Raw genomic sequence first — 57671 nt, forward strand, 5'->3', positions numbered from 1 at the left:
GGTGCAGCATCGGTATAACCCGCCTCTTTCACTAAAACATCGAGCGGCACTTGCTTACCTTTACACACGAACACACCGCGCACATGCACGATACAATGCAGGCCACGTTCGCTCACAAAGCGTTGTTCAATATAGAAATATTTCTCATCCCAACCGACGACTTTGGTTTCAATTTCAAAGGTTTTTAGCGGCTTGATATCGCGAATATAAGTAAACTCGGCGGCGTTAACTATCGGCATCCACTTCAACTTTAAGAAACGTTTCAATAGACCCATCTCGGCCAGCATATAAGTCCGCGCCAGATCCATAAACGCGGGATAGCGGGAATTAGTCAGATGGAAATTGATATCGCAGTCGCTCGGTAAAGCACGATACGTGATACGGCTTGTCCCTAAAAAATCGATCTTACGGCAGTGACGCGTGCGCCAAAATAACAACCAAAACAAACGAAAATACAGATTCATAACGAGTCGCCCTTGGAATAAGAGCCACAGGCTAACAGAGGTCATACCACAGGGCAAGCGAGATCTATGTCACAAAAAAGGCGTCAGATGACGCCTTTTTATCGTTAGCAAAACTAAATGCTCAGAGAAAATCAGCCCGTTATAATGGGCTGATTTATCAAGGTGAACAATTGCTTATCTAGCTTATCTAGCTTATGCAGCAATGCCTGAATGCCTTAACAGGGCATCGATATTCGGCTCACGTCCCATAAACTGTTTGAACAAGTCCATAGGTTCGGCTGAGCCACCCATTTCGAGGATATTGTGCAGAAAACGACGACCCGTTTCAGGGTTGAAAATCCCTTCCTCTTCGAAGCGGGAAAACGCATCCGCCGACAGCACTTCTGCCCATTTATAGCTGTAATAACCCGCAGCATATCCGCCCGCAAAAATGTGGGCAAAACCATGTTGGAAACGGTTAAAGTCTGGCGGCGTTAATACGGCTACCTGACGACGCACTTCGTCTAAGGTTTCTTGAATGCGCGCGCCTTTAGCGGGGTCGTATTCGTGGTGCATTCTAAAATCGAACAACGAGAACTCAAGTTGGCGCAGCATCATCATGCCAGATTGGAAGTTTTTCGCCGCCAGCATCTTATCTAACAAGGCTTTAGGTAATGGTTCACCCGTTTCGAAGTGGCCAGAAATTTCGGCTAATGCCTCTTCCTGCCAGCACCAGTTTTCCATAAATTGGCTCGGTAACTCGACCGCATCCCAAGGCACACCATTGATACCCGACACGCCTGCAACATCGATTTGGGTCAGCATGTGGTGGATACCATGGCCAAATTCGTGGAACAGGGTCGTCACTTCATCGTGGGTAAATAACGCAGGTTTACCATCAATCGGACCATTAAAGTTACAGGTCAAATAGGCCACTGGCTTTTGTAATCCATTTGCGGTTTGACGGCGCACACGGCAGTCATCCATCCAAGCACCACCACGTTTACCTGTGCGGGCATATAAGTCGAGGTAGAAACTGCCTCTGTGTTCGCCGGTTTCGTCGAAAATATCGAAGAAACGCACGTCTTTATGCCAACGATCAAGGTCTTTTTGCTCAACGATTTTAAGGCCGAACAAACGCGATACTGTGTAGAACAAACCCGAGAGCACTTTATCTTCAGGGAAGTACGGACGCAGGATTTCCTGTGAAATCTCATACTTATGCTGCTGCAACTTCTCGGCATAGAAACTTAAGTCCCAAGATGCCATTTCGGTCACGCCGTATTGTGCCTCAGCAAACGCTCTCAGCTCGGCCACTTCTGCCTTAGCTTGATCCTTTGAGCGCAGCGCTAACTCATTTAAAAATGCCATCACCTGCGCCGGCGTTTCAGCCATTTTCGTCGCTAGGGATTTGTCGGCAAAACTGTCAAAACCGAGTAACAATGCAAGTTCGTGGCGCAGCGCTAGAATTTCGTCCATCAGCGGGCTGTTATCAAACTCGCCAGCATTAGGACCTTGATCCGAGGCGCGAGTAACGAAGGCGCGGTAACACTCTTCGCGAAGACTGCGGTTTTCGCTGTAAGTCATGACAGGTAAATAAGAAGGGAAATCTAAGGTAAACAACCAACCGTCTAACTCACGCGCATCGGCCATCGCCTTAGCGGCGGCTTTGGCAGACTCTGGCAGGCCAGCAAGTTCCGCTTCATCCGTGATTAACTTAGTCCAAGCTTGGGTCGCATCCAGTAATTGATTCGAAAAGCCACTGGTGAGCTCAGAGAGACGTTTGACCATTTCGCCATAACGCACTTTTTGCGCATCATCTAAGCCAATACCCGATAGTTCAAAATCGCGCAGGCTGTGCTCTATCACCCTCTGCTGCGCTTGGCTCAATTGAGCAAATTCATCCGATGCACGCAGGGCCTTATAGGCTTGATATAAACCTTGATGTTGGCCAACGTAAGTACCGTATTCCGATAAAAGAGGTAAACAAGCATCGTGGGCGGCACGCCACTCATCTGTGCTGGTCACTGAATTCATATGAGAAACCGGCGACCAAATTTGGCTTAGTTCATCGTCAACCTGTTCTAATGGCGCGACCAAGTTGTCCCAAGTGTAAGGACCTTGATTCTGCAGCACTTCATCAATCTTAGTGCGGCACTGAGCAATGGCATGCTCAACGGCGACTTGAATATGTTCCGGTTTAATCTGTGAAAAAAGCGGTAATTTTGCGCCGCTAAGCAAAGGGTTGCTCATATTGACTCCTCAACAATCTGTATCACTTATAGATAAGGGCTAACGGGCTATTTATCAAGGCGAGAAAACCGATTGCCCCCTTCGAACGCCTTGCTAACGCTATTTCTGCTTAAAAAAAGTGAACTCGTTCGCATTTAGCATTTACGCTTAATGTACCTAAGCATTATTGTCGGCTTGATCGCAAATCGAATCAATTCGCATTAACACTTATCTATGGGAAAGGTATTCTCGCCCTAACAAACGCATTTCTACCTAAATCAGCAAAAATATGGCAACACACTCAGTAAAACTGATGGCGAGCATCCTCTGCACTTTAGGCATCAACGGCCTTAGCTACAACGCATTCGCCAATGAGAGCCTAGAAAGCATAGAGAGCATTTCAAGCGCCGGATTGCCCAGCCAGAATAGCCAAGCCTTAGCTGTAACACTGGATTTAGGTTGGGACAGTCAATACGTCTCACAGGGTCGCAATAATCTGCAAGATGGCGGCATCTATTGGCTGAATACCGCAGTCCAGCAAGACAATATCACCGCCTACGCTTTAGTCGGCCGCGGCGATAGTCAAGCCTACACTGAGTGGAATATCGGCCTTGAATATGGGTTCGACGTGGCCGAAAACCTAGAGGCTAATGTGGGATATCAACGCATTGAAGGCTACAGCAATAGCCGTTGCCACGATAACGAGTTATTTGCCGAACTCGCTTACACAGCTGAACCTTGGCTAGTACCATCGGCAAGTTATGTCTATTCCACCGAGGCTGCGGGTTACTTTGTTGAAGTGAGTTTACACAGCTATTGGCATGTCACAGATCAGCTCAGCCTCACGCCATACATCACTCAAGGGTTTGATTTTAAATACCGCACAGAAGAACACGATGGCCGCAATAACTTGCAATTTGGCCTCGAAGCCAGTTATCAGCTGTCATCCTACATTAGTATCGATGGTCACATCAGCTACAGCATTGCCCAAGGTGATATTGAGCAAGAAGCGATGGCGAATGGCGATATGAACTCGCAAGATGAAACCTATGCCGGCATCCACTTTGCGATGACGTTTTAACTCCATTCTTAGCGCCGTGTTTTTTAGCTCAGTGTTTTGTAGCGCCGTATTACAACCTTCCTCTGTCAATTTATCCCGCTCCATTTGGCAAAATAACGCTCACTAACTACACTCAAAACGTCGACGGAACGACTCACCATTCATATCGATTTTACCGAGGAACAGGGAATGTTAGCCCAGCACTTTTATCTCATCCGCACCACCGTTATTGCCTTACTTCTACTTTTTCTCCCAGTTATACACTCGGCTGACGCACGGCAATTACTTGAACTTGAGCCTGAATCTGAACCGAGTCTAGAGTCCTTATCGCAATCGACACAAACCGCGCCTTTGCCCCTAGGCACCTTGCTCGACAGTGAGGGCAAACCGATTAATCTGCCTAACCAAGTGCAAAGCAGTTTCGAGTATTCGGCTCCCACTCTCACGCCGACTGAGTCATCCAAAACCACTAAATCAACTAAAGCCACTCAATCGACCAAAGCCGCTAAGAGTAAAAAACTCAGCCGCAAGCAACAACTTGCCAGCCGTGAACACGTAGCCAATGATCCCAACTGTCGCTGGCTCGATAAACGTATGGATCAGTTAGAAGCGCAACTCGGCGGCAAACAAGATAATGCCGCTACGCATCAAGCCGACGAACTCAGCGCCCGCCAAAAGGAATGGCAATGTTTGAAATGTGACGCAGAAGGTCCCGCTCAAAACGATCACTCTAATTGCCAATATCGCCGCTAGACGGCGACCCGATGAACAGCTAATGCCCAGTTCGGGTAAGTGTAAAGCTCAGGATCTTTTTCAGTCAAAGTACGGTCTTATGCGTTAGTCATGCAATGGGCTGGTCTGTTATCGCAAACACCCCTACAATGACCTTCTGCTGTAAAGCATCTCATCCTTGAAGTAAGACGGAGAAACTCATGGCTCAACATTTTGACTATATCTGCCTAGGCGCAGGCAGCGGCGGTATCGCCTCAGCAAACCGAGCAGCAATGCGTGGCGCTAAGGTTCTACTCATCGAAGCCAAACACGTAGGTGGCACCTGTGTAAACGTAGGCTGTGTACCGAAAAAAGTCATGTGGTATGGCGCCCATGTTGCCGAAGCGATGAACCTTTACGCCAAAGATTATGGTTTCGACGTCACTGTTAATAAATTCGATTGGAATACCTTGGTCGAGAACCGCGAAGCCTACATTGGCCGCATTCATGATGCCTACGGCCGTGGTTTTGCCAACAACAAAGTGACCCTGTTAAATGGCTACGGCCGTTTTGTCGATGGCAACACTATTGAAGTGGATGGCGAACATTACACTGCCGATCATATCCTTATCGCCACTGGCGGCGCGCCGACTATTCCGAACATTCCTGGTGCCGAATACGGTATCGATTCCGATGGTTTCTTCGCCCTACGCGAGCAACCAAAGCGCGTTGCCGTTGTTGGCGCGGGTTATATCGCCGTTGAAGTCGCTGGCGTGTTACACGCTCTTGGCAGTGAAACTCACTTATTAGTGCGTAAACATGCGCCGCTGCGTAACTTTGACCCCATCTTAGTTGATGCCCTCGTTGAGGCCATGGCGACCGAAGGCCCAACATTGCACACCCATAGCGTACCAAAAGCTGTGGTTAAAAATGCCGATGACAGCCTGACATTAAGCTTAGAAAACGGTGAAAGCATCACAGTCGATTGCCTAATTTGGGCAATTGGCCGTTCACCTGCGACGGGCAATATCGGCTTAGAAAACACCGAAGTGCAATTAGATAGCAAAGGCTATGTCATCACTGACGAGCAACAAAATACCACTCACAAAGGAATTTACTGTGTCGGCGACATTATGGCGGGCGGCGTAGAGCTCACCCCAGTTGCGGTTAAAGCGGGCCGTTTGTTATCCGAGCGTTTATTTAACGGTATGACAGATGCCAAAATGGATTACAGCCTGATCCCAACCGTTGTATTCAGCCATCCACCCATTGGCACTATGGGCTTGACCGAACCAGAAGCCCGTACTCAATACGGCGACGATAACGTCAAAGTGTATACCTCGACGTTTACCTCAATGTACACCGCCGTTACGGCCCATCGCCAAGCCTGTAAGATGAAGTTAGTCTGCGCTGGCAAGGACGAAAAAGTCGTCGGTATTCATGGTATTGGTTTTGGTATGGACGAAATCCTTCAAGGTTTCGGCGTCGCCATGAAAATGGGCGCAACTAAGGCCGATTTCGATGCGGTTGTTGCTATCCACCCAACGGGCGCTGAAGAATTCGTTACTATGAGGGGTTAATGTAGAAAACCCACCTACACACGTTTTTTCTGTAGAAAAACCTAGCAAGGCCAGAATTATTTCTGGCCTTTTATCTCATGAAGTTTATTTCGATATCTCACATCAACATGATTGCCTAGAGATGGAAGTTCACTTAAAATTCTTCTGACTGCATATTGTATGAATGATAATGTAGATATTTTCCTATACATACGATATGTGCCAGATTTTATTTATTTTTTCTATATTATGCAACCACATCCATTAACATTCTACTTTATACACCAATTAAAACATGGACTAGCATCATTTGATGTAAAAATATTTATCTGCAGATTAAATTCATATTTAAGAATCGGTTATATGACAATGAAATTCAGGACTTATGATGCATAATACTTATAAAAAAATTCCTCCGATTTTATACGCGCTCATATTTATAATTTTTTTACATCGTGCTCAAACTTCATTTCAGGCGAAACACCATTACCTTTGCCTTATGAAGAAAGAGAGTTTATTAAATTATCTAAGCTAGTATCAACAATCCCTAACATTACCTATTCAAGCGGTGAGAGAAAAATAAAATTCTATGTAGTGGCTTTCGATGGCACGCAAAATAATCAGTACGATTTTGATAAAAATTCAGAACGTGAAACTATTGTGGCCTACTTGTACAATTCCCTCCCAAAAAACTATCAGGGAAATTATTATTTCGGGCCTGGATACAAAGACATTATAGATTCTGTGCTGTGTACTACATGCGTAAGTAAGGCTGAGACAGCAATTAAAGACATAAAAAAGAAGATATCAAATGAATGGGGAGGCATCCCGAATCTTGAAGTTAGAGTTATTGTCTTAGGCTTTAGTAGAGGTGCAGCAATTGGACGACACTTTATGAATTTATTAGATGAGAATTTCCAAACAAGCCTATTAGCATCTATAACGTCTACAGAGCCTTTAGTTAGAACTACCGCAATAATGTTCGATACGGTTCCGACAAGTGTATCAGATAAACTTCAATTATCTATTTCAGAATCTACTGACTACTTTATACATATAATAGCAAAAATGAAAGAAGAGACTTATTTTATGGTGTAAAAGACTATGATCCAAACTTCATTACACTACCCATTATATATGATGAAACTGAATTTCACACATGTTCAAAAAGTGAAGTAAAGTCATCAAGTAGACTTTTTCAAATCGAACTACCTGGTTCCCACTCAGATATAGGCTCCTCATATAAAAATGGCATTGGCACGCTTTATCGTAATTATGGGTTGTTTATACTCTCCAGTCTTGGATTAATCCATGAAAATCAATTTCAGATCGAAGAGTCATTTTATTCACAAGGATATCATGATTCTCGAGGATATATTGACATAACTAAATCAGCAATTTTTGGAGAGAGACCAATTAGAAAGTATATAAATATATATTCAAAACCACTAATACCAGAAGAGATAGTACTATTGAATGAAAGATTGAACTCTATGTATCTTTCTTCCGCACATAGTTTCATCACTGACACAAAAGAAATACGGCCTATTGTTTTTGATGTATTTAAGAAAAATAATGAATTAACAATCATAGATAATCATAGTGGCATTAAAAGAAGTGACATTAGCTACAGTTATGCAGATGCTTCACATACAATTAAATATCGCTTCAATGATTCAAATAAAGCATCATTAGTAACGATCCATAAAAATATTTGGGAGCAAATTCCAAACAACGAAATGTCAAGAATTGAAATCATTTTGCTAAAGAATGGCAACGTCAACAACCTGTATTTTTACATAAACTGCAAACGTGTACTCGAATATCACTGAGATCTAATGATGATTATTAAATAATCATTAGGTAGATTTCACCCCAAAGAGCCCACTGTAAACGATAAACCTCATTTGCAAGCGCTCAAACTGCCCAAATTGGTACATTACAGGCCTTAGGATCTTGATAGCAGTAGCAGATACTGGATGAACCAACAGTTATTACAAAGTTCATCCAGTGGCTTACTTGATAAAATCAGACGACGTACATATAGGTGGTGAAATCATCACTGAAACGGACCCTATAGAGTTTCTGAATGGCCGAAATCTAGGGTCATTGCCTACTATTTATGACCAAAACTGGGGATATGTTGCACCAGTAAACCACTGGTTCATTCATCTTAAAGCAAACAAACGACTTGAAAATCTAAGTTCCTACGCAAGAGCGCTTTTGCATTATTGGAATTTTCTAGAATCAGAAAATTTAATCTGGGATGACTTCCCATTAGCAAAAGGTTTAAAGCCTACATATCGATATAGAAATGACAAACTTCTCAAGAGTGTAAAAGCTGGTGAGCTCGCATACTCAACTGCCAACACGTATATGACACATGTCGTCCAGTTTTATTTATGGGCAGCACATGAACGTTATTACCACATCAGCGAGAAACACAAACCCTTCGAAATAGAATTTGTAAGAATACAGAGAAGCGACATGCTGGCTCATATGATGCCTAAATTTCTGGTCCAAACTACAGATTTACGCATCAGAACGCCGAGGGATGCAACCAGCAATAATATTCGGGGGCTAAAGCCCTTAACTCAAATTGCACTCACTCATTTAGCTCTACATTTACGTAATGTGCCTTGCGAATTTAGGCTGATCTGTTTGCTCGCAGCTCAATCCGGCTTACGTATCCAAGAAGCGTCAGGATTGACTTTGACCGCACTAGAGCAATCGGTTCAACGCTCAGGTTCTATAACTCATTTCGAGTTAACAATAGGACCAAGTAATGGTGTACCTACAAAATACAATAAAACTCGAACTATTGAGATAACAAGTCGCCTTTTATCAGATTTGAAAACTTATGCCATTAGTGAGCGGCGAATGTGCCGACTTGACAAACTTCTTAGCAAAATTGAGTTCCACAAAGGCATCAATGACATAAAAAAATCCCACTCTGTTCATGTCTCAAAGGAAAAACTCGACGCCCTGACCACAGCCCAGCGAAACGAACCCTTATTTATTAGCCAACAAGGTAATCCATACGACCCAAACACGATAGGCTCTCGCTTTGGAGAAGTTCGCCGCTCAATAATTAAGTCAGGAATACAATTTGAGCATAAGTTTCATGATCTTAGATGTAGTTATGCAACCTACCGACTACATAGCCTACTTGAAGCAGGTATTGAGCCTGCGAATGCACTGAGCTTACTGATGGGGTGGATGGGACATAAGAATGAATCCACAACATGGAAGTACTTGCAGTACCTCAAAAGAAAAGAAGCATTAAAAGAGAAGATATCTGTACTAGACAGCATTATGCATCAAGCATTAGAGGACGCTAATGAGCAAGACATTGAAATTAATAGCTCCCTGGGTTGAACATCTTTGTATTCCCATACGAAACGGAGCAAACGCACACACACTCTTGGACTTTAATCGATTTCGGTATCGCGGGGTTCCTAAAACACATGAAATAAAGCTGGGAAATGTTCAACTATTAGACCGTGATGATATAGCACAGAAACTGTTTATCACAATTACGGGCAGGGAAGATGCTTCACCAGCAACCAAAGGTAACGCATTCACCGCAGCTAGAAGACACTTTACGTTTTGTGATGCGCAAACTCCCCCGCTTCAACCGCTATCGGAAATGGCATATGTTAAAGAGCTAGAATATAAGTCCATTCGTCAGCGAAGAGGAGAAATCAAAGATAGTACAGAAAGCAGGCAACGGGCTGATTTATCATCTTTATACCAGTGGCTAGATCTCCCGGTTCGGAACATTTATCCACAAAGACTACGATCGGGTTGCACTCAAACAGAGCCAACTCGCGGCTATAGCGATGCAGATCTAAAACAACTGCTTCCGTTGCTAAGAAGTATTTTTAAGCAATTGTACCAGCAATTTATTACCGACCCAGAATTTCATATTCAAGCAAGTTCAAACGCTCACACAATGGTTTTTTCTTGGAAGGGCAAAGATTATCCAGTAGCCGGTGGAGCATCAAAGATTTTTTATGCCGCAACATTCCTTCTAAGTTATTACACGTGGAGTAACAGCACCGTCCTATATAGTTTAAGACGCCCACAAACTAGTACACACGTCATATCAAGTAATTGGTATCAAATGCCAGCATTTAAGCGAAGAGCGTTTAAAACTATCACTGTAGAGCTAGGGGATCATAACAAGCTAGAAATTCCTAAGTATGCAACCCAGTTTTTTGACCAATTAATGACTGTCTCAAAACTGGTCGATCCTAAACCTGATGGTTTGCTGTTACCTGCTTACAGCTACCGAAAAAGAAAAGTTCAGATGATGAGTGGATGCCTGCTCAATGACTTCAAAGCAAATTGGTTAACTAAATATTTCCCAATGACTGATGAACGAGGAGACGTATTATGGCCAACACCAAGGAGATTCAGAGCAACGGGTAGTCATTTAACTTTGGCACTAAAAGGCACACTGGAAGCTGCGATTCTTCTGGATAACACACCTAGAACTATCGCCCTCGCATATTCAAGTGGTAACCCTCATGAAAACGATCTGATGAACCGTGATACAAGCCAAACTTTGGAACAGATCGTTCGCGACAGACAAGGTGTGGAGTTAGCAAAACAAAAGGTCAGAGAGGCACAAAAAGTGGAAGTACTTGCCTATGAAGCGTACATCCGACGAGCGTCTCCTCCCATTCGTAGTGCTCACGGCAGTTACTGCAAAGATTCTATGGGCGCTATGGCTGAGAAGTTTACATCAAGAGCACGAGCACATGGACTCATAACTGAGAATGAAAATCTAGCATGTGCCGATTTGCTCAAATGTTGGAGTTGCGGACATCAAGTACTTGTCGAATCGGTGACTGACTTATGGTGTGCTCTTAGTTTTCGCGAATGCATTGAAGAATCGGCTTGCCTGCATATAGATAACGCTCATTATCAGAAAAATTTTGGCGAAGCCTTAGCAAAGATTGACCTCCGCTTAAAACAATTAAGCCCCAAAGTTGTACAGCAAGCCAGAAGAAAATTAGCAGATGAAGGTCGTCATCCCCTGTGGATGGATATAGATAGTGCCAATATTAGCTGAGGACAAAATGAAACCACTATTACATTTGCCAATTGAAAAGCCTAGTTCACTCAATCTTTACACCCAAGATGTGGAACGATTAGTCAAAGAGCGTAACTGGGACAAATTGAACCAAGTACCTGTATGCATAGATCAACATCAAATATTAAGAGCATACTTTGGTCAAAATCGCTGGGATTGTAGCCCATATGCCTCTGATAAAGGTAGTGATAAAAACCAAAGAGAATTTGATTTTTCTTATTTAGCTGACTCTCCTAACTTACTTCTTGAAGCAAAACTAATTGCCTATGGCTGGTTATACGAACAAGGGCATTGTTTTGGACAAAAATGTAAACTATCCACATTAACATCTAGGTTTAACATCGGATTAAAAAAATCGTTAGTCAGCTTAAAAAATAACGGGGCTAATAGTTTTAGCGAATTAAACAACCACGATGTTTGGCAAAAATTTGAAATAGATTTGCAAAATGAGTCATTAAGTAAACGCACGCTTGAACTTGCTTTCACCGCTCTTCAATCTGTGGAAAGGCTGAATCCATGGCTTCCTTTTGAGATATTGCTACCAAATACCAACTATAAACAGTTAGCGAGAAAGTTGGCAGATCAAGAAAAATTGGATCATAGACAAGCACTCGCCATACCGCAAAATTTAGTGAACCTACTTTACGGCCAAGCTGTCAGTGACGTAGAAAAAGCATGGCCACATAGAAAAAAACTCGCCCAACTCGAACGCGATTTACAATCAAACTATGATATTGGCCGTGCAGCAGTAGACTATAAGCTAGCCATCGGTAGATGGAAGTGGCTTTATGATGTGGAAGGCAGGCTTAATAGCAAAAAATACGTTGAGGAAATCAACAAAGCGACTCCTCGTTCGCAATCTGAAATCATCATGGAACATCTTGGTGGAACAGGATTACTACCAGATAATAGTGTTGATGGGAACTGGCTATTTACATGGCGAGCGAATCTTCAAGCCGCTTGTTTTGTGTGTTGTGGCGCATTCAGCGGGATGAGAGTTAGCGAACTGTTTGAACTCCATGAGGATAGTTTTCGAACTTACTCTATCAACGGACAAATATTTCACTCAGTATCGGCGGCAACACATAAGCTTGCTGCTGGTAGAAAAAAAGAAGAGTGGCTCACCAGCCCTATAGTAGAAAAAGCCATATCACTTGCTATCGACATAAGTGCAAGTGCCCGTGAGCAACTTCTAAAACTTGCGACACACAGTCATGATCCTGGGCAAGTTGATAAATTATTGGAAATATCAAGTAACTTATGGCTTAGCCAAGCACAACGGAAAAACTTGCCGATCCTCATATCTCGCACAAAATGGAACGACAAACTAAAAAACTATGCAAAAAGAGTTGGTGCGACCGTTGATGCAAAAGCATTGTCCGAATGCCGCCAACTCAATCCCAAGAATGGCGGGGCCATAGAAGACAAAGTTAAACTGGGTGAGCCTTGGCCTTTCCTCACACATCAATTTCGACGCACTTTTGCATGTTTTGCTGTCCGCAACGGACTGGGGCACCCTATATCCATTAAGCAACAATTCAAACATATCCATGTTCGCATGAGTGAATGGTATAGCAATGGCGCAATCGAATCCCGCCTACAGGATATAAAGGTAGACAGTGAGCTAATTAACTTGCTCAACGAAGTAAAACTTGAACAAACAACTGCGCACTTTGATAAATGGTTCAATGGTGATGAAAAGCTAACGGGGAGCTTTGGTAAGGCTATTGTCGCCATGCGTGACGACAAACCTGTGATCTATAGCAACTGGGATAGCTTGTATCGATTGGTTAAAGAAAAACGATTAACTTTACATGGCACCCTACATAGCTATTGTAAAAATGGCTATGAATGTGACATGGATGGAGTAATAAATGCCGCATTCTGCGTTGATTGCCGTGGCGGCGGTAGCGTCGTGGATGATAAAAAGGCGTCGTGGTGGCAAAAGAAACATCAAGCATTGAGTAGCTATCTGAAGCAGCAATCTGATGTCAGCCATGCAGAGTATGCTCACTGTATTACACAGATTCGAGCAGCCGAGAAAGTGTTGAATGATTTTGGACTGCAATTTGAAAAATATCAGCACCCATTGCAGGTTATCGATTTATGAAAAAGTCAGAAAACACGCTTCTCAAGCTTGAAGCAGCTTTGCAACGAATCATCGAACGAAAAACCAAACGAATACCCGATCACCGTAAATTATCGGTTCGAGCTGTAGAGGAAGAAGCCGGATTGGGAAATGGCAGTTGTTATTACTATCCAGATTTCAAGCTCAGAGTTCAATCAGAAGCACAAAAACTAAAGTGCCTTACGCCTGATACAGCAGTTCAGTCCGACGTCGAGATTTTGAGAGAAAAGCGCAACCAAGAAAGAAAGATAAAAATTCAGTATCGTGAAAAAGTTGCTGTATTGAACCAAAGATTAACTTCAATGGCAGCAGAACATCATCAACTAAGTCATGCTCTAAGGAGTGCTCTTTCACGAATTGAAGATCTTGAACTTCAGATAATTGAGCTCAAACAGAGCCAGATTGTGAGAATCAAGTGATTGTATACCTAAGCTGGTTTTACTGCTCTTTGCTGGCTAAACTAGCCAAACAAACAGAGCCAGGAAAACTTTCACATGTGAAAGTTTTCCTGCTGAACCTCAAAGGCAGAGAAGATGGGTAAAACACTTGAAGACATCATTGCAGAGCAACCTCAAGAGGTTGTTTACGCCGCCGAAGAGATAGCGTCAAAGCAGTTGATTCATCTTCATCTGATCGAGCTACTAAAGCGTATCGGGGCTGATGCAGGTTATCAAATTGATAGCTGTACTATCGATAGCCTACAGCAGTTGAAACAAATTGTTGAATCAGGCGGAGGAAAACTCCGTCTTGATGTTGACCTATCTGACGGCTCACATCACGGCTTTAAGATATGAGGTAATATTGACCATCCGCATACCTATAGCTGCGTAATGAGGGATTATTTTGGCAACGATAGACTTCAATCAAATTCGATCTACACCTAAGAGTAAAAATGACAGCTTTGAATCGCTCGCGATTCAACTTTTTAAAGCACATTGTCAATCACCACAAGGCTCTTCGTTCTTTAGTTTGCGCGGCGATGGCGGTGACGGGGGTGTAGAAGCTTATTACAAAACCCCCACAGGCGATATTCTAGGAATTCAAGCAAAATACTTTTTTAAGCTTGGCAATAGTGAATTTGACCAGATCAAGAAATCATTAACCACTGCATTAAAAAATCATCCAACATTATCTGAATACTGGATTTATATACCATTTGATCTAACAGGTAGAGTCGCAGAAGGAAAAAGAGGAAAAAGTGAAGTTGAAAAATTTGAAGAATGGTGCGATGACATCAAAACTCAAAAACCAAATCTTCATATAAAACTGGTTACGGCTGAAATATCTAGACAGCAGATATTAGAAATAGACAAAAGTGGTGGTTTTGTAGCCTACTGGTTTAACGAGAATACATTAACATCTCAGAAGATACAAAACTGTATTGACTCAGCAGCAGCCTTCGCTGGTCCAAGGTATTGCAGTGATTTAGATATAATTACAGAAGCCCATGATGCTTTAGATTCCTTTGGAGAAGTTTATGATTTTAAACAGTGGCTTGTTAATATTTGGAAACCAATAAAAATCAGTTTCAGGACAAAAGCTCAATATTCAGAAAAGGTATTCTCCCAGACACCTGAAAGCGAGAGAATACTAGCGATACAGCTACTAGAAGTACTTTTAGATAAAACTTCTAGTAAGCACAATATTATTGACCAAACGGTTATTTGTTCAACTTTAGATATCATAAAATCACTTAAGCCACTCTGTGAAAATGCTATAAGACAGCAAGAAAAAAAGTTTTTTGCGGAACACGGTGAAGGTAGTGATACGCCTTCATTTAGACAATTCCAAGCTGAATATATGTGTGTATTCCCTGCTGAGAACCTAGATGCCTCAAGGGAATTACTTGCTTCGATAATAGATATTGAAAATTCTCTCAACAGCCCTCTGATTCAGTCCTGCCACGCTCGATCTTTCCTACTAACTGGCCCAGCAGGTGCAGGCAAGACACATTCTATCGTAAGTTTTGCGAAGAGAAGACTCGACAAAGGCGCTCATACTCTGGTGCTATTTGGGGAGGATTTTGATAACGCGGAACCTTGGGATGTAGTAAGAAGCAAACTAGGCTTTGGCTCCGATGTTGGTCGAGACAGATTACTATCTTGTCTTCAAGCAAGTGCTCAAGCCAATAACCATTGTTTTGTTATTGCTATCGATGCGTTAAATGAAGGAGCAAAGGCAAGAAAGTGGAAAAACAAACTGCCAGAAATAATCCAACAACTAAAGGAATATCCTCGCATCAAGATTGTTGTGTCTAGTCGCGATATATATACCAATTTAGTTGTTGATGAACGATTCCCTGGCTATGCATATAGTCATATTGGATTCACTAGAAATTTTCACGATGTCCTCTCTTCGTTCTCACAACGCTACAATGTTGAAAGTGAGATAACACCTATTTTTACAGATGAGTTACGAAACCCATTACTTCTACATTTGGTCTTCAAAACTCACAAGTCGGAGGACTCTTGTTCTCTTGATGTATCGACTAGTGGCTTCTCAACCATTTTTTCTAAACACCTCAAGCAAATCGATGACTCATTGAGAGAGCGATTAGACTACGTTAGTCCTAAAAATATCGTTAGAGCGGTAATGAGCAAATTGTCTGATGTTCTAGCGCATTCAGAAACCCAAACTATAAATTGGGAAACTGCCGTAAATACAATTAAACCTATTCTAGGAAATGAGCTACTTCCAGAAAGGTTTATTGATGAGTTAGTTAAAGAACAACTGCTAATTTTATCAGCAACTGGCGATGAAGATTTCCTTATTAGGTTTGGTTATCAGCGGTTTGGAGATATGCTGCGCGCATCTTCAATAGTTCAATCCTATCAAGAAACTGGCAATAGTGATCTATCAATCCTTGCAGAAAAGCTGGCGATTTTAACAGATATGGAGAGAGGTGTCTTAGAAGCTCTTGCAAGCATTCTCCCTGAAGAGATCGATATTGAAATCACTGAGAACCGCTTAGGCTTAGACAACGATTTAGCACATAGCCTTTTTGTGAAGTCACTAACTTGGCGTTCAAAGCAAAGTGTTACCCCTGCCATTGAAGAACATATGTTTGGAGCATTAAGAACGGGCGGATTGTGGCAGACTGTTTTTGAAAGCTTATTCCAACTATCTATAGTTCCAAGTCATTATCTTAATGCAGAACGTTGGTTCAAAGATTTTCAATGGCGACAAGACTCTCCATCAAGAGATACCTACCTTTCTGTTGCCTTATCAGAGTCATATAATAAGAAAGGTGCAATTTGGTTTCTAATTGAAGCTTTGGAGAAAATAGAAGCAACCAATTGGCCCGAAGAAAGTTATAAATTAGCATCCTCGGCTTTACTTTGGTGTTGTTCAGCTACGGATAGGCGAGTCAGAGATCAAGCAACAAGATGCCTTGGCTTGCTTTTTAAACAATACCCTGTGATATGCCTGCATGCAGTAAACACGTTTACGGGGTGTGACGATGACTACATACTTGAAAGCCTGATTCAGGCTATGTATACGTCCAGCTTGCTTTCACCTGAGTCAGCAGAGGACTTTGTACAACCATTAAATAAATATATTAGATCAAATAGCGGTTCAAATAACATTTTAATTCGCGAGCATTCCCAGCTATTGAGACAGGAGCTTGTGAAACTAGGGATTGAAGAAGACAGAATATCAAATCAATATGTAACTCCTTCTCTGCCATTAACATGGCCTGTTCTAAGCAATGTGCAGACCTTGCTTACACTAGAAAACTTGCCCTCAAACATGCGCCTATGGGGTGATCAATTAGGTCCTGACTTTTGGCGCTATATAGTTGAACCAAGACTTAGAGCCTTTGACCTACAATCACATAACATAACTCATGAGAATATTGCCTGCTGGATTATGAGAGAAGCCGAATATATCGGCTATCCCGGATATGGTAATGGAGCCCTAAAGCATGACTTGGCAACTCTTCACAAATATGGAAGAGGAAGAGCAAAGCCCGGCTATGCAGAAACCATCGGCAAGAAATGTTATTGGGTTGCTTTTCACCGATTGATAGGTCTGTTAGCTGCCAATGTAGCAACGGCACAATCTCGTTGGGAGCCACAATTAACCTCTGATAGATTTTGGTCGTTAGAACTTAGAAAGGTCGATATATCAGACATAAGAGATTTATCATCAAAGAAAAAATACCCTCTCAGAAGCCTAGTAATACAAGAACTTGAGCTACCAGAAAATAATGTAAACCATTGGTTGCAGACTGATGATTATTTCGTTGCAAGCAACGTACTTGTCTTGAATGACGAGAGCAGTACAACTTGGATTAACTTGAGTTTTTATTCAGAGGTTCACGCTAAACGAGATGAGGACGACGTCTCGTTCGACGCTGAAAGCTTCCTTGGTATATCTAGTTATAACGGCTATTTTGTTGACCCTAGCAACACTGAAGCATTCGAACTCCACAATCATAGTAATGACCACTGCTACCGTGTCTACTTGGCGGAGTACCCTAGAAGCCCAGCTTTCAAGCAATGTATTGCTGAACAAGATACGACTATTTCAGATGACCAGCGAATATTCTCTAGCATTCAACTATTGAGAGGTGGGGAGTGGCAGTACGATTACTCAAGCAATATTGAACAAAGCTCTATTAATATGCCTTGTCCTGATTTAATTGAGAAGATGAACCTTAGCTGGGATCAAGACAGTGGATGGCTCGATGAAAACCACGACTTGGCTGCGTTTAGTCATAACATTGATAGAAATTCTTCTTTGTTTATTAGGAAAGACACCTTAGATAGTTACCTATCTAAGTTTGGTAAATCTTTGGTATTCTCGCGTTTTGGTAGAAAACAGATCAGCCAGGGTTTTGCCAACGATGCAAAATTAATGGAAGTCACTAGTAGGTACGTTTACATGCCAAGCGATTGCTCTTTAAAACGCATTAGCGAAGAGACCGAGTACCTGGGCTTTGAGCCTCGCGAAGAACCGGAGTAAAATTTCTGGAAAATAGCTTCAAATCGTACTCTTTTCAGGAAAAATGGTCACAAAAACTAATTTTTCTGGAAAGAGCTTGAATGCCACACTACAAAAGGCGTTGCAGAAAAATTCCAGACTCTGGGTGTGGAAGTAAGCCAGTACCATGAGGTAAAAGCGATTTTCGCTTTGATTTCATCATATTTAGGGCCAGCTAATGCTGGCCCTAATTGATCACAGATAGCATAAAATCATTAACTCTCACGCGACTTTCCTATAATCTCGACTGAGTACTTTGCATTTTAAACACATAGCGCGGTTATCGCTGCGCCACTGTAATCGGGATGAATAGCCTAATGCTTAAAGAACTCGCGTTCGATGGTTTGTTATTTAGTCCATTAATTATCTTTATCCCCTTAGCTTTTCTGCTTTCCTGCATCACTCGCTTGGTACTCTATCAAACTGGGCTCTATCACAAGCTGTGGCGCGAAGCTTGGTTCGAAGCTGGGCTGTTTATCTGCTATCTGGCGTTGGTCATTTACTTGCTTGGGAGTTGATTGTTCATGGGAAAAATCTTTCGTATCAGCCTCACCCTCATTGTGGTCGCGGTTGCAGGTATCGCGGGACATTGGATATGGTCACACTACCTTTATTCTCCTTGGACCCGCGACGGCCGAGTTCGCGCCGAAATCATTACCATAGCGCCAGATGTATCCGGTTGGGTGAACCAACTGAATGTAAAAGACAATCAAATCGTCAATAAGGGTGATGTGTTGTTCACTGTGGACGATACCCGCTACAAGGCCACGATTGCCGAATTGAATGCCAAAGCGGAAAGCCAAAAATTGGCATGGGAACTGGCAAAACATAAGTACAAACGCCGTATCGGTTTGACCAATGACAACTTGGTCAGCAAAGAAACCTTCGACGAAGCCTTTATCAATACCGAACTGGCACGAACCAGTTATGAGCTCGCACAGGCGCAATTAAATACCGCCAAAATTGACTTAGCGCGGACACAAATTCACGCTCCCGAAAACGGTACTCTGATCAATTTAAGTCTGCGTAATGGCAACTATGTCAGCAAAGGCAACTCGGTATTTTCGCTGGTCAAACAAGATTCTCTCTATATCACAGGCTATTTTGAAGAAACCAAAATCCCCTTGGTTCACATAGGTCAAAACGCCGATGTTAGCCTGATGAGTGGCGGCCATGTCTTGCATGGCAAAGTGACCAGCATAGGCAAGGCAATCGCCAATACTAATGTCACTACTAATGGACAGTTATTGCCGCAAATCGGCCAAACCTTTAATTGGGTGAGGTTGTCGCAGCGTATTCCGGTCGATATTCAGCTAGATAGCATTCCTAAGGACATAGAGCTGAGCGTCGGCATGACAGTTTCCATCCAGCTACAGACTGACAAATAGTCATTATGACGCTGTTACTGAAGAGTTTATTCTTTCCAGACCGACGAACCCTCATCTTCGCGATTAAGGGCGTGATCTCGATGGCGCTCGCCTTATATGTGGCCATGTTCTTAAATCTAGAACGGCCATATTGGGCGCTGGTGTCGGCGGTATTTCTGCAAATCCGCCCCGAAAGTGGACTCGTGATCGAAAAGGGCTTATGCCAAATCGGCGGCACCTTAGTCGGCGCGATCGCGGGGATTGCCATACTCAACTGGTTTACGCCCTATCCCGAACTCGCCTTAGGATTACTCGCCTGCTGGATAGGGCTAAATTCTGGGTTGTCGGCCATGGTGCGCCAGCAAAACTTTGTCTATGCCTTTGCTATGGCGGGCATGACCGCCTGCTTGATAGTGCTCATTGTGATGGCGAGCCCAAGCACGGCCGATAGTGCAAAAATATTCGATGTGGCACAGTCGAGGATCAGCGAGATTGTCGTCGGGGCGATTTGCGCCGTCTTGGTCAGCTCGCTACTTTGGCCGACTAAGGTAAAACATAGTCTGCAATTACATGCTAAAAACACCATTAATCATACGCTTAACTATCTTGCATTAGAACTCGATTTACAGGGGGAACATGCGAGTCGCCATGAACATATCGACACGATTATGGAGTCAGTATCGGCGCTGAGTGACGACTCCAGTGCGGTGATTTATGAAGGCCCCGAGGGACGCGGGCAGAGCCATGCGGCAAACTTTCTCTGCAATAAAACCCTTTCGCTATTGGCGGCAATCCAAATATTTGGCCGGCTGCAACGCAATCATTCCCATCTTGTTAGCGAACCACTCGCGAAATCCTTAGCCAATATGCGCAGCAGTTTTACCTTGATGGCGCAATCGAGTGATTACCAAGAATGCTACAAAATGGCGCGCACCTTGAGGTATCAACTCCAGCAAAACCTGATGCAATACCGTGACCGCGCGCCGCTAGAGACGCGCTTACTCAAAGTCGCGATGGAATTAAGCGCCGATCTGATCATGGTGCTCAAGAGTTACAACGTGCTGACCAGTCATTCTGCGGTGCAGCTCAACGCGCCGCCGATGGAGTTTCACCGAGATCCATTAATAGGCGTTACCACGGGCCTGCGCAGCATGGCGGTGTTTGTCATTGGGGCTTCACTGTGGATTGGCACAGGGTCGAGCGCGGTCCTCATGATGATCCTGCTGCCCGTCGTCTTTTCCATCATGATGGCGCGCCAACCACTGCCGATGTTAACCACGATTTTGCGCCGCATTCTTGTCGGCATCACTATCGCTGTGCCCCTCACAGTGTTTTATGCTTTACCTTTGCTGGCACAGAGTAGCGGCGATTTCGAAATCCTCGTTTTAGTGCTCGCTGGGCCGTTTTTTATTGGCTTACTCGCCTTGGCGAATCGACCGACCTTGCCCTATGGGCTCGGCATTTGCGTGCCGTTTGCTGTGTTAGTGCAGCCCAGCAACACCATTTCATTTGCGATAGAAAACACCGTCAGCAATGCCTTAGCGATTTTTGTTGGCGTTACTGTGCTGTATTGGTTGTTTAAATTGATTACCGAACCCAGCCAGCGGTTGATGCAATATCGTCTGCTGCAATCCATCCAAAAAGATCTGGTGCATATCGCGCAGCATGATGATCCTGATCCTTGGTTTAACGCCCGCATGGGCGATCGACTGCTGCGGATCGCCAGTTATGAAAAAGGCTCGGGCAAGAGTTCGAGGGTATTTACCGATCTGGTGTTTACTGCACTTAATCTAGGCCATGTGTCGATTCGGATGCGGCGCATGTTGCAGGGCATTTCAGATACGCACTTAAACTTAGGCTTAGAAAATGCACTCAACCTCTGGCAACACAATTTAGGTCAGGCATTTATCGCCTGCGCCCACGGACAAGTCGCAGAAGAGTTTAAAATCAGCAGCGAGGCCTTATTACAAGCGCTGGCCCAATGTCCGTTACCCCACGAACAATTCACTATGATTACTGGGATGTTTGAACGCATCACTTTAACCTTCGAACGCACAGCCCACAGTATCGCCGAGCAGAAAAACACCTCAGAAAAATAGTCAGTTCTCAAACTATTTTTCGCCCCAAAAGCCGCTCTTTTACTGCCACCAAAACCATTTAAATCCAATAGAAGCTTGATATTTGGCCGATAAAATGCCTTAATATAGTTAGATCACTAACTATATTGGTGATATAAATTCAGTTATCAACCAAGGAGCAATTATGTCTACGGAGAACCCACCAGAGGAAAATCTCATCTCGCAAGTAGCAAGCTTTACCCGATTACACGCTAAGGAATCAATGCAGTTTATGTGTTTACTTGCAATATTAAGCACCTATCTCTTTGTCATTTTGAAACCGAGTATTATTCAAAATAACAAAGCGTTAGGAGAAAAATAACCAATGAATTACCTCGCTTACATTTCCTTAGCTATCTACTTTATCGTTATGCTCGCCATTGGCTTATTCGCTTACAAAAAATCCACCAGCGATGTGTCAGGCTATATTCTTGGCGGCCGTAAGGTAAGTCCACAGGTCACCGCACTTTCAGCGGGTGCATCTGACATGAGTGGCTGGATGCTAATGGGTCTTCCCGGTGCAATGTTTTTGGTTGGTTTCGAAACCATTTACATCGCACTTGGGCTATTGATTGGTGCTCTAATCAATTACTTGGTCGTTGCACCAAAACTTAGGGTTTATACCGAGGTAGCGGACAACGCCCTCACTATCCCGGAGTTTTTTGCTAAACGCTTCGGCAATGCTAACGGCAGTATCCGTATTATTTCGGCCGTGATCATTGTGATCTTCTTTACCTTGTATACCTCAGCAGGTTTAGTGGCTGGCGGTAAATTGTTTGAGTCAGCATTTGGCCTGAACTACGACATAGGTTTAGTCGTCACACTAGCGGTTGTGGTTTCTTATACCCTGTTAGGCGGATTCTTGGCAGTGAGCCTCACTGACTTTGTCCAAGGCTGTATTATGTTTGTCGCCTTAGTCTTAGTTCCTGTCGTGGCATATCAAGAATTTACCAGCGCTGACACTATGTTGAACTTTGCGTATCAGTCGATTCCACACTTCACCGATGCGATGCAAAACGTCACTATGTTAGGGCTTATCTCAAGCTTATCTTGGGGACTCGGTTACTTTGGCCAACCGCATATTATTGTGCGTTTTATGGCGATTCGTTCAGTAGCTGACATTAAAACTGCCAGACACATAGGTATGGGCTGGATGACAGTGACCATTGTGGGTGCACTGGCAACAGGTCTTGTTGGTATCGCTTACGCCAATAAATTTGGTATGAAGCTGACCGATCCTGAAACCATCTTTATCGTGTTTTCTGAGTTGTTGTTCCATCCGATCATTAGTGGCTTCTTACTGGCCGCCATTCTGGCCGCGATCATGAGCACCATTTCATCGCAGCTATTAGTGTCATCAAGCTCGCTAACGGAAGATATCTATCGCGTTATTTCGAAGAAAGAATCTACCGAGAAAGACATGGTGAAAATGGGACGCTTTGGCGTAGCAGGCGTGGCAATTGTCGCGAGTCTACTGGCGCTCGACCGTTCTAGCAGTGTGCTATCACTGGTGAGTAATGCATGGGCAGGATTCGGTGCCGCATTTGGTCCGTTAGTTTTGTTTAGCTTGTATAAAGCGAACCTAACCCACAAAGCCGCGATTGCCGGCATAGTGTCAGGCGCAGCTACAGTGTTGTTTTGGATTTATGCCCCGGTATTGGCAGATGGACAAGCCTTAACCACAGTGGTGTATGAAATGATCCCCGGCTTTGCCGTGAGCAGTGTGGTGATTTGGATAGTCTCGTTACTCGATACTGATCCCTGTGCCAAAACCACTAAATTATTCCATAAGGCTGGCCGTGTTTTAGCCGAAGACAGATGAGGCGCGCAGGTATGACTGACTTACCCTGGAAACGCATTGTCGTTAAGGTAGGTAGTGCCCTGATTGCACCCCACAAACAAGGTTGCAGCAGCCACTACTTACTCGGCATTGCCCAATTTATTACTTATTGTCGTGCCCAAGGGATCCAAGTTGTCTTGGTCTCTTCGGGCTCAGTCGCCGCGGGATGGCATCACTTTGGCGAGGTTGATAAACCTAGCGTCACAGTGAAGAAAGCCATGGCAGCAGCTGGTCAGGCCGATATGATGGCCACATGGAACAAGTTATTTGATTTCCCGACCGCACAGCTACTGTTAACCCACGGCGATTTACGCAACCGAGATCGTTACATCAGTATTAAAGATACGATTTTCAGCCTACTCGAACATGGGCTACTGCCTATCATCAACGAGAACGATGCCGTCACCGCCGACAAGCTCAAAGTTGGCGATAACGATAATCTCTCGGCCATGGTAGCCGCAGCAGCAGATGCCGATACCCTGATTATCTGTTCGGATGTGAATGGGCTTTACACACAAAACCCCCATGAAAATCCCGATGCACAGCTTATCAAGCAGGTGACCGAGATTAATGCCGAGATCTACGCCATGGCAGGCGGCGCCAGTAGCGCCGTCGGCACTGGTGGTATGCGGACTAAGATACAAGCCGCCAAGAAGGCGATTTCCCACGGGATCGAAACCTTTATTATCAATGGTTTTGATGCTGACTCATTCAACCAATTGTTGAAGGGCCAAAACCCAGGAACCTTATTCACCCCCGATGAAAAGCCAATGCAAGATCACTTGCACTGGATGACACATACCTCGCAGGCTCAGGGCGAAGTCATTGTTGAAAATGACTTTAATATCTCCCTCGACATCCATAGCGAGCAATTGACCAGCGACGATGTCGTTGCCATCAACGGGGACTTTTCTGCCGGTGACACCATTTTAGTACGCAAAGGTGATGGTACTAAATTGGCCAAGGCCAAATCCAATTACAGCAGTTGTTTACTTAGCTTTATTACGGACCAAGACGATCGCGAGTTTGCCAGTGAATTTCAGCAAAAGACTGGACCGATCATTTCCGAGAAAAACATCGCCATTCTCGAATAAGCATCAGCCGAATAAAACTAAGCGAGTAAACATCTAAGCGGAGTAAATATGAATTTAATCAAAAACTTATCTCAAGAAGCTGCCAAAGCGGCTCTTATTCTCGCCCAAGTTGACGAACAGCTTAAAAATACTGTACTCCTCGACATGGCGCGTTCATTACGTGAAAAGTCCTACGAAATCCAAAGCGCTAACTTGATTGACCTACACAGAGCAACAGCCGATAACGTTGCCCCTGCAATGTTCGACCGCTTAACGCTAACACCAGAACGCGTAGAAGCCATGGCAGTAGGGATTGAAACCATCGCTGCCTTGCCCGATCCGATTGGCAACGAACGTTATATTGGTCAACGACCTAACGGCTTATCCATCAGCAAGATGCGCGTGCCATTAGGCGTGGTTTGTATGATTTATGAAGCGCGTCCGAATGTCACCGCCGATGCGGGTGCACTGTGCTTTAAATCCGGTAATGCCGTGATTTTGCGCGGTGGTAAAGAGGCGCTGCACACCAGTAAAATTATCGCCACCATTTTGCAAAGCGTATTGAAACAATACGGCTTGCCCGAGGCGTTAATCACAGTGGTGCCCGATCCTGACCGTGCACTGATGTTGGAACTGATGCAGCAACGAGATTATATCGATGTGATCATTCCCCGTGGCGGCGAAGGCTTGATTAACTTTGTGTCTGACAACAGTAAAATCCCAGTGATCCAGCATTTTAAAGGCGTGTGTCATTTATACGTCGATAAAGATGCCGATCTGGATATTGCTTTGGACTTACTGCTCAACGGTAAAACCCAGCGCACAGGCGTTTGTAATGCCCTCGAAGCCCTATTAGTGCACCAAGAAATTGCTTCGCAATTCCTGCCTAAAGTGGCCAAAGCGCTGGCCGAGCATAAGGTTAAAATCAATGCTTGTACCCAATCCGGTGGCTACTTCGAAAACTGTACTTATATGGAAGAAGACGATTTCGGCCAAGAGTATTTAGATCTCGAAATCGCCATTCGCCAAGTCGATCACTTCGACCATGCTATCCAACACATTGCCCGTTTTGGTAGCCAGCACACCGAAGTGATTTGCACCGAAAACGAAGTCACAGCCGCACGCTTCCAACGTGCAGTCGATGCTTCAGTGGTGATGGTCAATGCTTCTTCGCGCTTCTCCGACGGCAGCGAACTCGGTCTTGGCGCCGAAATCGGCATCGCGACCTCTAAGCTACATGCCTACGGCCCAATGGGACTCGAATCCTTGACCGCTGAGAAGTATTTAGTCTCAGGTACAGGCCAAGTACGGGCGTAAACCTAAGGTGTAAATCACACTTTTAGGCTTAACAAGTTCGTTGGATTTCGATGCAATTGTAAAGATTAAAGGCCACAGTCGGTAACGACTGTGGCCTTTTTGTTAGCTAAAGGAACTTGAGTCACAACAGCTTTTGTTCCAAGTCGATGCCCTGAAACCGAGTTATAGTAAGGCATGCGCTAAAAGTACAGCGCTCACCGCGACCGCTTATCACAGCTCGCTGACAAACTATTCGCCAATAAGTTACAACCCCGCTTCAACAATTTACACATTGGGCATATTGCATTTATTTTCAACAAACCTATCATGCGATCGATTCTCATTTGCAACTATGTGCTTTATTTGCACTCAGGATCACCAATCATCATTTAATCTGAAATCGCCTGAAAGGATTGAAATACCATGCCTCCCCTATCTGTTTTAACGTCATGGCGCTCGCCATTGATCCCTGTACTTCTCAGCACACTCACTTTGACGGTTCAAGCCAATACGGACCCTAAGCAGGATGAGAAAGAAGATACAGAACAGATAGAAAGATTAAACGTAGTCGGAACCTACACCCGAGCGGCAATGAATAGCGCCACGGGTTTGTCTATGTCACTCAAAGAAACCCCGCAAAGCGTCACTTTGATTACCGAAGAGATGATCAGTGACAAAGGTTTGATCACTATGGAGTCAGTGTTAAACCACACTCCGGGCGTCACTATGGTGGGTGATGCCTCTGAAAACAGTAAGATTTTCGTGCGCGGTTATGCACTCGACAGCGGTGTGCAAATTGACGGCTTAATCACAACCTCTTCATCCCATGTTTACAGCGGCTCAATTGATCAAGGTTTAGACCCTGTGATTGCCGAACGGGTTGAAGTGTTAAAAGGTGCGGCCGGGATCTTAAGCGGCTTAGGTGAACCTTCTGCCACGGTTAACTTTATTCGTAAACGCCCAACGGATGATACCCGCGCCACGGCAAGTGTCAGTTATGGCTCGTGGAATACCTATAGATTAGAGGCCGATGTTTCTGGCTGGCTCACGGATTCGGGCAATGTGAAAGGTCGATTCGTCAGTGCGGTGAAGAAAGGCGATTCGTTTATCGACCGCTATCAACGCGATACCACAGTGCTTTATGGCGTGGTTGAAACGAGTCTAGGTACAGATACTAGCTTGTCACTGTTTGCGGACTATCAAAAATCACAAACCGATGGCGTGTATAACTGGAACTCTAATCCTGCATTTTATACCGATGGCACAGCTGTCGATTTCGGCCGCAGTTATTCCAGCTCACAGGACTGGACCCATTGGGACGTGACCCAAAAAAGTCTCATGGCCGAGTTTAAACATAGATTCGATAACGACTGGTCACTGGTCAGTGCCTACCGTATTGCTAACGCCACCATAGATGCATTGGCCTTTTACCCTGGCGATAACATAGTGAAATCAACCGGCGAGTTTGTCGGCCCTTGGGGCGATACCTATTCCGCCCAGCATGATAGAGAATCCGATACCAACAGCTTCAACCTATACGCCACGGGTAACTTCGACTTACTCGGCCGTGAGCATAGTGCGGTGATCGGTTTTAACTATGGTGACAACGAGTTTGACAACATCAACACGAACTCCGCACCCCAACGTCGCTATAACGTGGCAGATCAAGGCAATTATCCCAAGCCTAATCTGCCTAATTCACCCACCAATGGCCAAAAAAATGAACAAAGCCAATCGGGTGTTTACGGCACAGTCCGTATCAATGTATTGGATTCCCTGAAGTTAATGGTCGGCGGACGCGTGAGTAACTGGTCCTACGAAAAACATGATCTCGTGGGCAATAGCACAGATGCGACCATGGAAAAAACCGGCATTTTCATCCCCTACTATGGCCTAGTCTACGATGTGACCGAACAAATCTCTGTCTATGCCAGCCGTACTGAAATCTTCAAACCCGGCACCTATTTTGGTGAAGATGGCCAACTGCTCGAACCCGCAGAAGGCACCAACATCGAAGGCGGCATCAAGGTCGCACTGTTCGATGACACCCTCAATATGTCAGCGGCAATCTACGAAACCAATAAAGACAACGAACCCGAATATGCGGGTAAAGGTCAGCTACCTTCTGGGGATTTTATCTACGAGAGTGTCGATGGCATTACCACTAAGGGCTACGAGCTAGAAATTGCCGGACGGCTTACCGATCTTTGGGATATCAGTGGCGGTTATACCCATAACGACGCGGAAGATGAAGATGGCCTACGCCGCCAAACCTATCTCCCCGAAGATATTTTCAAACTGACCACTAAGTATAACTTTGAAGACATCCTCCCCGGTGTTACTGCGGGCGCAAGCTGGCGCTGGCAGAGCAGTACCTTCTATCAAGGCACTATTTGGGGTGTCGATGGCGCGCCGAATGTGGCTTACCGCCAAGCACAATCCGCCTACTCACTCGTCGACTTAATGTTTGGCTACCAAATAACGCCGTCGATTTCGATGCAAGTGAACATCAACAATATTTTCGACAAAAACTATAACCGCTCACTCTGGGGCTACGCAGACTTTGGCGAGCCACGTAATGCCACGCTGTCATTACGTTGGACACTGTAAATTTTGCACCCAACACTAAACTATATTAAGGATAATCAAATGAAACAAGCACTTGTACTACTCACTTTACTCGGCGGTATCGCCTTTTCGGCTCAAGCACATGAAGTATGGCTTGAGCGCAGCAGCGATGGTTCGGTCAAAGTGCAATTTGGTGAACCGGGTTCAGAGTACGCCACAGCCGAAGAGTTAGCGTCATTAAGCGCGGCACGAATTTTCGACGCCAATGCCAAAGCGCCGCTGACCGCCACAGCGCAAGCCGATCATTTGCTGGTCAAAACACGCGATGGCAAGAGTGATGTCAGTTTCTATGCCGATACCGCGTGGCAGCCATGGAAAACCGAAACCGGATTGCAGGCCGCAATACTTTATGCCCGCACAGGACAAGAACACACCAAAGCGCTGCAAGATTTTGAATTTACGCCAGTAAAGTCAGGCGCTCCCGAGTTTTTGCTTAGCTATAAAGGCGCACCACTGGTGAATCATCCAGTGCAAGTGTATCGCCCCGGTTTTTGGAGCAAGTCTTTCACTACCGATGCCCAAGGTAAATTCGCCCTCGATACCCCAGATGCAGGCCGCTACTTGCTCGTCAGCAACCACACCACTGAAGGCAAACAAACACTGGCTGGCAACGAGGTTGATAGCGTTTTACACATCACCACCACGAGTTTTATCACTCAGTAATAATCTTAATAGTGAGATGGAGTTAACGTGCGGTATTTAATGATAGGTTTATACCTGCTGTGTTTTGCAGTCCACGCAAGCGCAGTACCTGTAACAGTCGCCTTGCCCCAAACGGGCAGCACCAATGAACTGTTGCCACTCAGTGGCTCCATTAAATCCGCACGGGTGGCTCGCTTATCGGCACGTACCGATGGCCTAGTCGCCAAAGTGCTGGTCGATGCGGGCTCCCAAGTCCGCGCAGGCCAGCCTTTACTCGCACTCGACGATACCTTAGCCGTACATCAATTAGCACAGCGTCAAGCCGATGTGATGGCCGCTAAGACCATGCTGGCAGAAAAGCAGCGACTCCTCACCGAGGCGCAAACACTCAGCGCTCAGCAGTTATTCCCCGAAACAGAGCGCGCGATTCGCCAAGCGGCGTTAACCGAGGCCGAAGCCAATCTGCAGAGTTTAACGGCAGCACTCGCACACCAAAAAGAGGTAGTCGTCCGTCACCAACTGATGGCGCCGTTTGCAGGGGTGATTTCCAGTAAACAAACTGAAACCGGTGAGTGGGTCAATGTCGGCACTGAAATCTTCACCTTAGTGTCCCAAGAGCAGCTCTGGCTCGACATTCAAGTGCCGCAGGAAATGTTCCAAAGCGTAGCCACTGCGACTCACGTGGACATTGCCGCCGACATGCTGCCTGAACAAGCGTTTATCGGCCATGTGAGTGCCCTTGTCCCTGTGAGCGACCACAATGCTCGCAGCTTCTTGGTACGCTTGACTATTCCCGAAGCGGATGGACTTTTGATGCCCGGCACATCGGCCACTGCGACCTTCCACTTACAGCGAGCGCAACACAGTGTTGTCGTACCGCAAGATGCCCTAATCCGTCACCCCGACGGCCAGTTCAGTGTCTTTACCGTGCAAAACAACATAGCCCAACGGCATACCGTTCAAGTGGGCCATACGAGCGCCATCGGGATTGAAATCCTCAGTCCATTACCCAAAGACGCGCCCGTGGTGATCCGCGGTAACGAGAGCCTACAAGACCAACAGTCAGTCTCTGTGCTCAACTCTGTCATAGGAGGTTAGTGGGATGCTGAAGTTTGGTATTAAACATGGCACCTTACTGTCGGTCATCGTCTTGATATTCTGCGTGTTGGGCACGGCTGCCGCACTGCGTATCCCAATCCAAATGATCCCCGACTTAGATGTGCGCACCATCAGTGTCGCCACAGGTTGGCCGGGAGCAACGCCGCAAGACGTTGAAAAAGAAATTCTACTTGAGCAGGAACGCTACCTGCGCACTTTGCCCAACTTACAACGCATGACATCTTGGGCCGATACAGGTTCGGCATGGGTAGAACTCGAATTCCCCCAAAGCACTGAGATCAGTGACGCGCTTATTCGTGTTAGCAATGCGCTCAGCCAAGTATCGTCTTATCCAGAAAACGTCGACCAACCACGGCTTTACAGCAGTTCATATTCAGACAACGCTTTCATGTATTTCCGTCTCGTGCCTGTCGCAGGCAACCCGCTGAATCTAGATATAGATATGATGCGCGATTTCGCTAACGACTTTATTCGCCCACAAATGGAGCGCGTCAAAGGCGTCTCCTCCGTCACCATTCAAGGCGGTGCCGAACGGCAAATCCAAATACTGCTCGATCCCGCCAAACTCGCCCAACGCGGCATCAGCATTATGGATGTGCGCCAAGCCATTAGAGATCGCAACAAAGACACCTCTGCGGGCGATATCGACAGTGGTAAAAAACGTTATTTACTGCGGGTGATTGGCCGTTTCGAGGATTTAAATCAACTTAAGCAACTGATTTTAAAACGCCAAGGTAATACTAATATTCTGCTTCAAGACGTGGCCGAGATAAAACTCGACCACGCCGAGATCCGTGAGCTGTCCTTTGCCGAACAAGAACGAACCCTCAGCTTAGCGGTTAAGCGGGACGTCGGTTCTAACGTTATCGCCATCAAAGCCGCCATGATGCCAGTGGTAGCGCAGATTAATCAAAATCAACTCGCCCAGCACGCCATGCAATTAGAGTTATTCAGTGATGATGTGCGCTATGTGCAAGATTCGGTTGCAAATGTGTGGGTGAATTTGGGCCTAGGTGCATTGCTGGCAACCTTAGTCATGTACCTCTTTTTGCGCTCGAGTCGAGCCACCCTGATTGGTGTTATCGGTATTCCGCTGTGTACCTTAGCCGCCTTCGTCGGGCTGCTAGTATTTAATCGCACTATTAATGTCATTTCCCTCGCGGGTGTGGCCTTTGCCATAGGCATGACAGTCGATAATAGCATTGTGGTACTCGAAAGCATTGAACAAGCCCGCAGACGCGGATTAGATCGTCTCGAAGCAGCCATCAGTGGCATTTACGATGTGTGGCCTGCGGTACTGGCCTCGACACTCACTACAGTGCTGGTGTTTGTACCCATTCTATTTATCAAACAAGAAGCGGGACAACTGTACTCGGATATTGCGATTGCCATCGCTTCATCTATTGTCGCTTCTATGTTGGTCGCGGTGTTCATCGTACCCGCCGCTATTGCCCGTTTTGGTTTCGGTAAGATACGCTCGGCAAGCACAAACCCAAGTGAGCCGCCCAAAGCATCACGCATATTGAGCTTAGTCAGCCAGCTGGTGCTATCGGCAAAACGCCGCGCCGCTGTGATTGTGCTATCGCTCGTCTTAACGATTGGGCTTGCAGCTTGGCTTATGCCTCCGGCCGAATATTTACCCGAAGGTGAAGAACCAAAAGCCTTTACCTCTATGGTCGCGCCTCCGGGTTACAACCTGTCGGAAATGGCTAAAATTGCAGAAGAATTAACGACTCAGCTATCTGCGAGAGTCAATGCCGAGGCGTCATCCTTTGAATCTGGTGAGCAAAAAATTCCGCCGCTAAAATACTATACCCTCAGCGTGGGTGTCGGCAGTATTTGGGTGATGAGCGAGCCCGTTCGCAGCCAAGATATGGATGCCATGATGAGCTCACTCACCGCCTTGTTTGAGCAATATCCTGGCATGCGCGCCTATTCATCGCGGGGCTCCATTATTTCCAGCAACGATGGTGGCACCCGCGCTGTCGCCTTAGATATTTCTGGCCCGAATCAAGCCAGCCTCTATCGTGCTGCCGAAGCGGCGTATCAAGCGGCGGAAAAAGTATTTGCCGAACCACAGCTGTATTCAGACCCATCGACCTTGTCGCTAGACCAACCACTGTGGCAGATTTCCCCTCGCTGGCAACGTCTTGTAGAACAAGATTTTAGCGGCAGCGAGTTTGGCTATGCGGTTTCGGCACTGAGCGATGGCGCCTATGTCGACGAGTTTTTCCTCAATGATAACAAGGTTGATATCTTCCTCTTTAGCCTTGCGGGCAATCAACAGAGCCTGTCGCAATTGGCGCTCGCACCGATAGTGACACCTAAGGGCAATGTGTTGCCACTGCAAGCCTTGGCCGATATTAGCGAGCAGATGGATAGCGACAGTTTACGCCGCGTCGATGGCCGCAGAACCGTGACCCTTTACATCATTCCGCCGCGCGCCATTGCGCTGGAAACCGCAGTGGCGAAGGTGCGGGAAGAACTAGTCCCTATCCTCTATCAACAAGGGGCGGTCGGCAAAGATGTCAGTTTGGATATTTCAGGCGCAGCCGATCAGCTCGAAGCGACGAAAGCGGCACTTTCTAGCAATTTTCTGGTCGCCGTATTGATCATCTACTTGTTATTAGTCGCAATTTTTAATCACTGGGGTTATCCGTTATTTGTGCTGATCACTATCCCACTCGGGCTCGCAGGCGGGTTAGTCGGCTTACAAGCGCTGAATTATACTGGCAGCTTGTTTGCGTATCTTGGCGGCCAAGGTTGGCACCAACCCTTTGATATGATTACCATGCTTGGATTTTTAATCCTGCTCGGCACAGTCGTTAATAACCCGATTTTGATCGTGGAGCAAAGCCGTAAAAACCTGCAATCGGGTCTGTTTAGTGTCGTTGACGCCGTAAAATCGGCCGTCGCTAATCGCTTACGGCCGATTTTAATGTCTACCGCGACGACCTTGTTTGGCCTATTGCCGCTGGTGTTATTCCCCGGTGCGGGCAGCGAGCTCTACCGCGGCGTTGGCATAGTGGTGTTGGCAGGCCTTATCGTAGCAACGCTCCTCAGCTTAACCTTTTTGCCCGCCCTGTTAATCTCTGTGTTGTCCTACACCAACAGGGCCAATTTAACCGCCAGTTCAGCCAAAGTGGCACGCCATCATGATTGAGAAAATCGCCATGACTCAGCCGTTAATGCAAAGACTAACGCGTTGGAAAAATTCCGCTATTTGGCGCGATAGTCTGCACATAGGTAATCGCTGCCTCGCAGCAACCTTTGGTGGCTATTTGATAAGTGCGGTCGCGACTATTTTGCTCGCGCAAATCCTGCCGTTATCTCAGGTTGATCGGGTGTTAACCGCCATGATGCTGTCATTTACTGTGTACACCTGCGCTGTGCTGTGGGTCTTTAGTGTTAAATCAACATGGCGATACTGGCTGGATTTATTCGCGCTTAGCGGTCTGCTGTATTTAGCCTACCTTGCCACTAAGGCGTTGGATATCAATCCTATTCAAGGTGGCGGATTATGAAAGACTCCTTTTTTCGTTCAATGACTTGGCTACACACTTGGGTGGGATTACTCACCTGCTGGGTGTTATTTCTGGTGTTTTTTGCCGGAACAGCGGCCTATTACCGTGCTGAAATTAACCTATGGATGCAACCCGAAAACCACGGCAGCCAATATGATGTCAATGCGGATAACCAACAGCTAATACTCAAAGGTCTAACGGCCTTGGCACAGCAAGCACCCGACGCTGAGACATGGTGGGTGTATCTGCCCACACAGCGGACGCCATTACTGACCTATGCGTGGAGTGAACCTGCCGCTGAAGGCCAGCGATTTGGTGATTATCATCAAGGCTTTATTAACCCTGCGACGGGTGAAGCCCTGCCCAAAGCACGGGAAAGTCGAGGTGGCGATTTCCTCTATCGACTGCATTTCGACTTGTACTACATGAGTGTGCTCACAGCGCGTTGGATCGTCGGTTTTTGTACTATGTTCATGTTGGTCGCCATCATCAGCGGGATAGTGATCCACAAGCGGATTTTTAAGGATTTTTTTAGTTTTAGACCCGGCAAAGGCCCGCGCTCTTGGTTAGATGCCCATGTCGCCAGCTCAGTGCTCGCATTGGCCTTTCATCTTATGATCACTTACACCGGCCTAGTGACTTTGATGTTTATGTATATGCCATGGGGGCTGAGCACGCAATATGGTGATGAAACTCAAGCCTTTTATTCGCAATGGAAACCCATTTACCAAACTCCCACCGCCACGGGCACGCCAGCCACTATGCTCGATAGTCAGAGTTTACTCAGTGCGATTCACAGTGTCGTGGGTGAGTCACCAATTGAAGGCTTGCAGTTTGATAATCTCAACGACAGCAATGCCAGCGTAACAGTCAAAATCGCCCCTGAGCACAACTTAAATCAGCAAGCGCCTTGGTATCACTTGTCTACTGTGACAGGTGCTGTGTTGGCGCAGTCGGCAGTGACTTCGGGAGCGAATCAAACCCAAAGTGCCATGATAGCCCTGCACAGTGGTCGCTTTGCTGGCCAAGGCCTACGTTTACTGTATTTACTGGCGGGATTAACGGGCTGCGTGATGATCGCCAGCGGCGCGATTATGTGGGCCGAAAAACTGGCACAAAAGCAGCTTAAAAAAGATAAGAATCATAGCGGGCTCACGCTAGTGAACATGTTGAATCTCGCAACCTTTGCTGGCTTACCCATAGCGCTAGCCTGTTATTTTTATGCCAATCGACTCTTACCCGTCACCTTTGCTGATAGAGAGAACTGGGAAATCCATTGTTTCTTTATCAGTTGGGCGTTAGTCACACTGCTCGCTTGCTTCAAACGAGATAAACAAACATGGCAACGACTCTTTTTACTCACCGCCTTGCTTTATGGCCTGTTACCCCTGCTCAATGCCATGACTTCACAGTTTCAGCTGATAAGCAATTTACAGCGCCAAGTCTATGTTCTCGCAGGATTTGATCTCATGATGCTCGCACTTGCGGCGCTGTTTTACATAGCAGCCAAACGCTTGCGTAGCCCTAAAAAAGTGCTGGCTACACAGGTAACCAAAGCGACGGCAGAATTAGGAGTTGAATCATGACAGCCACAGTCGAATTGTTAACCTGTTTTATCGCCATGGGGCTGTTGGCCTTATCTTATTTTAGCCACCATCGCGCCGTGCGTAACCGCCCGTTAACCGATGCACAAGCACGTGGATTTCGCACAGCTGGCACTGCAATGCTCGTCCTGTGCTATTGGCTTGCCAGTCGTCATTACGGCCCCGCATACGCCAGCGTATTACTGCTCGGCTGGGTGTGTTTAAGTTCAATAATCCTAGTAATTTTACTCAGCTACAAGCCTCGCTGGTTACAACCCATATTACCCGCCAGCACCGTCGTGTGTTTTCTCGGTTTGTTGTATTAAGTCACCATACCAAGCGCCGAATAACGTCAATCATGAACGAGGTTGGAAAGGTAGGAGATAGGTTTAGCTTGATAAAAAATCGCTGAGTGTGAAGCGGATAGCCAAACTATAATTCGATAGAATTATAGTGAAAATGCTTAAGCACTCGCATTCCAGTGACTCGCCGTGAATATATCCCTATAGGCTCGACGGCGGCATCTGATGTAGAAGGACCGACGAATGTCGCGATCACATGGATGTGAAAGAGCGACCATGCCGCCAACGGTCACTTACATGCGAGTGCTTAATCTCGTTAATCCTGAGACATCACAGTAAAACCAAATATTCTCGATGAAGCAGAAGAATTGACATTGATTGTTAACCACAGTTTTTAAATAAAAAAAGTAATCTCACGGAAATGAACATTTTATCTTCATGGATTACAAGCATTGTGACCGAAAGTACTTAAGAAGCTCTTCACCAGCGTCTCCTAAACCATAGTTTTCAAAAATTGAAGAAAGTAAACCCTTTGATTCAAGTCTTGCGCATAAGAAACCTGCATTTTTCTGCAAATTTGGAGGTAAAACGTCAAGAATGTCTTTCACTCGAAATAAAGTATTTCCCGACCCAGTTAATAGAGATTTATGTTCTAGATAAATCTTTCCAATCTCACCAAACATGCTGGCTTCTGATGGTGACATTTCACCTATGACGCTCACTAAATCAAAAGAAGGAATAGAGGTAGCCCGCTTACCAATGATTGATTCAGCGATGATTCGAGCAATGGCGGATATTCTTTCAGTATCTGCTATTTTTATCGCTCGGCTAAATGCATTCTGCGAAAGATCAAAAAACTCTTCTGATTTTATGTACTCTTTATCTACTATTTGATCGCTTATGTAACTCAACTCATTCTTGATTTCGCTAAACATCGATTCAATACGACGCTGATATATTTCATTCGCCATTGAGTTGAAGTGAGAATCTAAAAAAGCACCAATAACAGGTAATGACGCAACAACTGATTTAGTCCAAGGGCTGTCACCATATTTTTGAATCAAAGATTCAACTAAATCATTTGGATCTTTTTCTGCTAATTTATGACTTTCCATTCCTTCCTCCTACTCCTATATGTGTAAACTCAATTCTGCCTATACCTATATGTGTAAACTCAATTCTGCCTATACCTATATGTGTAAACTCAATTCTGCCTATAACCACACATCATAAATTATCAATTAAAATCAAAAATATATACCGTTTCTTATAGATAGTTCAATATAAAAAATAGTTAAAGTAAAAATGCTAGCCACCACTTTTTACTCAAGAAAACAAACCCAAAAGACATGACGGGCAATCTCTTCGGGCCTAAATTTCATACCTGATGTCGCAGAATACAATTCCCCTCGGAGTTGCCGCAGGGCGAATGACAAATTCGCGTGAGTCTCGCCATGGATGGCGAGCTAGCTTTCGCAGGTGCATGGACGCATCCTTCGGAAGCGATAGCAAATTTGTCAATGAGCACAAGGGGCTTTCAACTCCGTTGGGGGCGGCAAGGGAGATCCAAGAGGGAATTGCTGTTGATCCCCTCTTGGTCGGGTGTGGGTTGAAGACCCACGACGTTAATCAAGCGCAGCTTGATAATAAAATCACAACAGTGATTAACCCAAACTTATTCCCCATCACACTGTGACTTACCTGCTTGATAGCAACTTGGTTGACGTGGGCATACGGCGCCGCGAGAGCAAATAAGGCGGGCGTCGTTTTTGATCCCGCGCTCTATCCAGTTGATATTGAGGATTTTTGCGACGCTGACCAGATCGCTTTTAATGTGTTTGGGAATAGTGACTGAACCGCCGCTGGCGACACAGGCATTCTTCAAATCGTGGGCGATAGACAGGGCATCTTTACCTTGGGCTTCAATCGCTGGATTCAAATCGATACCAGCGCAGAGCACATGCGGGTTGCCCGCAGAATCTTCGACTTTAATCGACTCGCAGCAGTAAATGCGTGGTTCGTTGCCGACGTTTAAAATCGAAATCTGTGCCGAAGTGCCGACCGTCGGCTCGCTGATCATCCTAAAGACGGCCCAATGCTGACAAGGGTCTTCCACTAGTCGCATATTGCCCCAAGGCAGTGGAATCCCGTTACCACGGTAAACGGCTTTGAGCTTGCCCGGTGCGTAAGCATCGAAATAATGCCAATGGGGATAAGGAGAGACGACAGTCATACGCCGCATGGCGACTGAAGCTGACACTTGCAGTTGCTTGTGTACTTCAATCTCATAACCGTGGCGGTCGAGTAATTGGCGATAAGGCACTTTAGGACACAGCAGCGCACCGGCGAAGAAGCTCGATTCAAAATCGCGCCATGCATGCAAGATATCCTGCGCGTTCAAGGTATTGGACTGCATACCCGCCTCTTCATCCACTTCTAATTTGCGGCCTGAGATCATCACACTCTTGAGGCCGTCCTTGTTGTGCAACACGCAATGACCTATGTGCACGGCTAAATCATATTTGAGTCTGTTGGGGCGATTTTTGAGGATTTTATTTACATAAATCGTGCTCGGCGGCTCAATAAATGAGGTGACCAACTGACGCGAACTCACGCCCATTTCATCGATAACTTCCTGCGGCGTACTGTCTATCCACTTGATTTTTAATCCCATTCCCTTAGCGATATCCAGCATATCGTCCAGAGATAAGGGCATACGTTTGAGGCCGACGTCTTCGGCGGCACGTTCAAGATCGGGGAAATGATTTTGATGGTGTTCTTGATGGGCGCGGATCAATAAATGGGCAAACTGCCGACCTGAGATCCCTGTTTGCGACAGCATCTCAGGTATCGCTATTTGTAAAATATCATTGGAAAACAAAAAGCTGGGCTCGAGTGCCATACCGCTTATGCCACCACGTCGGCCCTTGTCTGGCGTAATGGCGTTTTCTTCGGGCACATCGTCTAAGAACCATTCGGCGTCTTTTTGAAAAACCGCGGCGATCACAGCCAGCATTCCTGCACTCGGCACACGCTTGCCACGTTCGATCATCGACAAATATGACACAGAGGGCGCACTTCCCGCGTCGACTCGAATGCATCGTGCCGACAAATCTTCCATCGTTAAATTATTACGTTTCCGTAGGTTACGTATTTTTGTGCCTAGGAAATGTGATTTTCTCATCAAGCTCTGGTCATTGCGCATTTTGTAAAATTCACAGTGTAAAATTTTTATTGTGAAATTGTAGTCAAAAAAAGACTAGACTACAAATCAAGCAATCAAGGAAAGGCTAATGCGAACAAGCTAAGCCATTCCAGTACAAGAAATGCTTAACCACTCCCACTAAAAGTGGCTAAGCACTCAAAGCGGACAAACCAAATTGAAGACAAACTTTGATAAGCCAAAAGTTAAATCAAAACCCTGAATTTTTTTAAATTGAAAGAGTGAGAGGAACAAGCGATGAATATGTCAATTATCAAGAGCAACCAGATCCAACCGAATCTAAACAGCCTCATCGCAGAAGAAGTGCTAGCCGTGGCCCAAGTGAATGTCGCCGAGCACGAGAAGATCGCTAATGCGAAACAATTCCTCGACCGCCTCTTTCCACTTAACTCTGGTTCACACCAAGATGTGAGCAGCTATGTGGTTTACTACCAACACCTGTTGGCCTTTTTTGCCGACGGCAGCCACAGTGGTTTACGTCAGCCAAAACAGTTTGTGGCCTTTAACGGCACTAAAGATGCGCCTTGCGCCATAGTGTTACAGGACCTAGGTTGCCACGTTGAACTCAGTTTCGACCGCAGTGGCATGATAGGTGCGAGAGACGTTGCCAATCTGGAAGATATCCAAATCGGAACGTCATTAAACATGGTAGTCGGAACACCAGAGTCACGTTCTGCCGCATCGCGCCATTGGCTCAGCCTATTACATGCGGGTATGTCCAGCGCCAACGACACCCAAGATAAGTTGTTTACCGCAAAGGATGGCAGCGATTACAACTTGAAAAGTATCGTAAATTTATAATTTCACGCTTTGTAACCTCGCCATTTATTATCTAGCCAAGAAGATGAACTGAGCTCAGTTCATCTTCTTCGATTTACCCTCCTGCTTTGCCAAATCTTCTAAGAGTCAATAAAACTGATTAACTAGATAAGTTTAATTGATTTTATTGAGGCTCATACACACAGCTATAATGCCCTCTTGCATCTGTCTCCATGATCAATCCAATTGATCGCCATTTTGTATCCGTCGCTTAATGTGAAGATCTGTGGTTGGAACGATAAACCGAATCGCTCGAGCCTAAGGCGTTATGAATTCTTCATCGACATCACAGCAAGATAATAAGACTCATCGCATCGTTTTCATCTGTGCGGGTTTGTTATGCCTCGCGCCTTTTATCTCATCGCCCATGGCGCTAGTGCTCGGTTTTACCTTAGCGAGCCTTGGTTGGGTACCAGTGCAATGGAATATCGCCGCACTCACCAAAAAACTCCTGTCTTATTCGATCATTGGCTTAGGGTTTGGGATTAACTTAAACGCGGCGATCGAGGCGAGCACCCACAACTTCGGCCTGATTGTTGGCTCAATCTTTTTCACCCTCAGCTTAGGGTTTGTGCTCACCCGCGCCCTGAAATTTGATCATGTCACGGGCCACTTAATCGCCTCTGGTACCGCTATTTGCGGTGGCAGCGCCATTGCCGCAGTCGCTCCGGCCATCAATGCGCGTAACGATCAAACCGCCACTGCGTTAGCCTGCGTATTTGTGCTCAATTCAGTCGCGCTATTTTTATTCCCCGCTCTCGGCCACTTGCTCAATATGAGTCAATACGATTTTGGCGTGTGGAGCGCCATCGCCATCCACGATACTTCATCGGTTGTTGGCGCGGCTTCAGCCTACGGCGATGAAGCCTTAAAAACCGCAACCACCATAAAACTTGCCCGCGCCCTGTGGATTATTCCGATCGCATTGGTCAGCGCTATGTTGTTTGGTGGCGATAAGCGCAAGCTTAACCTGCCGTATTTTATCGGTTTTTATTGTTTAGCCATTGCCGTGGCCCATTGGTTGCCACAATTCCACGCTGTTTATGACACCTTATTTATGGTGTCGAAACGGGCATTAGTCCTGTGTTTGTTTTTGATTGGTGCAGGAATTACAGTGCAGAAAATACGGGCGAGTGGCCCCAAACCTTTGTTGCTTGGGGTGATGCTGTGGGCAGCGATTGGTATCACGTCTTTAGTGTATATTCTTTATTTTCAATAGCTAAGATTTAACTCAAAGCCAATCTACTCTGCCGTCGGCTTCATTCGCCAAGCCCAGTAGAGGACGCCAACAAAGGCGGAGAATTCGATAAGTGAACGCACGAGTCCTGTGGTTTGCGTCGAAGCGACCAAGGCAATCAGGCAAAATACGATAATCAGCCAGTTTTTCAATTGCATCTTCCTGCAAACTTAGGGGATGCTCATTATTGTTTAGAACTAAAAACTCAGCAAATATCGATTTTCAATAACAAATAGCTATAACAGCTAAGCCAATCCTGCGTTGATTAAGCCGCCTTAGGGCTTGATGCCGCTTCATTCGCAGCAAGATCTTGATTATGTTCTTGAATAAAATCTTCCATAAACCAAGCGCAAAAAGTATGGCGTCCATCGACTGCCGCTTTACCGTAAATGGTCGATGCCTGTTGTCTGACGGTTTTTTCTTTAGTCTGGCGCACTTCAGCAATTTCTTTAAAACTTAAGCCCTTAAGTAATAAAAATGCCACTTGCTGCTCACTCTTAGTAAAGCCCCAAGTCTCGAATTGCTGCGACACCGCTTGGCTATATTCTTGTCTGGCAGAGCGCATTTGCGTCGACATATTGTCGATTTTTTTATCCGCATGCTCCAACCGTTTAGCCAACGCTTTCACTTCGCGGGAGCGACGAATAAGGTCATAACTTAAGTACATGGCACCAATCACAGTGAGCACTAATAACATGGCTTCCTGGGCAATATGCCATTGGGGAATGCCCAATTGAATGTCGGAAGTGATGTCAAAAAGCTTAAAGCATATGATCAAGGCCAACAGACCAATAATGACAAGATCCTTCATCGAAAAACTCCTAAATAAAAGCAAAATCAACCCATTAATTTATGGGACATATGTACCATAGACGGTTTTATGATACATGTCCCCCACGACTTTCGCCCACCAATCCCTACACTGACAGCACACTTTATTACCATAGAATCGTCCTATGTCTGTCAGTACGTCTTGTATCAAGTTATGTCTGTTGGCGACCTTAGTCAGCTGCAGTTTCCTGTGCCACGCCGCTAATTCCGAGCTATCTCAAGCACTCACCACCAGCCAAGCAAGATTACATTCTCTATCTCAATCAGGCGGTCAGTTACCGCAATCACAAATAAGCTTAAGCAGTTCATCTTGGCTCAATGGCCTGCCGAGCATTAGCTTGAGTCACTTAGGTAGCCTAGATAATGGTAACAGCTACGAGCAGGAACTCTCACTCAATTTGCCAATAAAATCCCCTGCTTTGCACAGCAGCGATAAGCAAATTAAACAACTCGCCCAAGGCATTCAGGTGCAACAAGCCGCGCTGCAAGGCCTGTATTTATCGGGATTATTGCGACAAAGCCTGTGGGAACATCGCCTTGCCGCAGTAAAACTGGCCCAATTAGATCGCAAGAGCCAATTACTCGACAAGCTTCATAGTCAGCAAAAGCAACTCACAGATGCGGGCGAACTGCCGATTGCCCACATTCTCTTGTTAGAACGCGAACTGGTGGATATTGCACTGGAGCGGGTCGATCTTAATCAGCAACAGGCCGAGGCGCGTGCCCTCTATCAACAACTCACCGGACAAGAGCAAATACCGCAGAACATAGCCGAAACCGCGCGGCCACTTTCTGCCAACAACCAACCCAATGACATGCTCGCGCAGCATCCATTATGGCAACTATTGAGCCTGCAGAAGCAACAACAGCTGTTGATCATCCAGAGTCAGCAAGCAGGGAATAACGATCCTTGGGCAGTCTCACTCACGGCCAAAAATACCGCAGATAATCAAGTCGATGATCAACAGCTTGGCATCGCCGTTTCTGTACCGCTGACCTTAGGTTCTGCCCTATCACAAACCGAATTATCCCAATGGCAACAAGCCAATACCGAGCACACGCTCAACCTCGACCGTACCTATATCGAGCTAAAAACTCAGCTTAAAAAACTAGAGCAACAGCAACAAAATCTGCTCGACCAACAAACATTGCTGACTCAAGCCTTACACCTTAGCCGCACCATCACAGAGGAGCTGGCTAAGGTCAAAGACCAAAACCAAGTTAGCTACGAAGTCTGGCTGCGCCGCTATATGGATGCCCTCGATACCGAATCCCGCTTGGCACTGAACCAAGTCGCGCAGCAACAACTGCACTCCCAACAACTGCAAGCCTTAGGAATTTCATTATGATGGCCAAGTACGGCGCATGCCTTTTCTGTTTATCCGCCAGTGTTGCCACCTTAGTGCAGGCTGAATCCTTAACGATAAGTTCCCTCGGTAATTTAGACCTGAGCTACGTGCAACCACAGAAAGTCGCCAGTTATGAGGGCAGCCCGTTGCCCGCGCAGGTTGAAATCCTCCCCGGTAACGATTACTGGATCAGCACACCGGAGAATATCCAGCAGATCAGCTTTCTCGTCGGCCAAGGCCAGCTCGTCACTAAAGGCCAAGCGATTGTCAAACTGACTGGGCCAGAAGTGTTCCACTACCTCGCCCAAGTCGAAGCCGCCAGCAGCTTGTATCAACTAGCCAAAAGCCGTTATGAGCGCAATAAACCCTTATTAAACAATGGCAGTATTAGCGCAGAAAAATGGCAAGAGATCAGCCAAGACTACTTCAGCACTCACCTCGAATACGAGCACATGCAGCATTTTATGGAGATAGTCAAAAGCACAGATGCCACCACAGACTCCCTAGTGGTAGGCACGCCAGTGGCGGGGATCGTTAAACTCAACCAAGTGAATGGGCCTTATATGGCGGGTTCACAGCTATTCTCACTGGTGCCCAGCGACAGCATTCGCGTCAAGGTCAGTGTGCCTATGGGTCAGTCGCACTCGCTCTCGGCGGTGAATATCAATCAGTGCCATATCGCCATTGAGTCCGTGTCGGCCATCGCCGAAGGTGCCTTTGTGACCGCTTGGTCATCACCCGTACCGCAGGAATGTAACTTACTGTTAGGACAACAAATCACTGTGATACCCGAGTATCAAAAGGCAGTGTATTTATTGCCTAAAAATAGCGTATTCAGTTGGGAGCAAGACAGCCAAGTCTTCACTAAAACCGCAGACACGCTCACCTCGATTACGATCGATATTCTTGGCTCAACCCCTGAGCAATATATCGTTGAAAGCGATCAAGAACTCAGCCAAATCCAAGTGTTATCCCAGTCAGTTGCTGCAGTCAAAGGCATAATGCTTGGCCTAGGAGGCGAATAAGATGCTTACCTCAGTCATCCGCTTTTCGCTTACGCAGCGCTTATTTGTGCTGATTGTGGCGCTGATCATCATGTTAGCGGGAGCGCGAGCCTGGTTTTCCATTCCCTTGGATGCCTTTCCCGATATTTCGCCCACCCAAGTGAAGATCATCCTCAAGGCGCCCGGCATGACGCCGGAGGAAATCGAAGCGCAAATTACCGTGCCGATTGAAACCGAACTGTTAGGTATTCCCCATCAATCGATTCTGCGCTCGACCACTAAATACGCCATCAGCGATATCACCCTAGATTTCGACGAAGGCACAGATATCTATTGGGCGCGCCAGCAGGTGAGCGAACGCATCGCCGCCGTGTGGGACAGTTTCCCTGAAGGTGTGACGGGCGGTGTGGCGCCTATGAGTACGCCTCTCAGCGAAATCTTTATGTTTTCACTCGAAAATCCCAATCTATCACTGATGGAAAGACGGCAGTTGCTCGAATGGGAAATCCGTCCGCTACTACGAACCGTTGCAGGTGTCGCCGATGTGAATATCCTCGGTGGCTATGCCAAAAGCTTTAGTGTGACCCCCAAACCTGCGGCTATGGCGGCCGCGGGCGTAAGTTTTGCGGCGCTGCAACAGGCGATAGTGGAGAATAATCACAACGAAGGTGCGGGCAAGCTCACTATTGGTACAGATACCATCATAGTGCGCGCCGAAGGTCGCATCGATGATATCGACGAGCTCAAACAATTGGTGATCAAGGCCGATGATGCCAGAGTGTATCGACTGCAGGATTTAGCCGATATTCAAATTGGCCACTTAGCCCGCTATGGCGCAGTCACTAAGGACGGTAACGAAACCGCCGAAGCCTTGATCATCGCCCTGAAAGACGCCAATACCGCACAAGTGGTCAAAAACATTAAAGAAAAACTCGATCAAATCAGCCTAACCTTGCCAGAAGGGAGCCAGATAAACACCTTTTATGACCGCGCGAATCTGATCAATACCGCGATTGATACCATCTCCAATGCATTATTCGAAGCCGTAGTGTTGGTGATCATCTTGCTGGCGCTATTTTTAGGCAACGTGCGCGCCGCATTGGTCGTGTCACTCTCGCTGCCTCTTGCCGCGTTGATGACGTTTTTGATGATGGATTACTTCAATCTTTCCGCGAACTTAATGAGTCTAGGTGGCTTGGTTATCGCCATCGGCATGTTAGTGGATTCATCTGTGGTCGTGGTCGAAAACATGGTGAATCTTATCGCCACTAAGCAGAAATTACCGCGGCTGCATTTGATTTTTCGCGCGACTAAAGACGTTGCCATTCCCGTGGTGTCGGGCACGGTGATCGTCATGATAGTGTTCTCGCCCTTGCTGACCTTGAGCGGGCTCGAAGGCAAACTCTTTACCCCAGTTGCGGTCACTATCGTGTTTGCCATGCTATCGGCGCTGGTGTTGTCGTTAACTGTTATTCCGGTTATCGCTTCTTACCTCGTCAACGAAAAAGCCGCCAAGGAACCTAAGGCGATTGAAAAGCTTAAACAGCTTTATCTGGGCAGTCTCAAGAGCACGTTTAGCCATCAAAAACGCTTTATAGTGATCGCCTTTAGCTTGCTTATCGTCAGCCTAGGGCTGTTCGGGTTAGTGGGAAAAACCTTTATGCCGACCTTAGATGAAGGCGACATTATCCTGCAGTTGGAGAAATCTCCGTCGATTTCACTTGAGGCTTCGATTGCCATCGACAAGCAAATTCAGCAAACCTTGCTGGCTAAAGTTCCTGAAATCAAACAAATGGTGGCGCGTACTGGCGCGGATGAAATCGGCTTAGATCCCATGGGGCTCAATGAAACCGATGTATTCTTAGAACTTCTGCCCCGCAGCGAATGGCGCTTTGCAAATAAAGAAGCGCTTATCGATGCGATCCGCACTGTGTTATTGGACTATCCCGGCGTTAATTTTAACTTCACTCAACCGATACAAATGCGCATGTCCGAAATGCTCACCGGTAGCATTGGCGACGTGGCGATCAAGGTCTTTGGTAACGATATCGACACCTTAGGTCAGCTCACGAGCCAAATCCAACAGCTGGTTAATGCCACCAACGGCAGCGTCGATGTGAAAATGGCGATGATCGAAGGCAGTCCTTTTATCAACCTCACCTTAGATAACGAGCTCGCTCGAGGCTTTGGCATGAGCACCATGGAGTTTGCCCGCTACCTGAAAAGCCAGCTCGAAGGCGTAATCGTGACCGAAGTGCTACAAGGTAAAAAGCGCACCCCCGTGCTGATTGCTAACAATCAGAGCCACTTAAGTAGCATTAATGAGCTTAAAAATCAGTTACTGGTGATGCCAGATCACTCCTTAAAACGCCTAAGTGATGTCGCCACCTTAAGCTATAAGCAAGGCCCCATCCTTATCGAGCGTGAGCAAGGGAATCGCTTTTCAGTGATCACCACTAACGTGCAAGGTCGCGATATCGTGAGTTTTGTAGAAGAGCTCAACGCTAAAATTGCGCAGGAAATCAAACTCCCGAGCGGTTATAGCGTGAGTTTTGGTGGCGAGTTTGAAAACCAACAGCGGGCCACCAGCAATTTACTACTCGTGATACCCATTGCTATCGCACTGATCACCCTGATTTTATTTACGACATTTGGCTCGCTTGCCAAAGCGGGCTTAATCCTCGCCAACGTTCCCTTCGCTATGATGGGCGGGATCGTTAGCCTGTATTTGTCGGGAGAATATTTATCAGTGCCCGCCTCGGTTGGCTTTATCGCCCTGCTCGGCGTCGCTGTGCTCAATGGCGTGGTGATGCTCAGCTATTACGAACAAACCAAGCACATGTTCAGCAACCTGCGCGAACGGGTGGAACAAGGTGCGGCGCGGCGTTTACGTCCCATTTTGATGACAGCGACTACGGCGATGTTTGGTCTTATGCCGCTGGTATTTGCCTCGGGCCCTGGGGCTGAAATTCAAAAACCTTTAGCGATTGTGGTGATTGGCGGTCTGCTCACTTCAACCATTACCACACTGTATTTACTGCCAATTCTGTATTTTTGGCTGGAGAAACGTAAATGAGCACAGAACAACTGTTAGTACTGATCGCCCAAAATGATATTAAGGACGACATAGTCGATACCTTGATAGAGCTGGAGTTTCTGTCGGGTTTTAGCCTAGGGAATATTTGTGGTTTTAGCCGTGAACACAGCCATTTTAATATCAAGGAACAAGTGGAAGGTTATCGGGAGTTTTGCAAATTCGAAATCATGCACCCCGCTGCGCAACAAGCGGCGCTGCTCGATGCACTGGCTTTGGTCTGCAAACATAATCCCTGCCGCTATTGGATTATGCCCATTTATCAAAATGGCACTTTGTCCTAACTCACTGCGCCATTAACCGCGTTAAATCTAGGCATGCCGGCCTTATCGCTAAGGTCGGCATGCCTTATAAACTCGCTACAAAATTGGCGTTGGACGACGCACTAAAAAGCCACTCAAAATCGATAAAATGCAGTAGGCGGTAAAGAAGTAAAATCCATTTTCAAATTGCGCTTGGGTTTTTAGCATTTCCCCCATACCACCTGAGGCGTTCCCCGCCATAAAGGTGATGATCAGCGCCACCACAAACACATCGGCCATCGACCACTTAGCGAGTGCGTTGACGACGGCATTAATCCTCAGTTTCAGGCCAATCGAGCTCACACATTGCTGTGCCAGCATTAAACTCAACTTCAAGGCAGGCACCACCACGCTGAATAACATCACTAATCCTGCGACGAGCCTGTTCCCAGAGTGATAAAGTTCGGTCACCGTTCCCCAAATACTACGGGTTTTCTGCAACACTTCGACTTCGCCCTTAAGGCTACTCAGCCCCAGCAAACCACTGACCATACTCAGCATACCGCGAGCGCTGTCGCGCCCCGAGTCTTCATCGAAACGTTGAGCAACTTGCTCTATGCCCTGCTCGGTCAGCTTGGCCTTATCGATAGTGCCGCTAATACTCAAAATAGGTTGAGTCACCCCAGGGATTAATAAAGCCAGAGATAAGAGAATGATAAAAATAGGAAATAATGATTTCATAGCACTGTTCATCGCATTGCCAGACTGGAGAAGACATTCAGTTTACGGTTTTTAGCGCAAGCTCTGCAATCGTTCGCACCAGCCATCGACTTAGATGACCGGCATTAGAGACACGATTTGAGAATTAATAGAAAGGCGTTGGATCGATATCCAATGAACTCGGTGACACGCCGCGCTCGATATACAGCTCAGATTTTAATAAATCCACCATAGCGACATCTGTGTAACGTTTTACTTTTAAAGAATAAAAGCACTTTACGATTGGATGTAGTGCATCTCTGTCTTTCGAAGCCCAGACAATACCAATTCGGCCGTCCGATAATTCAACTAAGGAACCCACAGGGTAAACACCAATACAACGAATAAACTCATAGACCAATTGTTGATCTAAGTGAAATGGCGTCAGACTGAGTAAAATTTTAAAAGCTGCGGCAGGGCTCATGGCCTCTTTGTAACAGCGCGTCGCGGTTAACGCATCGAAGATATCGACGATACAACTCATACGGCCATGGCGGGGGATTTCATCACCTTTCAAACCCCTTGGATAACCACGGCCATCTAACTTTTCGTGGTGCATTAAGCAGATATCTTTACTGATCTGCGATAGACCAGTAGTTTCGTTCATAATTTCAAGCGCATACACTTGATGCAGCTTCATATGTTCGAACTCTTCCGGTGTCAGTTTACCCGGCTTGTGCAGCACTTTATTATCGACTTTAATCTTGCCAATATCGTGCAAAATCCCACCGACCGCCATTTGCCGCAGCATATCGCGATCCAGCTGTAGGTATTTACCAAAGGTTACCAGCAGAAAGGCGACATTCACTGAATGTTCGAGTAGATAGGCATCTTTTGAACGGAGCGCAGACATACATTTAAGTGCATCAGCATCTAACATGACAGACTCAATCATGGTATCGGCTAACGCTTCGAAGGGCGCAACTTCGATGGCTTTGCCTTCGAAGGTTTCGGATAACACTTTACGAATAAGGTCTTTCGCTTCGGTCAGCATAACCTTAGCTTGAGCTTGTTGCTTATCGCGACTCACTGGCGCTTTTCGATTGTCAGTTTGACTATCGTTAGTGGCTTTTTTCTTTAAACCGCAATGTTCTGCCGAACGCTCAGCGTCTACCCAAACAAATTTAATACCGCTTTTGGCCAGTTTTAAAATCGCATCCTTGTGTTTAATTTGTCCAGCATTTGCAATTGCAAGTTGACCTTTATCATTTTTGTCTATGGCACTGACAAACATACCTAATGTCAATTGCGACACAGGTAATTTGATAAGCTCAACTGATTCTGCCGACTCACTCATATCTACAACCCCAAGGATGATGTGCCCGAAAAAAATATCAACTTAACCATACGACATAAAAGCGACCTACGCTCAAATGTTCTGTTGTTATTCTTGATTATTATAGAACAGACATGAGGGGCATTCTAAGCCGCGCATTAGAAAATCACCATAGACTTTCTTGGTAAACAAAATGCCTTAAACAGTATGCGATGGAATAAGGGCTCAAGGCTTAGGCAAGACCCGTTTCACACTCTCACTTTTTCAATAAATGCCTAAGGGCTAAGCATTCAAAACCGGCGACCATCCAGCGGCGATATTGGCAGTTGTAGCAGGAGCGGGGCTCATCGTCGATCTGCTCGTCTTCATCATCTGGGATAAAACGCGTGCACAGTTTGGCAACTTGCCTCGCCTGTGGATATTGAGCCAGTCCCGCCTTAAAAATCCAGCGGTCATCCTTTAATTCAAATGCATGTTCGACCAAGTTGAGATCCATTTAGCACTCTCTTTTTAAACTCTTTTACTAAACTTGCTCTAGTAGTCTTGCAGGGCTTGCTTGCCCGCATTGCGCCATTGCTCTGCCTCTCGATGAACGAGCAATACAAACTGATGATCAAGGTATACGGCTTTCACTTTGCCCTTCAGTTGCACTCGCTCATCAAGCGCAAGTCGATACTTGTCCGTGCTCATCACAGCATCAAGCCCAGTTTGTTCTAGGATATCGGCAACGCTGAGTTCGAGTGAAACATCCTCAAATTGGCCAAGTTTAATCTGGCCTTTTACCCTGCCGTCGCTGCCCATCAAACGTAGCCCTAATCCCGCTAATGCACCAATCACGCCTTGGCCTGTGCCACCATGTTCGGTCAGCTGAATATTAAGTTGCTCAGCCAAGGCATAGGCCGCCGCTTTCGTGATCACTTCAATTTTTGCTCTGCGACCAAAATCCATTAAAGCTGCGGCATCATAGCGAGAGTCAACATCGAGTATGGCGATGCCAGGATCGGCAGCGGGAGCCGATTCCGCAACCAAGTGCGCAACGGCATATTGGTGGATCTCGGCCTGCGTCAGTGGCGAGCGCAGCGCAAAACACATGGCACTGTTATGTGAGGTATAAGGAATATCAGGGTGCACAAACAATTGATGCCGCGTCACAAAGGAAGCATGGCCGCCCGACATATTCGCGAGCAGATGGGCGATTTCCTCGGCAATTTCGCCCGTGCCCTTAGTGCCTATATCATCGGTATCGTCGATACAAATCAGCCAATTTTTCATCTGCATTTCCTAAAGCTTTAAAAAGGTTTTTAAAATTTGTCACGGTGTAACAGGTCGTGGGCTTTTAATCGCGTCAACACAGGCGGTACAAGCAAGGCGCCCAGAGTGGCAAAAAAGCCGCCTTTTAATACACTCAAGCCCCATTGAATCATCACTACATCCAGCGCCATGCCCGCGAGCATATTGGTGAGTGCCACTTTACCTGCCCAAGCGATACAGCCTGCAATGCCTAAGATCACGCAGCGCCAATGCAAGTTCATACTGAGCGGCAAGAGTAAGGCGACGAGATCCATTGCTATGGCAGGCAATGCAAACTTCAGTAAAATCATAGGCCCGCCTTTACCTACGCCTAAAGCCATGGCCACTATGCCCGCGATAGCACCGCATGCCGTCATGCTGCCGAAACGACCTAACACGCCATAACAGATCAAATAAAAGAAGCTCATCAGGAACATGCTGTGGCCAGACAAGCCCAGTTTCAGCCTTAACATGCCCGTTAATGCCACCAGCAAGGTGGCGCAAAAGCCGACAAATAAGGAGTCTTGTAGACTCAGCGGGATTTTTTTAGTCATTTTTGTCTCTCGGTGAATGCCAATGTGTTGGCCGTTGCGCTAAACCAAAGTGACGGCTCTGCGCTGCAACGGCCATCTGGCGAGATAATTTAAGTAATTGGATTAAGACGGGAAACAACACGCAATACACCAACTCGGACCAATTTTTAGGGTTACGCAGCGCCTTAGGTGTAATGCGAGCCCCGCGCAGACACTGGATCTGATATATCTCGCGAATTTCATCTGCCATATAGGGCAATAAACTTAAGGATGCCGCGACCACAAAGGCCCACTTGGTCGGTAAAAACGCACTTAACACTTCACCAATCCGCTCGGGAGCCGCCGTAATACACAACCACCAACCGGGAATGGTCGCCAAAATAATACGCGCAACTACCACGGCGCCTTGGGCTAAATGTTCAACGCCATAGAGGATTAAATACAGACTCAAAGTGATGCTCAATTGCACTAAACCTAGCTTTAGCACGCCCCAAATACTGCCGCGCCGCAGCAAACCGTGGATAACAAGCAGTCCATTAAGCCCTGCTAATGGCAAGAGTAAAGCAGCGGGCAATACAAAAGCACAGGCTGAGAGCACGCACACCAATAGCAGCGACAACGCACAGAGTGCCGTTTCCCGCCGCTCATAACTCCAATGCCGCAGCGCGCGTAGGCGCCGACAACTAGCCCACATAACGCTCTCCTGTTTCAATCAATTCCTCCACCAATAAACCATTACGCAAACTCAATTGCCGTGATACAGCGCTGTGTTCAATGCTTCTGTGACTGCTGAGCAAAATAGCGCAACCTTGAGAGCTTAACCGCTTCAGCAAGTACCACACTTTGCCGTAGTAATGCTTATCCATCCCCGCCAATGGATCGTCCAAAAGCAATACTTTAGGGCGTAAACAGGCGAGTGACGCTAAGGCAATCAAGTGCTGTTGACCGTAGGATAATTTGTGGGGCGACAGCTGAGCTAAGCTAAATAAATCCAATTCATCCAACATCTGCGCCGCGCGTTCTTTGGGGAGTTCAAAACGCCTAAGGCTAAACTGCATTTCGGCGAGCACGCTGGTCTCGAATAATTGTCGACTCGGCCTTTGCATCAGCAGTCCCAGCTCAGCGCCATAAATCCCTAGCTTAGGTCTTCGCCCTAGCACTTTAAGCGGAAGACGCTGCCTTGAACTGAGTACGCCAGCTATGGTTTTCAACAAGCTAGTTTTACCAGAGCCGTTATCTCCCACTAAGGTCACTATCTCACCCGCCAGCAGTTGGAATCCGTGCGGACACGCAAATAACATGGGACAAGCATCGAATCCAAAATCAAAGGCTTCGGCGCTGACCAAGACTTTGCCCAAATGCTCAAACTTAGGCTGATTTCGCCACGCAGGCGCCTCAACTTGCGGCGCATCGTTCACGGTATAGATGCCTTCGGATAACTTGCCCGCCTCTAACTGCCAGTAATGCTGAATAATCTCAGCGAAGGCCGAGGCGTTATGTTCAACCAACACTAGCGCCATGCCATCTTGAATAAGATTGCGAAGTACGACCAGCAGCTCACTCACACCGTGATCATCGAGTTGTGCCCAAGGCTCATCGAGCAGCAGTAAATGCGGCTCGCACACCAGTTGAGCGGCTATCATTAAACGATATTTTTGACCAAGGGAAAGCGTGCTGACTTGGGTATCGAGACGCAGATACAAGCCCACTCGCCTTAGTGCCAATTGCACTTTAGGTAGCATTTGCTCAGCGGGAATGCCGAGATTTTCTAAGGCGAAAGCCACTTCGGCACCAACGGTTTGCCGAAGGAGCTGAGTTTGCGGGTCTTGCATCACCAGACCCGTAACCAATTGTGGGTAACGCCAGATGTCGCCTTCATGCGGGCGATTTAACACGCCCACCAGTAGGTTTAGCAGACTCGATTTCCCAGAGCCCGTAGGACCGCTCACGCAATGGCATTGGCCAGTGCCAATGGCCAAGTAAACCTCCTGCAATACAGTCGGTAACTGGCTACCATAGTTGAAGCTAACGCCTTCGAGCGCTAGGAGTTTCATCTTAGATCTGCCAGTTCACACCGATGAAGATCTGTCGTCCCGCCTGTGGCAGAGCTTCACTCTGGTAGTAATTTTCATCCAGCAAGTTAGTCGCACGTAGGTAAACATCTAACTTGTCACGAATTAATGGCTGTACCAAATTCACGTCTACTAAGGTGTAGTTGTCTAACGACTGCTGTTGATATTGGGTCTGACCGCCAACCTTCACCTGCGTCGCATAGACTTGGTCTAAAATACGCTCCACGTTGAGGTGAACTTGAGTCTCGAAGGGAAATTCGTAACTCATCTGCCAACGTAACTGGTGACGTGGACGATATTGCAAAGCATCTAAGGTATCGTCGCCGTCTATCTCTTCTGAATCGAGAAAACTATAAGAGAAGCTCAGATCTAAGTGCTCAATCGCATGGTTATTGATTTGGAAATCTACCCCTTTGAACTTATAACGCCCCATATTTTGGTAGAAACCATCGACATCCTTGGCGATGTAATTTTTCGCATCAGTGTAATAGCCATAAAGGGAGAAATCGGTACTCGCCGGCAGATTCTGCTCTAAACCCAGCTCCACATGCTTAGACTCTTCGGCTTCTAAATCGCTATTGCCAGATAGCTGCGAATACAAGTTCACCATAGAGGGGAAACGCACTTTACGTGCCACACTTAAGCTTAAGCGGGAATCCTGCGCCGCCTGCCAATAACTGGAGGCCATGGCCGAATAGTTGCCATCGGTACTATCTGTGGTGTCGAGTGAATGATAAGCGCCACCTAAGGTAAAGCCGTACTGCAGCTCAGATTGATACTGATACTCAGCCGCGGCCGTATATAACCAGGCAGAATCATTTAAGTTCTCGGCGCTGCCTGTGCCTGTTCCACCACCTGTGCCTGTTCCACCACCTGTGCCTGTTCCACCTCCTGTGCCTGTTCCACCGCCATTATTGCTGCCGGTATTAGCCGTATAAGTATCGACGACAGACTTCCAGCTCTGTTTCTCGGCAATGACCGAAGTCGTGAATAAACCCGCGGTATGCAAGTCTGTGATTAACTGCAGATTGACACCTTGCACAACCGAACGTCCATCTTGCGACAGCGTCACCGCCTGATAGGCTTCATCGGCATAGGAGGCTTCTAAGGTATCGCTTTGATTGTGATAGCCAAAGCCACGCAGGGTGAAAGTGTCATCAAACTGATGTGCTAATCCCAGTTGGAAAGTATGGGCGTCATAATCATCAGTGCGTTCAAATTTGAGCTTGCCGCTACCAGTGCCGTCACGGGCGGGCTTTCCCCATTCGCCACTGCGCAGTGCCATGTTGGCAATCAATTGAGTTTTATCAGATAACCAGTAACTGCCTTGGGCATAAACGTTAGTGACTTCTTTATCTGAATTCGCGCGCAATTCGCCGTCTTGGTATTGCGTCGGTTCAAAGTCATTCGACATAGGGAAGCCGTCAGTTTGCTGGCGACTGATACTGACCAAGCCTTGCCAGTCCTCACCCGAACCTGCGGCGCTGATATCACCATTTAATGTATTGTCTTTACCCGCTTCGAGGCGCCCAGCCAGAGCTGGTGCCGTGCTGCCCTGCTTGGTAATAATGTTGATCACGCCGCCCGCACCACTTGGGCCATAAAGCACAGATGTGGGGCCGACAGAGACTTCTACCGAGGCAATTTGGCTTGTGGGAATAATACTCGGGTCGAACTGACCATCGTCGGCGCTGCTCATAGGCACACCATTGACCAACAAGGTCACATGGCGAGTTTTAAAACCACGAATATCGACCCTTGGTGTTCCGTCACCACCAACACGAATGTACACACCCGGCACATTCTTTAAGACTTGATCTAGGCTTTGCGCTCCGGTTGCGCGGATCTCTTCTTCACTAATGCTCCAATGGGTCGTCGCCATTTCACTGGCTTCTCCGCCGTCACCATGCACGACGATCACCTCATTGATATTGAGTCGCGGATCACGGGCGATTTCATCGGCTTGAACAGTAAAACTAAGACCAATAGCTAAGGCTAAAGATGACACTCTAAAGAGGGTATTCTTGGTAATCATATTATTGTTGTCACGTCGAAAATTTAAGATGTGCCCGCTATTGTGAACCGCGATGATTCTGTCTCAACCGAAAAACGTTTAAAAACCAACCCAGATCGACTAATTGAAACAAAGGGAAAGCGCATGGCGTAACCAAGAGACAAAATGTCCACCAAGGGTGACTTATCCGACAAAAAGACCCACTCATGTCACATTTTTTAGCAGCGTAAAATGAGACTATGGCGAAAGTCACACGCTGGGGGCTTACATCTTGACACTCTAGACCTTGGCCTTTAATTTGAGCGAAAGATTCTTATTTACAAGCTGAATCAACTAAAGGTAAATGACTTGAAAAAGAGTACATTAACCTGAGTCGAATTCATTGATGCTGACAGAGTGACCTTCAGCTTTCGCCTTCATCCCTTATCTTTGCTTTGGAGTTCTATTTGCCCGTTCATGCCCTGTCAGAAGACCTTAAGTCTCTCATCGACAAACTCATTCAATTAAAGCAAGTTCCGCCGACGGAGCCGATAGTGCAGTTGTCGCTTAATACTGTCGCTATGCCTTTAATTTCATGGCTGGCATCGCAAACGCAATTTCCGCGTATCTACTGGCATGGGCGCGACAGAATCGAAGAAGTCGCGGCGATAGGGGCGTGTAAAGACTTCAGATTCGAAACCGGTATTAACGATCAACAACTGGCCATCGCCTACCAAGAGCAGCGAGCCTTATCGACGAATCAAAATATTCGTTACTACGGCGGTGTTGCCTTTGATCGCACCATAGAATCTTGGCCAGAGTTCGGTAATAGTCGCTTTATCCTGCCGCGCATTGAATTTAGACGCAGCGGTAGCAAGTTTAGTCTGTTGGTGAATCTAAATTTTGCCGAGAATGATCACCATAGCGAAATCGACAAGGCCATCGCCGCTATCGAAGCTGTGATGCCCGCGAAACCACTCTCGCCGCCGAAGAAAATCGTTCCACTTGGCCGTAGTGACAAGCCCAATTTTGAACGCTGGAAGACATTAGTGGAGCAAGTGGTCGAGCCAAAGTTCAATCAAGACACCCCAAAAGTGGTGTTATCCCGCTTAACTCAGCTTGAAGTGAACGAACCTATCGATCCTTGGATGGTACTGGCGTGCTGGCAGGGACGTAATCCCAACAGCTTCCAATTTGGCTTTCAATTCAGCCCTGAACGCACATTTATCTCTTGCTCACCGGAGCGTTTGTTCCGCCGCCGTCAGCAGGAATTATTCACCGAGGCGTTAGCAGGCACAACGGTACGCGGCTTAAGCCAAGAAGAAGATATTGCGCTGGCGAATGCCCTGTTAGAAGACAACAAGAATAGCGTAGAGAACCAACTCGTTCGTAGCCACATAGTGAATATGCTCACGCCGCTGAGCAATTATGTCGGTGCCGATGAATTAGCGACCATCTTTAAACTGAATCATATTCAACATTTGCACCGCGCGATTCGAGCCGAATTAAAGCCGGGCGTAAATGATTTCCAACTGTTGCAAGCACTGCATCCAACCCCTGCAGTGGGTGGCTTGCCGCGGCATTCGGCATTGAACTTTATTCGTCAGCGTGAAGGTTATACTCGTGGTTGGTACGCAGGTGCCTGCGGTTACTTCAATAAGTATGAGAGTGAGTTTTCGGTGGCTATCCGCAGTGCGTTGATCGAACCGGGTCGGATTAACCTATTTGCGGGGGCGGGAATTATTGCGGGTTCTGAGCCCGAAGCTGAGTGGCAAGAGCTTGAAAATAAACTCGCGACTATCATGTCGATTCTGTTCGAAATGTAATAAGCCTAAGGTCTATTTTTCACCATCAACCCTTCGTTTTTCAAGCGTTTCAAGGTAAAGCCTGTCCTGTTCACCCGAATCAATTAAACGTTTATGTGCAAGGTCAAAATGGTGTTTCAGCATCTGACCTTTTTCAGTATTCGCGAAGGCGAAATAGGTTTCAGCCTTGAGTACGCCTTGAATAATCACAAAATTTTGTGGCGCCTTCAGCTTAGGCACATACATAAGCAAATTAGATTTATAATCCAGCACGGCATCTATGCGCCCTGCATTTAAGCTATTGAGCATAGTCAGCATATCGCTGCTTTCTTCGTAGTACATGGGCACGGGAGTCAACATATTGTATCGATAGGCCAACATGGCCTGAACCCTCTTATGGGATAGACTCTCAAGTCCTGTCCAAGTCGCCTCT

The 57671-nt window shown here is 46.4% G+C and carries 46 protein-coding genes (1 of these 46 running past the window's edge); 31 read left to right on the top strand and 15 right to left on the bottom strand.

What is annotated here, in order from left to right:
* On the bottom strand, positions 1–464 hold a 464-nt coding region (locus FW758_RS12380), incomplete at its 3' end, for a thioesterase family protein (RefSeq protein WP_446445540.1).
* Positions 465–656: 192 nt separating this feature from the next.
* The gene (gene prlC / locus FW758_RS12385) at positions 657–2696 is read right to left on the bottom strand and encodes an oligopeptidase A (protein WP_446445541.1); all 2040 of its coding nucleotides are present in this window, start codon (positions 2694–2696) and stop codon (positions 657–659) included.
* 268 nt (positions 2697–2964) lie between these two features.
* Between prlC and FW758_RS12390 the strand changes: the two genes are divergently transcribed.
* The 24 genes from FW758_RS12390 (at position 2965) to FW758_RS12505 (ending at position 35735) form a co-directional block, all read left to right on the top strand.
* A complete protein-coding gene (locus FW758_RS12390) occupies positions 2965–3756 on the top strand; it encodes a hypothetical protein (RefSeq protein ID WP_446445542.1) in 792 nt (263 codons plus the stop codon).
* Positions 3757–3924: 168 nt separating this feature from the next.
* Positions 3925–4488 carry a hypothetical protein gene (locus FW758_RS12395; RefSeq protein ID WP_446445543.1) on the top strand — a complete coding sequence of 188 codons (564 nt, stop codon included), beginning with the start codon at positions 3925–3927 and terminating at the stop codon, positions 4486–4488.
* Between the two features lie 179 nt (positions 4489–4667).
* Positions 4668–6026 carry a glutathione-disulfide reductase gene (gorA, locus tag FW758_RS12400; RefSeq protein ID WP_432344323.1) on the top strand — a complete coding sequence of 453 codons (1359 nt, stop codon included), beginning with the start codon at positions 4668–4670 and terminating at the stop codon, positions 6024–6026.
* Positions 6027–6497: 471 nt separating this feature from the next.
* Positions 6498–7103 carry a hypothetical protein gene (locus FW758_RS12405; protein WP_446445544.1) on the top strand — a complete coding sequence of 202 codons (606 nt, stop codon included), beginning with the start codon at positions 6498–6500 and terminating at the stop codon, positions 7101–7103.
* Positions 7104–8015: 912 nt separating this feature from the next.
* Positions 8016–9383 (top strand): site-specific integrase, encoded by a 1368-nt coding sequence (locus FW758_RS12410; protein WP_446445545.1) that lies wholly within the window; start codon positions 8016–8018, stop codon positions 9381–9383.
* Entirely contained in the window at positions 9346–11085 is a 1740-nt protein-coding gene (locus tag FW758_RS12415; protein ID WP_446445546.1) for a hypothetical protein, read from the top strand. Before FW758_RS12410 ends, FW758_RS12415 begins: the two co-directional genes overlap by 38 nt.
* A gap of 7 nt (positions 11086–11092) precedes the next feature.
* Complete coding sequence (locus FW758_RS12420) at positions 11093–13216, top strand: hypothetical protein (RefSeq protein ID WP_446445547.1); 2124 nt, start codon at positions 11093–11095, stop codon at positions 13214–13216.
* Positions 13213–13653 carry a hypothetical protein gene (locus FW758_RS12425; RefSeq protein WP_446445548.1) on the top strand — a complete coding sequence of 147 codons (441 nt, stop codon included), beginning with the start codon at positions 13213–13215 and terminating at the stop codon, positions 13651–13653. Before FW758_RS12420 ends, FW758_RS12425 begins: the two co-directional genes overlap by 4 nt.
* A gap of 114 nt (positions 13654–13767) precedes the next feature.
* Positions 13768–14028, top strand: coding sequence for a hypothetical protein (locus FW758_RS12430; RefSeq protein ID WP_446445549.1), 261 nt, complete (start codon positions 13768–13770; stop codon positions 14026–14028).
* Positions 14029–14077: 49 nt separating this feature from the next.
* Entirely contained in the window at positions 14078–18202 is a 4125-nt protein-coding gene (locus FW758_RS12435) for a hypothetical protein (RefSeq protein ID WP_446445550.1), read from the top strand.
* Between the two features lie 335 nt (positions 18203–18537).
* Positions 18538–18738, top strand: coding sequence for a DUF1656 domain-containing protein (locus tag FW758_RS12440; protein WP_432320644.1), 201 nt, complete (start codon positions 18538–18540; stop codon positions 18736–18738).
* Between the two features lie 6 nt (positions 18739–18744).
* A complete protein-coding gene (locus FW758_RS12445) occupies positions 18745–19608 on the top strand; it encodes an efflux RND transporter periplasmic adaptor subunit (protein ID WP_006084695.1) in 864 nt (287 codons plus the stop codon).
* 5 nt (positions 19609–19613) lie between these two features.
* Positions 19614–21686 carry an FUSC family protein gene (locus FW758_RS12450; RefSeq protein WP_446445551.1) on the top strand — a complete coding sequence of 691 codons (2073 nt, stop codon included), beginning with the start codon at positions 19614–19616 and terminating at the stop codon, positions 21684–21686.
* A gap of 163 nt (positions 21687–21849) precedes the next feature.
* Positions 21850–22026, top strand: a complete 177-nt coding sequence (locus tag FW758_RS12455; RefSeq protein ID WP_006079436.1) for a hypothetical protein — start codon at positions 21850–21852, stop codon at positions 22024–22026.
* Between the two features lie 3 nt (positions 22027–22029).
* On the top strand, positions 22030–23526 hold the full coding sequence (gene putP, locus FW758_RS12460; RefSeq protein ID WP_006079435.1) for a sodium/proline symporter PutP: 1497 nt from the start codon (positions 22030–22032) through the stop codon (positions 23524–23526).
* An 11-nt stretch (positions 23527–23537) separates the two neighbouring features.
* The gene (gene proB / locus FW758_RS12465; RefSeq protein ID WP_006079434.1) at positions 23538–24638 is read left to right on the top strand and encodes a glutamate 5-kinase; all 1101 of its coding nucleotides are present in this window, start codon (positions 23538–23540) and stop codon (positions 24636–24638) included.
* A gap of 48 nt (positions 24639–24686) precedes the next feature.
* Positions 24687–25934, top strand: coding sequence for a glutamate-5-semialdehyde dehydrogenase (locus FW758_RS12470; protein WP_446445552.1), 1248 nt, complete (start codon positions 24687–24689; stop codon positions 25932–25934).
* Between the two features lie 402 nt (positions 25935–26336).
* On the top strand, positions 26337–28523 hold the full coding sequence (locus FW758_RS12475) for a TonB-dependent siderophore receptor (protein WP_446445553.1): 2187 nt from the start codon (positions 26337–26339) through the stop codon (positions 28521–28523).
* A gap of 39 nt (positions 28524–28562) precedes the next feature.
* Positions 28563–29204: a nickel transporter gene (locus tag FW758_RS12480; protein WP_446445554.1), complete on the top strand. Its 642-nt coding sequence runs from the start codon at positions 28563–28565 to the stop codon at positions 29202–29204.
* A gap of 27 nt (positions 29205–29231) precedes the next feature.
* Positions 29232–30281, top strand: coding sequence for an efflux RND transporter periplasmic adaptor subunit (locus tag FW758_RS12485; RefSeq protein WP_446445555.1), 1050 nt, complete (start codon positions 29232–29234; stop codon positions 30279–30281).
* 4 nt (positions 30282–30285) lie between these two features.
* The gene (locus FW758_RS12490) at positions 30286–33465 is read left to right on the top strand and encodes an efflux RND transporter permease subunit (RefSeq protein ID WP_446445556.1); all 3180 of its coding nucleotides are present in this window, start codon (positions 30286–30288) and stop codon (positions 33463–33465) included.
* On the top strand, positions 33458–33826 hold the full coding sequence (locus FW758_RS12495; RefSeq protein WP_446445557.1) for a hypothetical protein: 369 nt from the start codon (positions 33458–33460) through the stop codon (positions 33824–33826). Before FW758_RS12490 ends, FW758_RS12495 begins: the two co-directional genes overlap by 8 nt.
* Positions 33823–35412 (top strand): PepSY-associated TM helix domain-containing protein, encoded by a 1590-nt coding sequence (locus tag FW758_RS12500; RefSeq protein ID WP_446445558.1) that lies wholly within the window; start codon positions 33823–33825, stop codon positions 35410–35412. Before FW758_RS12495 ends, FW758_RS12500 begins: the two co-directional genes overlap by 4 nt.
* Positions 35409–35735, top strand: coding sequence for a DUF3325 domain-containing protein (locus FW758_RS12505; RefSeq protein ID WP_446445559.1), 327 nt, complete (start codon positions 35409–35411; stop codon positions 35733–35735). Before FW758_RS12500 ends, FW758_RS12505 begins: the two co-directional genes overlap by 4 nt.
* A gap of 419 nt (positions 35736–36154) precedes the next feature.
* On the opposite strand, the gene FW758_RS12510 is transcribed toward FW758_RS12505, so the two are convergent.
* Positions 36155–36826, bottom strand: a complete 672-nt coding sequence (locus FW758_RS12510) for a hypothetical protein (protein ID WP_446445560.1) — start codon at positions 36824–36826, stop codon at positions 36155–36157.
* Positions 36827–37386: 560 nt separating this feature from the next.
* Positions 37387–38916: a DUF3612 domain-containing protein gene (locus FW758_RS12515; protein WP_446445561.1), complete on the bottom strand. Its 1530-nt coding sequence runs from the start codon at positions 38914–38916 to the stop codon at positions 37387–37389.
* Positions 38917–39171: 255 nt separating this feature from the next.
* Between FW758_RS12515 and FW758_RS12520 the strand changes: the two genes are divergently transcribed.
* Positions 39172–39735 carry a malate synthase gene (locus FW758_RS12520; protein WP_011845404.1) on the top strand — a complete coding sequence of 188 codons (564 nt, stop codon included), beginning with the start codon at positions 39172–39174 and terminating at the stop codon, positions 39733–39735.
* A gap of 286 nt (positions 39736–40021) precedes the next feature.
* Complete coding sequence (locus tag FW758_RS12525; RefSeq protein ID WP_446445562.1) at positions 40022–40972, top strand: YeiH family protein; 951 nt, start codon at positions 40022–40024, stop codon at positions 40970–40972.
* 23 nt (positions 40973–40995) lie between these two features.
* Here FW758_RS12525 and FW758_RS12530 read toward each other — a convergent pair whose 3' ends face one another.
* Positions 40996–41142 carry a hypothetical protein gene (locus tag FW758_RS12530; protein ID WP_105253023.1) on the bottom strand — a complete coding sequence of 49 codons (147 nt, stop codon included), beginning with the start codon at positions 41140–41142 and terminating at the stop codon, positions 40996–40998.
* A 113-nt stretch (positions 41143–41255) separates the two neighbouring features.
* Positions 41256–41801: a helix-turn-helix transcriptional regulator gene (locus tag FW758_RS12535; protein ID WP_105250726.1), complete on the bottom strand. Its 546-nt coding sequence runs from the start codon at positions 41799–41801 to the stop codon at positions 41256–41258.
* Positions 41802–41946: 145 nt separating this feature from the next.
* Between FW758_RS12535 and FW758_RS12540 the strand changes: the two genes are divergently transcribed.
* From FW758_RS12540 to FW758_RS12555, 4 genes are read left to right on the top strand one after another with little or no spacing between them, the layout of a single operon-like run.
* Positions 41947–43170, top strand: a complete 1224-nt coding sequence (locus tag FW758_RS12540) for a metal transporter (RefSeq protein WP_446445563.1) — start codon at positions 41947–41949, stop codon at positions 43168–43170.
* Complete coding sequence (locus FW758_RS12545; RefSeq protein WP_446445564.1) at positions 43167–44195, top strand: membrane fusion-like protein; 1029 nt, start codon at positions 43167–43169, stop codon at positions 44193–44195. The genes FW758_RS12540 and FW758_RS12545 overlap by 4 nt, the downstream gene beginning before the upstream one ends.
* A 1-nt stretch (position 44196) precedes the next feature.
* Positions 44197–47250: an efflux RND transporter permease subunit gene (locus tag FW758_RS12550; protein ID WP_446445565.1), complete on the top strand. Its 3054-nt coding sequence runs from the start codon at positions 44197–44199 to the stop codon at positions 47248–47250.
* Positions 47247–47552, top strand: a complete 306-nt coding sequence (locus tag FW758_RS12555; protein WP_248992622.1) for a DUF3240 family protein — start codon at positions 47247–47249, stop codon at positions 47550–47552. The genes FW758_RS12550 and FW758_RS12555 overlap by 4 nt, the downstream gene beginning before the upstream one ends.
* A gap of 75 nt (positions 47553–47627) precedes the next feature.
* On the opposite strand, the gene FW758_RS12560 is transcribed toward FW758_RS12555, so the two are convergent.
* The 8 genes from FW758_RS12560 to FW758_RS12595 all read right to left on the bottom strand — a co-directional run bounded on the left by FW758_RS12560 (position 47628) and on the right by FW758_RS12595 (position 55475).
* Positions 47628–48263, bottom strand: a complete 636-nt coding sequence (locus tag FW758_RS12560) for a paraquat-inducible protein A (RefSeq protein ID WP_413489643.1) — start codon at positions 48261–48263, stop codon at positions 47628–47630.
* A 112-nt stretch (positions 48264–48375) separates the two neighbouring features.
* Positions 48376–49566, bottom strand: coding sequence for an HD-GYP domain-containing protein (locus FW758_RS12565; RefSeq protein ID WP_259573999.1), 1191 nt, complete (start codon positions 49564–49566; stop codon positions 48376–48378).
* 235 nt (positions 49567–49801) lie between these two features.
* Positions 49802–50041, bottom strand: coding sequence for a hypothetical protein (locus FW758_RS12570; protein WP_006079419.1), 240 nt, complete (start codon positions 50039–50041; stop codon positions 49802–49804).
* A 38-nt stretch (positions 50042–50079) separates the two neighbouring features.
* Positions 50080–50817 (bottom strand): DNA-binding protein, encoded by a 738-nt coding sequence (locus tag FW758_RS12575; protein WP_446445566.1) that lies wholly within the window; start codon positions 50815–50817, stop codon positions 50080–50082.
* Between the two features lie 29 nt (positions 50818–50846).
* Positions 50847–51389 carry a hypothetical protein gene (locus FW758_RS12580; protein WP_006079416.1) on the bottom strand — a complete coding sequence of 181 codons (543 nt, stop codon included), beginning with the start codon at positions 51387–51389 and terminating at the stop codon, positions 50847–50849.
* Positions 51382–52062, bottom strand: a complete 681-nt coding sequence (locus FW758_RS12585) for an energy-coupling factor transporter transmembrane component T (protein WP_006079414.1) — start codon at positions 52060–52062, stop codon at positions 51382–51384. The genes FW758_RS12580 and FW758_RS12585 overlap by 8 nt, the downstream gene beginning before the upstream one ends.
* Complete coding sequence (locus tag FW758_RS12590; protein WP_446445567.1) at positions 52052–53422, bottom strand: ATP-binding cassette domain-containing protein; 1371 nt, start codon at positions 53420–53422, stop codon at positions 52052–52054. Before FW758_RS12590 ends, FW758_RS12585 begins: the two co-directional genes overlap by 11 nt.
* 1 nt (position 53423) lies before the next feature.
* Complete coding sequence (locus FW758_RS12595) at positions 53424–55475, bottom strand: TonB-dependent receptor plug domain-containing protein (protein WP_446445568.1); 2052 nt, start codon at positions 55473–55475, stop codon at positions 53424–53426.
* A gap of 425 nt (positions 55476–55900) precedes the next feature.
* On the opposite strand from FW758_RS12595, the gene FW758_RS12600 reads away from it, so the two are divergent.
* Complete coding sequence (locus FW758_RS12600; protein WP_446445569.1) at positions 55901–57259, top strand: isochorismate synthase; 1359 nt, start codon at positions 55901–55903, stop codon at positions 57257–57259.
* A gap of 12 nt (positions 57260–57271) precedes the next feature.
* Here FW758_RS12600 and FW758_RS12605 read toward each other — a convergent pair whose 3' ends face one another.
* Positions 57272–57671, bottom strand: partial view of a substrate-binding periplasmic protein gene (locus FW758_RS12605; RefSeq protein WP_446445570.1) — the 3' portion only. Its footprint extends 341 nt past the window's final position; 400 of the gene's 741 nt are visible here — the last part of the coding sequence; the start codon falls outside the window, past its right edge; it ends in the stop codon at positions 57272–57274.

Source organism: Shewanella sp. 1180_01, assembly GCF_052850535.1.

Bases quoted from the DNA above. Each gene is read 5' to 3' on its own strand.
- FW758_RS12575 (WP_446445566.1), bottom strand. From the start codon at position 50,817: ATGAAAAATTGGCTGATTTGTATCGACGATACCGATGATATAGGCACT.
- gorA (WP_432344323.1), top strand. From the start codon at position 4,668: ATGGCTCAACATTTTGACTATATCTGCCTAGGCGCAGGCAGCGGCGGT.
- FW758_RS12440 (WP_432320644.1), top strand. From the start codon at position 18,538: ATGCTTAAAGAACTCGCGTTCGATGGTTTGTTATTTAGTCCATTAATT.
- FW758_RS12550 (WP_446445565.1), top strand. From the start codon at position 44,197: ATGCTTACCTCAGTCATCCGCTTTTCGCTTACGCAGCGCTTATTTGTG.
- FW758_RS12520 (WP_011845404.1), top strand. From the start codon at position 39,172: ATGAATATGTCAATTATCAAGAGCAACCAGATCCAACCGAATCTAAAC.
- FW758_RS12430 (WP_446445549.1), top strand. From the start codon at position 13,768: ATGGGTAAAACACTTGAAGACATCATTGCAGAGCAACCTCAAGAGGTT.
- FW758_RS12390 (WP_446445542.1), top strand. From the start codon at position 2,965: ATGGCAACACACTCAGTAAAACTGATGGCGAGCATCCTCTGCACTTTA.
- FW758_RS12585 (WP_006079414.1), bottom strand. From the start codon at position 52,062: ATGTGGGCTAGTTGTCGGCGCCTACGCGCGCTGCGGCATTGGAGTTAT.
- FW758_RS12500 (WP_446445558.1), top strand. From the start codon at position 33,823: ATGAAAGACTCCTTTTTTCGTTCAATGACTTGGCTACACACTTGGGTG.
- proB (WP_006079434.1), top strand. From the start codon at position 23,538: ATGACTGACTTACCCTGGAAACGCATTGTCGTTAAGGTAGGTAGTGCC.
- FW758_RS12395 (WP_446445543.1), top strand. From the start codon at position 3,925: ATGTTAGCCCAGCACTTTTATCTCATCCGCACCACCGTTATTGCCTTA.
- FW758_RS12505 (WP_446445559.1), top strand. From the start codon at position 35,409: ATGACAGCCACAGTCGAATTGTTAACCTGTTTTATCGCCATGGGGCTG.
- FW758_RS12555 (WP_248992622.1), top strand. From the start codon at position 47,247: ATGAGCACAGAACAACTGTTAGTACTGATCGCCCAAAATGATATTAAG.
- FW758_RS12470 (WP_446445552.1), top strand. From the start codon at position 24,687: ATGAATTTAATCAAAAACTTATCTCAAGAAGCTGCCAAAGCGGCTCTT.
- FW758_RS12475 (WP_446445553.1), top strand. From the start codon at position 26,337: ATGCCTCCCCTATCTGTTTTAACGTCATGGCGCTCGCCATTGATCCCT.
- FW758_RS12495 (WP_446445557.1), top strand. From the start codon at position 33,458: ATGATTGAGAAAATCGCCATGACTCAGCCGTTAATGCAAAGACTAACG.
- FW758_RS12540 (WP_446445563.1), top strand. From the start codon at position 41,947: ATGTCTGTCAGTACGTCTTGTATCAAGTTATGTCTGTTGGCGACCTTA.
- FW758_RS12560 (WP_413489643.1), bottom strand. From the start codon at position 48,263: ATGAACAGTGCTATGAAATCATTATTTCCTATTTTTATCATTCTCTTA.
- FW758_RS12445 (WP_006084695.1), top strand. From the start codon at position 18,745: ATGGGAAAAATCTTTCGTATCAGCCTCACCCTCATTGTGGTCGCGGTT.
- FW758_RS12545 (WP_446445564.1), top strand. From the start codon at position 43,167: ATGATGGCCAAGTACGGCGCATGCCTTTTCTGTTTATCCGCCAGTGTT.
- FW758_RS12415 (WP_446445546.1), top strand. From the start codon at position 9,346: ATGAGCAAGACATTGAAATTAATAGCTCCCTGGGTTGAACATCTTTGT.
- FW758_RS12420 (WP_446445547.1), top strand. From the start codon at position 11,093: ATGAAACCACTATTACATTTGCCAATTGAAAAGCCTAGTTCACTCAAT.
- FW758_RS12450 (WP_446445551.1), top strand. From the start codon at position 19,614: ATGACGCTGTTACTGAAGAGTTTATTCTTTCCAGACCGACGAACCCTC.
- FW758_RS12595 (WP_446445568.1), bottom strand. From the start codon at position 55,475: ATGATTACCAAGAATACCCTCTTTAGAGTGTCATCTTTAGCCTTAGCT.
- FW758_RS12425 (WP_446445548.1), top strand. From the start codon at position 13,213: ATGAAAAAGTCAGAAAACACGCTTCTCAAGCTTGAAGCAGCTTTGCAA.
- FW758_RS12590 (WP_446445567.1), bottom strand. From the start codon at position 53,422: ATGAAACTCCTAGCGCTCGAAGGCGTTAGCTTCAACTATGGTAGCCAG.
- FW758_RS12490 (WP_446445556.1), top strand. From the start codon at position 30,286: ATGCTGAAGTTTGGTATTAAACATGGCACCTTACTGTCGGTCATCGTC.
- putP (WP_006079435.1), top strand. From the start codon at position 22,030: ATGAATTACCTCGCTTACATTTCCTTAGCTATCTACTTTATCGTTATG.
- FW758_RS12525 (WP_446445562.1), top strand. From the start codon at position 40,022: ATGAATTCTTCATCGACATCACAGCAAGATAATAAGACTCATCGCATC.
- FW758_RS12580 (WP_006079416.1), bottom strand. From the start codon at position 51,389: ATGACTAAAAAAATCCCGCTGAGTCTACAAGACTCCTTATTTGTCGGC.
- FW758_RS12515 (WP_446445561.1), bottom strand. From the start codon at position 38,916: ATGCGCAATGACCAGAGCTTGATGAGAAAATCACATTTCCTAGGCACA.
- FW758_RS12570 (WP_006079419.1), bottom strand. From the start codon at position 50,041: ATGGATCTCAACTTGGTCGAACATGCATTTGAATTAAAGGATGACCGC.
- FW758_RS12565 (WP_259573999.1), bottom strand. From the start codon at position 49,566: ATGAGTGAGTCGGCAGAATCAGTTGAGCTTATCAAATTACCTGTGTCG.
- prlC (WP_446445541.1), bottom strand. From the start codon at position 2,696: ATGAGCAACCCTTTGCTTAGCGGCGCAAAATTACCGCTTTTTTCACAG.
- FW758_RS12455 (WP_006079436.1), top strand. From the start codon at position 21,850: ATGTCTACGGAGAACCCACCAGAGGAAAATCTCATCTCGCAAGTAGCA.
- FW758_RS12480 (WP_446445554.1), top strand. From the start codon at position 28,563: ATGAAACAAGCACTTGTACTACTCACTTTACTCGGCGGTATCGCCTTT.
- FW758_RS12535 (WP_105250726.1), bottom strand. From the start codon at position 41,801: ATGAAGGATCTTGTCATTATTGGTCTGTTGGCCTTGATCATATGCTTT.
- FW758_RS12510 (WP_446445560.1), bottom strand. From the start codon at position 36,826: ATGGAAAGTCATAAATTAGCAGAAAAAGATCCAAATGATTTAGTTGAA.